This is a genomic window from Streptomyces violaceoruber (assembly GCF_033406955.1).
Taxonomy (GTDB): domain Bacteria; phylum Actinomycetota; class Actinomycetes; order Streptomycetales; family Streptomycetaceae; genus Streptomyces; species Streptomyces violaceoruber.
The window spans coordinates 2,859,130-2,916,010 of sequence record NZ_CP137734.1 but is presented as its reverse complement, the minus strand read 5'-3'; the positions used below and the strand labels follow the sequence as shown (position 1 = coordinate 2,916,010).

50 protein-coding genes, 2 tRNA genes and 1 riboswitch (2 of these 53 running past the window's edge) are annotated in these 56,881 nt (G+C 71.8%); of the genes, 32 read left to right on the top strand and 20 right to left on the bottom strand.

From position 1 onward, the window contains the following. Positions 1 to 1,130, bottom strand: partial view of a lysylphosphatidylglycerol synthase domain-containing protein gene (locus R2E43_RS12640; RefSeq protein ID WP_037666330.1) — the 5' portion only. Its footprint begins 1,648 nt before the window's first position; only the first 1,130 of its 2,778 coding nucleotides appear in the window; it begins with the start codon at positions 1,128 to 1,130; its stop codon lies off the left edge, out of view. Between the two features lie 185 nt (positions 1,131 to 1,315). On the opposite strand from R2E43_RS12640, the gene R2E43_RS12635 reads away from it, so the two are divergent. From R2E43_RS12635 to nudC, 5 genes are all read left to right on the top strand, one after another. Next, the gene (locus R2E43_RS12635; protein WP_016327224.1) at positions 1,316 to 1,723 is read left to right on the top strand and encodes an MGMT family protein; all 408 of its coding nucleotides are present in this window, start codon (positions 1,316 to 1,318) and stop codon (positions 1,721 to 1,723) included. 266 nt (positions 1,724 to 1,989) lie between these two features. Beyond that, positions 1,990 to 5,463, top strand: a complete 3,474-nt coding sequence (locus tag R2E43_RS12630; protein ID WP_332056205.1) for an ATP-dependent helicase — start codon at positions 1,990 to 1,992, stop codon at positions 5,461 to 5,463. Between the two features lie 177 nt (positions 5,464 to 5,640). Then, a complete protein-coding gene (locus tag R2E43_RS12625; protein WP_162495246.1) occupies positions 5,641 to 9,156 on the top strand; it encodes an ATP-dependent DNA helicase in 3,516 nt (1,171 codons plus the stop codon). Between the two features lie 10 nt (positions 9,157 to 9,166). Continuing rightward, entirely contained in the window at positions 9,167 to 10,579 is a 1,413-nt protein-coding gene (locus R2E43_RS12620; protein WP_093456965.1) for a dipeptidase, read from the top strand. A 161-nt stretch (positions 10,580 to 10,740) separates the two neighbouring features. Beyond that, positions 10,741 to 11,685: an NAD(+) diphosphatase gene (gene nudC / locus R2E43_RS12615; protein ID WP_016327228.1), complete on the top strand. Its 945-nt coding sequence runs from the start codon at positions 10,741 to 10,743 to the stop codon at positions 11,683 to 11,685. 86 nt (positions 11,686 to 11,771) lie between these two features. On the opposite strand, the gene R2E43_RS12610 is transcribed toward nudC, so the two are convergent. Then, positions 11,772 to 12,014, bottom strand: coding sequence for a mycoredoxin (locus R2E43_RS12610; protein WP_003973789.1), 243 nt, complete (start codon positions 12,012 to 12,014; stop codon positions 11,772 to 11,774). 110 nt (positions 12,015 to 12,124) lie between these two features. Here R2E43_RS12610 and R2E43_RS12605 point away from each other — a divergent pair, with 110 nt between their 5' ends. The 4 genes from R2E43_RS12605 (at position 12,125) to R2E43_RS12590 (ending at position 15,769) form a co-directional block, all read left to right on the top strand. Next, positions 12,125 to 14,416 (top strand): ATP-dependent DNA helicase UvrD2, encoded by a 2,292-nt coding sequence (locus R2E43_RS12605; RefSeq protein WP_231908978.1) that lies wholly within the window; start codon positions 12,125 to 12,127, stop codon positions 14,414 to 14,416. Positions 14,417 to 14,580: 164 nt separating this feature from the next. After that, on the top strand, positions 14,581 to 14,913 hold the full coding sequence (locus tag R2E43_RS12600; protein ID WP_193782951.1) for a hypothetical protein: 333 nt from the start codon (positions 14,581 to 14,583) through the stop codon (positions 14,911 to 14,913). 176 nt (positions 14,914 to 15,089) lie between these two features. After that, positions 15,090 to 15,449, top strand: coding sequence for a WhiB family transcriptional regulator (locus R2E43_RS12595; RefSeq protein WP_332056204.1), 360 nt, complete (start codon positions 15,090 to 15,092; stop codon positions 15,447 to 15,449). Continuing rightward, positions 15,446 to 15,769 carry a hypothetical protein gene (locus R2E43_RS12590; protein ID WP_003973785.1) on the top strand — a complete coding sequence of 108 codons (324 nt, stop codon included), beginning with the start codon at positions 15,446 to 15,448 and terminating at the stop codon, positions 15,767 to 15,769. The genes R2E43_RS12595 and R2E43_RS12590 overlap by 4 nt, the downstream gene beginning before the upstream one ends. Positions 15,770 to 15,902: 133 nt before the next feature. On the opposite strand, the gene R2E43_RS12585 is transcribed toward R2E43_RS12590, so the two are convergent. Beyond that, positions 15,903 to 17,312, bottom strand: a complete 1,410-nt coding sequence (locus tag R2E43_RS12585) for an ABC1 kinase family protein (protein WP_189283871.1) — start codon at positions 17,310 to 17,312, stop codon at positions 15,903 to 15,905. Continuing rightward, the gene (locus R2E43_RS12580; RefSeq protein ID WP_329430968.1) at positions 17,305 to 18,519 is read right to left on the bottom strand and encodes a TOMM precursor leader peptide-binding protein; all 1,215 of its coding nucleotides are present in this window, start codon (positions 18,517 to 18,519) and stop codon (positions 17,305 to 17,307) included. Before R2E43_RS12580 ends, R2E43_RS12585 begins: the two co-directional genes overlap by 8 nt. Positions 18,520 to 18,750: 231 nt before the next feature. Between R2E43_RS12580 and R2E43_RS12575 the strand changes: the two genes are divergently transcribed. The 4 genes from R2E43_RS12575 to R2E43_RS12560 all read left to right on the top strand — a co-directional run bounded on the left by R2E43_RS12575 (position 18,751) and on the right by R2E43_RS12560 (position 22,708). After that, positions 18,751 to 19,347 (top strand): M48 metallopeptidase family protein, encoded by a 597-nt coding sequence (locus R2E43_RS12575; protein WP_030867997.1) that lies wholly within the window; start codon positions 18,751 to 18,753, stop codon positions 19,345 to 19,347. Positions 19,348 to 19,486: 139 nt separating this feature from the next. Continuing rightward, positions 19,487 to 21,241: a TerD family protein gene (locus R2E43_RS12570; protein ID WP_332056203.1), complete on the top strand. Its 1,755-nt coding sequence runs from the start codon at positions 19,487 to 19,489 to the stop codon at positions 21,239 to 21,241. A 13-nt stretch (positions 21,242 to 21,254) separates the two neighbouring features. Continuing rightward, positions 21,255 to 21,935 (top strand): AIM24 family protein, encoded by a 681-nt coding sequence (locus tag R2E43_RS12565; RefSeq protein ID WP_003973780.1) that lies wholly within the window; start codon positions 21,255 to 21,257, stop codon positions 21,933 to 21,935. 17 nt (positions 21,936 to 21,952) lie between these two features. After that, positions 21,953 to 22,708, top strand: a complete 756-nt coding sequence (locus tag R2E43_RS12560; RefSeq protein ID WP_003973779.1) for an AIM24 family protein — start codon at positions 21,953 to 21,955, stop codon at positions 22,706 to 22,708. Positions 22,709 to 22,767: 59 nt separating this feature from the next. Here R2E43_RS12560 and R2E43_RS12555 read toward each other — a convergent pair whose 3' ends face one another. Together R2E43_RS12555 and R2E43_RS12550 are read right to left on the bottom strand one after the other, a co-directional pair. Further along, positions 22,768 to 23,283, bottom strand: coding sequence for an NUDIX hydrolase (locus R2E43_RS12555; protein WP_332056202.1), 516 nt, complete (start codon positions 23,281 to 23,283; stop codon positions 22,768 to 22,770). Further along, complete coding sequence (locus R2E43_RS12550; RefSeq protein ID WP_003973777.1) at positions 23,280 to 24,743, bottom strand: zinc-dependent metalloprotease; 1,464 nt, start codon at positions 24,741 to 24,743, stop codon at positions 23,280 to 23,282. The genes R2E43_RS12555 and R2E43_RS12550 overlap by 4 nt, the downstream gene beginning before the upstream one ends. Positions 24,744 to 24,935: 192 nt before the next feature. Between R2E43_RS12550 and R2E43_RS12545 the strand changes: the two genes are divergently transcribed. From R2E43_RS12545 to R2E43_RS12530, 4 genes are all read left to right on the top strand, one after another. Beyond that, the gene (locus R2E43_RS12545; RefSeq protein ID WP_003973776.1) at positions 24,936 to 26,057 is read left to right on the top strand and encodes an SDR family oxidoreductase; all 1,122 of its coding nucleotides are present in this window, start codon (positions 24,936 to 24,938) and stop codon (positions 26,055 to 26,057) included. 110 nt (positions 26,058 to 26,167) lie between these two features. Continuing rightward, positions 26,168 to 26,626 (top strand): molybdenum cofactor biosynthesis protein MoaE, encoded by a 459-nt coding sequence (locus tag R2E43_RS12540; RefSeq protein ID WP_003973775.1) that lies wholly within the window; start codon positions 26,168 to 26,170, stop codon positions 26,624 to 26,626. 120 nt (positions 26,627 to 26,746) lie between these two features. After that, positions 26,747 to 26,911, top strand: coding sequence for a hypothetical protein (locus R2E43_RS12535; protein WP_003973774.1), 165 nt, complete (start codon positions 26,747 to 26,749; stop codon positions 26,909 to 26,911). A 73-nt stretch (positions 26,912 to 26,984) separates the two neighbouring features. Continuing rightward, on the top strand, positions 26,985 to 28,079 hold the full coding sequence (locus R2E43_RS12530) for a YlbL family protein (RefSeq protein WP_106517841.1): 1,095 nt from the start codon (positions 26,985 to 26,987) through the stop codon (positions 28,077 to 28,079). Between the two features lie 31 nt (positions 28,080 to 28,110). On the opposite strand, the gene R2E43_RS12525 is transcribed toward R2E43_RS12530, so the two are convergent. After that, positions 28,111 to 28,653, bottom strand: a complete 543-nt coding sequence (locus R2E43_RS12525) for a PPA1309 family protein (protein WP_016327233.1) — start codon at positions 28,651 to 28,653, stop codon at positions 28,111 to 28,113. 164 nt (positions 28,654 to 28,817) lie between these two features. On the opposite strand from R2E43_RS12525, the gene R2E43_RS12520 reads away from it, so the two are divergent. The 3 genes from R2E43_RS12520 (at position 28,818) to R2E43_RS12510 (ending at position 34,035) form a co-directional block, all read left to right on the top strand. Beyond that, on the top strand, positions 28,818 to 31,820 hold the full coding sequence (locus R2E43_RS12520; protein WP_003973771.1) for a UPF0182 family membrane protein: 3,003 nt from the start codon (positions 28,818 to 28,820) through the stop codon (positions 31,818 to 31,820). A gap of 77 nt (positions 31,821 to 31,897) precedes the next feature. Next, positions 31,898 to 31,971 (top strand) — tRNA-Met (locus tag R2E43_RS12515). 231 nt (positions 31,972 to 32,202) lie between these two features. Next, complete coding sequence (locus tag R2E43_RS12510; RefSeq protein ID WP_003973767.1) at positions 32,203 to 34,035, top strand: tetratricopeptide repeat protein; 1,833 nt, start codon at positions 32,203 to 32,205, stop codon at positions 34,033 to 34,035. A gap of 119 nt (positions 34,036 to 34,154) precedes the next feature. Here the strand turns inward: R2E43_RS12510 and R2E43_RS12505 are convergent. From R2E43_RS12505 to hisN, 4 genes are all read right to left on the bottom strand, one after another. Further along, positions 34,155 to 34,228, bottom strand: a tRNA-Met gene (locus R2E43_RS12505). Between the two features lie 50 nt (positions 34,229 to 34,278). Continuing rightward, the gene (locus R2E43_RS12500) at positions 34,279 to 34,695 is read right to left on the bottom strand and encodes a Fur family transcriptional regulator (RefSeq protein WP_003973766.1); all 417 of its coding nucleotides are present in this window, start codon (positions 34,693 to 34,695) and stop codon (positions 34,279 to 34,281) included. Between the two features lie 186 nt (positions 34,696 to 34,881). Then, positions 34,882 to 35,289, bottom strand: a complete 408-nt coding sequence (locus tag R2E43_RS12495) for a CBS domain-containing protein (RefSeq protein ID WP_332056201.1) — start codon at positions 35,287 to 35,289, stop codon at positions 34,882 to 34,884. Positions 35,290 to 35,421: 132 nt separating this feature from the next. After that, entirely contained in the window at positions 35,422 to 36,222 is an 801-nt protein-coding gene (hisN, locus tag R2E43_RS12490; RefSeq protein ID WP_003973764.1) for a histidinol-phosphatase, read from the bottom strand. Positions 36,223 to 36,414: 192 nt separating this feature from the next. Between hisN and R2E43_RS12485 the strand changes: the two genes are divergently transcribed. Then, positions 36,415 to 37,026 (top strand): TetR/AcrR family transcriptional regulator, encoded by a 612-nt coding sequence (locus R2E43_RS12485; RefSeq protein WP_011030115.1) that lies wholly within the window; start codon positions 36,415 to 36,417, stop codon positions 37,024 to 37,026. A gap of 37 nt (positions 37,027 to 37,063) precedes the next feature. Here the strand turns inward: R2E43_RS12485 and R2E43_RS12480 are convergent, their stop codons facing one another. The 4 genes from R2E43_RS12480 to R2E43_RS12465 form a co-directional block, all read right to left on the bottom strand. Then, positions 37,064 to 37,387, bottom strand: coding sequence for a DMT family transporter (locus tag R2E43_RS12480; protein WP_003973762.1), 324 nt, complete (start codon positions 37,385 to 37,387; stop codon positions 37,064 to 37,066). Positions 37,388 to 37,589: 202 nt separating this feature from the next. Beyond that, positions 37,590 to 38,603 carry a ribosome small subunit-dependent GTPase A gene (rsgA, locus tag R2E43_RS12475; protein ID WP_003973761.1) on the bottom strand — a complete coding sequence of 338 codons (1,014 nt, stop codon included), beginning with the start codon at positions 38,601 to 38,603 and terminating at the stop codon, positions 37,590 to 37,592. A gap of 12 nt (positions 38,604 to 38,615) precedes the next feature. Further along, the gene (gene aroA / locus R2E43_RS12470) at positions 38,616 to 39,932 is read right to left on the bottom strand and encodes a 3-phosphoshikimate 1-carboxyvinyltransferase (RefSeq protein ID WP_332056200.1); all 1,317 of its coding nucleotides are present in this window, start codon (positions 39,930 to 39,932) and stop codon (positions 38,616 to 38,618) included. A 123-nt stretch (positions 39,933 to 40,055) separates the two neighbouring features. Next, positions 40,056 to 40,778, bottom strand: coding sequence for a M50 family metallopeptidase (locus R2E43_RS12465; RefSeq protein ID WP_003973759.1), 723 nt, complete (start codon positions 40,776 to 40,778; stop codon positions 40,056 to 40,058). Positions 40,779 to 40,828: 50 nt separating this feature from the next. Here R2E43_RS12465 and R2E43_RS12460 point away from each other — a divergent pair, with 50 nt between their 5' ends. The 10 genes from R2E43_RS12460 to R2E43_RS12415 all read left to right on the top strand — a co-directional run bounded on the left by R2E43_RS12460 (position 40,829) and on the right by R2E43_RS12415 (position 50,824). After that, positions 40,829 to 41,644, top strand: coding sequence for an SOS response-associated peptidase (locus R2E43_RS12460; protein WP_011030116.1), 816 nt, complete (start codon positions 40,829 to 40,831; stop codon positions 41,642 to 41,644). Positions 41,645 to 41,666: 22 nt separating this feature from the next. Then, positions 41,667 to 42,302, top strand: coding sequence for an alpha/beta hydrolase family protein (locus R2E43_RS12455; protein WP_332057113.1), 636 nt, complete (start codon positions 41,667 to 41,669; stop codon positions 42,300 to 42,302). A 257-nt stretch (positions 42,303 to 42,559) separates the two neighbouring features. After that, on the top strand, positions 42,560 to 43,243 hold the full coding sequence (gene sigR, locus R2E43_RS12450; RefSeq protein WP_003973756.1) for an RNA polymerase sigma factor SigR: 684 nt from the start codon (positions 42,560 to 42,562) through the stop codon (positions 43,241 to 43,243). Then, complete coding sequence (gene rsrA, locus R2E43_RS12445) at positions 43,240 to 43,557, top strand: mycothiol system anti-sigma-R factor (RefSeq protein WP_003973755.1); 318 nt, start codon at positions 43,240 to 43,242, stop codon at positions 43,555 to 43,557. The genes sigR and rsrA overlap by 4 nt, the downstream gene beginning before the upstream one ends. A gap of 128 nt (positions 43,558 to 43,685) precedes the next feature. Then, entirely contained in the window at positions 43,686 to 45,011 is a 1,326-nt protein-coding gene (locus tag R2E43_RS12440) for an HD-GYP domain-containing protein (protein ID WP_332056199.1), read from the top strand. Then, complete coding sequence (locus tag R2E43_RS12435; RefSeq protein ID WP_162495247.1) at positions 45,008 to 46,273, top strand: HD-GYP domain-containing protein; 1,266 nt, start codon at positions 45,008 to 45,010, stop codon at positions 46,271 to 46,273. Before R2E43_RS12440 ends, R2E43_RS12435 begins: the two co-directional genes overlap by 4 nt. Positions 46,274 to 46,387: 114 nt before the next feature. After that, on the top strand, positions 46,388 to 47,368 hold the full coding sequence (locus tag R2E43_RS12430) for a tetratricopeptide repeat protein (RefSeq protein ID WP_003973752.1): 981 nt from the start codon (positions 46,388 to 46,390) through the stop codon (positions 47,366 to 47,368). A 79-nt stretch (positions 47,369 to 47,447) separates the two neighbouring features. Beyond that, on the top strand, positions 47,448 to 48,098 hold the full coding sequence (gene def, locus R2E43_RS12425) for a peptide deformylase (protein WP_003973751.1): 651 nt from the start codon (positions 47,448 to 47,450) through the stop codon (positions 48,096 to 48,098). Between the two features lie 258 nt (positions 48,099 to 48,356). Then, positions 48,357 to 49,442, top strand: a complete 1,086-nt coding sequence (gene cyc1 / locus R2E43_RS12420; protein ID WP_011030119.1) for an epi-isozizaene synthase — start codon at positions 48,357 to 48,359, stop codon at positions 49,440 to 49,442. Further along, on the top strand, positions 49,439 to 50,824 hold the full coding sequence (locus tag R2E43_RS12415) for a bifunctional albaflavenone monooxygenase/terpene synthase (RefSeq protein ID WP_011030120.1): 1,386 nt from the start codon (positions 49,439 to 49,441) through the stop codon (positions 50,822 to 50,824). The genes cyc1 and R2E43_RS12415 overlap by 4 nt, the downstream gene beginning before the upstream one ends. A 13-nt stretch (positions 50,825 to 50,837) precedes the next feature. Here R2E43_RS12415 and R2E43_RS12410 read toward each other — a convergent pair whose 3' ends face one another. Next, positions 50,838 to 51,806, bottom strand: a complete 969-nt coding sequence (locus R2E43_RS12410) for a GlxA family transcriptional regulator (protein WP_003973748.1) — start codon at positions 51,804 to 51,806, stop codon at positions 50,838 to 50,840. A gap of 92 nt (positions 51,807 to 51,898) precedes the next feature. Between R2E43_RS12410 and R2E43_RS12405 the strand changes: the two genes are divergently transcribed. Beyond that, the gene (locus tag R2E43_RS12405; RefSeq protein ID WP_003973747.1) at positions 51,899 to 52,165 is read left to right on the top strand and encodes a hypothetical protein; all 267 of its coding nucleotides are present in this window, start codon (positions 51,899 to 51,901) and stop codon (positions 52,163 to 52,165) included. Here R2E43_RS12405 and R2E43_RS12400 read toward each other — a convergent pair. The 4 genes from R2E43_RS12400 to mctP form a co-directional block, all read right to left on the bottom strand. Continuing rightward, the gene (locus R2E43_RS12400; RefSeq protein WP_191849305.1) at positions 52,078 to 53,109 is read right to left on the bottom strand and encodes a ribonucleotide-diphosphate reductase subunit beta; all 1,032 of its coding nucleotides are present in this window, start codon (positions 53,107 to 53,109) and stop codon (positions 52,078 to 52,080) included. The genes R2E43_RS12405 and R2E43_RS12400 overlap by 88 nt on opposite strands. Continuing rightward, entirely contained in the window at positions 53,109 to 55,484 is a 2,376-nt protein-coding gene (locus tag R2E43_RS12395) for a ribonucleoside-diphosphate reductase subunit alpha (protein WP_037666321.1), read from the bottom strand. The genes R2E43_RS12400 and R2E43_RS12395 overlap by 1 nt, the downstream gene beginning before the upstream one ends. A 128-nt stretch (positions 55,485 to 55,612) precedes the next feature. Beyond that, positions 55,613 to 55,756, bottom strand: a riboswitch (cobalamin riboswitch). Between the two features lie 78 nt (positions 55,757 to 55,834). Further along, positions 55,835 to 56,341 carry a GNAT family N-acetyltransferase gene (locus tag R2E43_RS12390; protein WP_003973743.1) on the bottom strand — a complete coding sequence of 169 codons (507 nt, stop codon included), beginning with the start codon at positions 56,339 to 56,341 and terminating at the stop codon, positions 55,835 to 55,837. 72 nt (positions 56,342 to 56,413) lie between these two features. Continuing rightward, positions 56,414 to 56,881 carry the final stretch of a monocarboxylate uptake permease MctP gene (mctP, locus tag R2E43_RS12385; protein ID WP_003973742.1) on the bottom strand. Its footprint extends 1,143 nt past the window's final position, so only the last 468 of its 1,611 coding nucleotides appear in the window; its start codon lies off the right edge, out of view; it ends in the stop codon at positions 56,414 to 56,416.

Genomic DNA, 56,881 nt, shown 5'->3' with positions numbered 1-56,881 from the left:
GCGATCAGCTTGGGCGCGTTGGCGCCGGCCGCGATGGCCGCGTAGGCGAGCAGCGCCTCCTGCTCCAGCGCCTGCCGCAGCGAAGGGAGGCTGCTGCGGGTGGCGAAGCCGCGCAGCGTCAGATTGCGCCACGCGCGGTAGAAGAAGCCCTGCGCCTGCTGCTCGCGGTCCACCACCGTCACGTCGAGCGGCCGGCCGTCCTCCAGCGTGACGAAATAGCGGCGTCCGCGGTCACCCGTCTCGACGTTGTCGGACGGCGCCTCCTGCCGGGCGGCGGTCACCGGCCGGAAGCCCACGTGCCGCAGGCCCGCCATCAGCGTCCGGCCGGTGGGGCGGACGTTGGGCGAGCCGACGGCGTAGAGGGTGCCGTAGGCGACGGTCCAGCCGATGAGGACGGTCAGGATGATCGAGAACGGCGTCGTGTAGCCCGTGACGAGCATCGAGAAGGCGTCGAGGAGCAGCACGATCCACAGCACCGCGCGCCAGCGGGGTCTGCGGGACATGCCGACGGCCGTCATGTACGCGATGACCGGAGCCAGGTAACCGTGCACCGGGTCGGTCAGTGCGTGGATGTCACCCGGGGACGGCTGGGTGAGCGCCTCCTGGATGGAGCCGGGAGCGGCCTTGGCGACCCACAGGTCGGTGGCGAGGGTCACTCCGTGCGCGAGGACCGCCGCCAGTACGCCGTCGGCGATCCGCAGACCGTCCCGCTTGATCAGCCGCTCGATCGCGAACGCGACGGGCACCAGGAGGATCGCGATGCTGGAGGCCAGCCCGGCGATCTTGATGAGCAGGTCGGGGGCCTGCCCGGTGCCCTTGTTGATGTCCTGTTCGAGACCGGACGTGGTGCCGTGCGCGAAGGCCGCGACGGCGAGGAGTACGGCGACGGCGAGTACGCCCACCAGGAGGCGCACCAGGTCGGAGGGCCGGTGCACGCGCGCGGGGAGCAGTGGTTCGTCGCCCTCGACCTCGTCGATGTGCGCCACGTCGTCGGGGTCGGCGGCCGTCGCCGACGGGCCCTCGGCCGCGTGCTCGCCGGCCGCCCCGTCGCCCGCGTCCGGGGTGTCCGGGCGCGACGAAGCGTCAGAGGTGCCCTCGGCGTCCTCGGGGTGCACACCCTGCTGCTTCATCGCCTCTTCTTGCTCTCGTATCACTGGTCACCGCCCGCACGATGGTGGCATGCCGCGTCGGCCTCGGCAGGCATCAGGGTGCCCGTGCGGGCCGCACAGTCTGCCCGAAGCACCGCCTGCGGGCGAGGGACGCGGGCTCTCGGGAGTGCGCCGCGCTGTCGGCCGGGTGCGGCAGGATGGGGCGGATGAGCGAGCAGAGCCTTCCGGACGGCGTCCGTCCGCAGAACGCGGATGCGCTGCCCGAGTACGCCGAGCGGGTCCTCGACATGACCGAACTGATCCCGCCGGGCCGCGTCATGACCTACGGAGACGTGGCCGAGTACTTGGAGGAGGGAGGACCCCGCCAGGTCGGCCGGGTGATGTCCCTCTACGGGGGAGGCGTCCCCTGGTGGCGTGTCGTCCGCGCGGACGGGGTCCTGCTCGCGGGGCACGAGCTGGAGGCGCTCGACCGCTACCGGGAGGAGGGCACGCCCCTGAAGGAGGCGAGCAGGGCCGCAGAGGGGCACCTGCCGCGGCTCGACCTGAAGCGGGCGCGGTGGGACGGCGAGGGACGCCCACAGGGGCACGGCGGACGCGCACAGGGTCACATCTGACAGCTTCCGCCATGTGACCGGCCGATGTGCGACGTGTGATCCGTATGAGGTAAACCACGCACTTCGGGCATGTCCGTGGCATGACGTACGTTCGAGGGGCAGGGGGCGCTCGTGCCGCGAGTGACCCGAGGGAAGAAGAGGAAGCACCGCTTCCGCCTCGTCCCCCGGCGTAGCGTCGGCCGCACGCGTGCCCCTCATCCCGTGGCCACCGCCCCGCCCACGGCGCGGACGGCCCACCAGCACACCCACCAGGACCGGCGAACCACGTGAGCTCCTCTTCCTCCAGCGGACACCCGTCGCACCCCCAGGTGCGAGGGGGGAGCCGTGGCGCTTACCGACTGGTGCGTACCCCGCCGGCTCGCACGGACCCCCCTCGTCTGGACGCCGCACAGCGCGCCGTGGTTGACCACCGCTCCGGACCGCTGCTCGTCCTGGCGGGGCCGGGCACCGGGAAGACCACCACCCTGGTCGAGTCGGTGGCGGACCGGATCGCCAGGGGCGGCGATCCCGAGCGCATCCTGGTGCTCACCTTCAGCCGCAAGGCGGCCGTCGAGCTGCGCGACCGGATGGCGCTGCGCATCGGTGCCGCGCGGGCGCCCCGGGCGACGACCTTTCACTCGTTCGGCTACGCCCTGGTCCGCGCCCACCAGGACAGCGACCTGTTCGTGGAGCCGCTGCGCCTGCTGTCCGGCCCGGAGCAGGACGTGACGGTGCGCGAGCTGCTCGCCGGGCAGGTGGACCTGGAGCGGCTCGGGCTCGCCCATGTGCGCTGGCCCGACGAGCTGCGGGCCTGCCTGACCACCCGCGGCTTCGCCGACGAGGTCCGCGCGGTGCTCGCCCGCAGCCGCGAACTGGGACTCGGCCCGGACGCGCTCGCGGCCTTCGCCCGCCGCATCGGCCGCCCCGACTGGCGCGCCGCCGCCGTCTTCCTCGCCGAGTACCTCGACGTGCTGGACCTCCAGGGCGTGCTCGACTACGCCGAACTGGTCCACCGCGCGGTGCTCCTCGCCCGCCGCCCCGAGGTCGCCGCGCACCTGACCGTCCAGTACGACGCGGTGTACGTCGACGAGTACCAGGACACCGACCCCGCCCAGGTACGGCTGCTGCACGCGCTGGCGGACGGTGGGCGCACCCTCGTCGCCTTCGGCGATCCCGACCAGTCGATCTACGCCTTCCGGGGCGCGGACGTGAACGGCATCCTGGACTTCCCGACCGCCTTCCCGCGCGCGGACGGCCGTCCGGCGCCGGTCGGGGTACTGCGGACCGCCCGCCGGTCCGGGTCCGGCCTGCTGGCCGCCACCAGGCTGCTGACCCAGCGCATGCCACTGACCCGCCTCCCCGCCGACAAGGTGCGTGCCCACCGTGAGCTGACACCGGTGCGGGGCGGCGGGCGGGTCGAGGCGTACACGTATCCGACCGCCGGTACCGAACTGGACAACATCGCCGACATTCTGCGCCGGGCGCACCTGGAGGACGGCGTTCCGTGGCGCGACATGGCCGTCCTGGTACGCGCCGGCTCGCGCACCATCCCCACGCTCCGCCGTGCCCTCACCTCGGCCGGCGTCCCCCTGGACATCGACGGCGACGACCTCCCCCTGCGCCACGAGCCCGCGGTGGCGCCCCTGCTGACGGCGCTGCGCGCCGTGGCGGAGGCGGAGGCCGACACGGGGGCCCGGACGGGGGAGCGGTTCGGGGCGCTCGGGTCCGAGGCCGACGCCGATCCGCGCGCCGACGCCGACGCCGGTGGCGATCCCGAGATCGATCCCGACGCCGACGCCGACGCGTACGTGGACGAGGGCGGAGACGCGGCGACGAAGCCCTCGCGCGGTGAACACGCGTACCGCGCGGACGAGCCGTGCTGGCTGTCCACCGAGACGGCTCTCACCCTGCTCACCTCACCCCTCGCCGGGATGGACGCCGCCGACCTGCGCCGCCTCGGCCGTGCCCTGCGCGACGAGCGGCGCGCCGCGGGCAACCCGCTGCCGCCGCCCTCGGACGAACTGCTCGCACAGGCACTGGCCGAGCCGGAGCGGCTCGCCGTGCACGACCCCGCGTACGCGCGCGGCGCCCAGCGGCTCGGCGCGCTCCTCCGCAAGGCCCGTGAGCGCCTGGCGGGAGGCGGCAGCGCCGAGGAGGCGCTGTGGGACCTGTGGGACGGGACCCCCTGGCCCACCCGCCTGGAGCGCTCCGCCCGGCGCGGCGGCGCCGCCGGGCGCAACGCCGACCGCGACCTGGACGCCGTGTGCGCCCTGTTCGCGACCGCCGCCCGCGCGGAGGAGCGCACCGGTGGCCGGGGCGCCCTGAACTTCCTGGAGGAGATCGACGCCGAGGACATCGCGGCCGACACGCTCGCGCGGCGCGCGGTACGCCCCGACGCCGTCCGTCTGATGACCGCGCACCGCTCCAAGGGGCTGGAGTGGCGGCTCGTCGTCGTGGCCGGCGTCCAGGAGGGCCTGTGGCCGGACCTGCGCCGCCGCGGCTCCCTCCTGGAGGCCGACCGGATCGGCCGCGACGGACTCGCCGAACCCCTCAGCCCCGGAGCACTGCTCGCCGAGGAGCGCCGACTGTTCTACGTGGCCGCCACGCGCGCGCGTGAACGGCTCGTCGTGACCGCGGTGAAGGCACCGGCCGACGACGGGGACCAGCCGTCCCGCTTCCTGACCGAACTCGGCGTCGAACCCGCCGATGTCACGGGCCGTCCGCGCCGCCCCCTCGCCGTCGCGGCGCTCGTCGCGGAACTGCGCGCCACCACCGTCGACCCCCGCGTCTCCGAGCCGCTGAGAGAGGCAGCCGCGCGCCGTCTGGCCCGCCTCGCCGCCCTGACCGACGAGGACGGCCGTCCCCTGGTGCCGTCCGCCCACCCCTACCGCTGGTGGGGCATGTGGGACCCGACCGAGAGCAAGGTGCCGCTGCGCGACCGCGACCAGCCCGTCACGCTCTCCGGCAGTGCCCTGGACCAGCTGGCCAACACCTGCGCCCTGCAGTGGTTCCTGGGCCGTGAGGTGAAGGCCGACGCGCCCGCGACGACCGCCCAGGGGTTCGGCAACGTGGTGCACGTGCTCGCCGACGAGGTGGCCTCCGGACACACCCCGGCCGACCTCGCCGTCCTCATGGAGCGCCTGGACTCCGTGTGGAACGCGCTCGCCTTCGACGCGCCGTGGAAGTCGGCCCAGGAGAAGGCCAACGCGCGCGTGGCGCTGGAACGCTTCCTGAAGTGGCACGTCATGGACCGCGCCGGACGCACCCCGGTGGCGAGCGAGCACGACTTCGACGTGACCCTGGAGGCGGGCGAGTACGAGGTGCGCATCCGGGGCCAGATGGACCGCGTGGAAACCGACGCCGACGGCCGCGCCTACGTCGTGGACTTCAAGACCGGCAAACAGGCGCCCACCTCATCGGAGGTGGCCCGCCACCCCCAGCTCGCCGTGTACCAGCTCGCCGTCCGCGAGGGCGCCGTCGACGAGGCCTTCGACGGCGTGCGCCCGCAACCGGGCGGCGCCGAGCTCGTCCACCTGCGCCAGGGCGCGCCCAAGCGGGACGGCGGCGAGACCCTGCCCAAGGTGCAGGCACAGGAGTCGCAGGAGGGACCGGAGGGCGAGTGGGTCGGCGACCTGCTGGCCACGGCCGCCGGCAAGGTCCTGGACGAACGGTTCACCCCGACCGCGGGCCAGCACTGCACCCACTGCTCGTTCCGCGCGTCGTGCAGCGCTCGCCCCGAGGGGCGGCACGTCGTGGAGTGAGCGACGGCTGCCGGGAGGCCGGGCGTGTGGCCGGACCGGAGCCGCCCCGGCCCACCGGAGCCGCCGCGCCGAGCGGCCGGTGTGACACGTCGCACCACGCGGGCTGACCTGCACTTCCCTCCGACCCGAGAGGACATCCGGCACCAGCTGTCAGTGGCCGCCGCTAGCCTCTCTGACGTGCCCGCCCACATCACCGATCCCGAGCAGCTCAAGGAGCTCCTCGGCATCCCCTTCACCCCCGAGCAGACGGCCTGCATCGTCGCGCCGCCCGCGCCGCAGGTGATCGTGGCCGGAGCCGGGTCCGGCAAGACGACGGTGATGGCGGCACGCGTGGTGTGGCTGGTCGGCACCGGCCAGGTCGCCCCGGAGCAGGTCCTCGGGCTCACCTTCACCAACAAGGCGGCCGGCGAACTCGCCGAACGCGTCCGTACGGCCCTGATCAGAGCAGGCGTGACCGACCCGGACGTGATCGACCCGGACCACCCGCCGGGCGAGCCCGCGATCTCGACGTACCACGCCTTCGCGGGCCGCCTCCTGACCGACCACGGCCTGCGTCTCGGCCTTGAGCCGACCTCCCGCCTGCTCGCCGACGCCACCCGCTACCAGCTCGCCGCGAGGGTCCTGCGCGAGGCCCCCGGCCCCTACCCGGCGCTCACCCGGTCCTTCGCCGACCTGGTCAGCGACCTCCTTGCCCTCGACGGCGAACTGGCCGAGCACCTCGTGCGCCCCGAAGACCTGCGCGCCTGGGACGCCGGTCTCCTGGACACCCTGGACGGCGTCCGGCTCAGCAACGCCGACCTGCGCAAGGTCCCCGAGGCCGCCGCCGCCCGCCGCGAACTGGCCGACCTGGTGATCCGCTACCGGGCCGCCAAACGCCGGCAGGACCTGCTCGACTTCGGCGACCAGATCGCCCTGTCCGCGCAGCTCGCCGGACTCCCCGAGGTGGGCCGCGTCCTGCGCGACGACTACCGGGTCGTGCTGCTGGACGAGTACCAGGACACCTCCGTGGCCCAGCGCATCCTCCTTGCGGGCCTGTTCGGCGGCGGCACCGGCCATCCCGTGACCGCCGTGGGCGACCCCTGCCAGGCGATCTACGGCTGGCGCGGCGCCTCCGTCGCCAACCTGGACGACTTCCCCGAACACTTCGCCCACGCCGACGGACGGCCCGCGGCCCGCCAGGCGCTCAGCGAGAACCGCCGCAGCGGCGGCCGCCTCCTCGACCTCGCCAACGGCCTCGCCGAGCCCCTGCGGGCCATGCACGCGGGCGTGGAGGCCCTGCGGCCCGCCCCGGGCGCCGAACGCGACGGCATGGTCCGCTGCGCCCTGCTGCGCACCCACGCCGAGGAGATCGACTGGATCGCCGACTCCGTCGCCCACCTCGTGCGCACCGGCAAGGCGCCCGGTGAGATCGCCGTCCTGTGCCGCACGGCGACCGACTTCGCGGAGATCCAGGGCGCGCTGGTGGCCCGTGACGTCCCGGTGGAGGTCGTCGGCCTGTCCGGGCTGCTGCACCTGCCCGAGGTGGCCGACCTGGTCGCCGTCTGCGAAGTCCTCCAGGACCCGGGTGCCAACGCCTCTCTGGTCCGGCTGCTCTCCGGCCCGCGCTGGCGCATCGGCCCGCGCGACCTCGCCCTCCTGGGACGCCGCGCCCGGCTGCTGGTGAGCCACGCGCGCGTGGAGGGCGACGACGACCCCGACCGGAGGCTCGCCGAGGCGGTCGAGGGGGTCGACCCGTCCGAGGTGATATCGCTCGCGGACGCCCTGGACACCTTCCTGGAGACGCCGCTGGACGGCACCGGCGACGACGACGGGCTGCCCTTCTCGGCGGACGCGCGCGTGCGGTTCGCCCGGCTCGCCACCGAACTGCGCGAGCTGCGCCGAGCCCTGTCCGACCCGCTCATGGACGTCCTGCACCGCGTCCTCGCCGTCACCGGCCTGGAGGTCGAGCTGTCGGCGTCCCCGCACGCCCTGGCGGCCCGTCGCCGCGAGACCCTGTCGAACTTCCTCGACGTCGCCGCGTCCTTCGCCGCGGGCGACGGCGAGGCCACCCTGCTTGCCTTCCTGGGCTTCCTGCGCACCGCCGCGCAGTACGAGAAGGGCCTGGACAACGCGCTGCCCGGCGGGGAGAACACCGTCAAGGTGCTGACCGCGCACAAGTCCAAGGGCCTCGAGTGGGACGTCGTCGCCGTGCCCGGTCTCGTCACCGGCACCTTCCCCAGCGGTCAGGGCCGGGAGAAGTGGACCGCCCAGGGCAAGGTGCTGCCGCACGGCCTGCGCGGCGACGCCGAGACCCTGCCCGACGTCGCCTCCTGGGACGCCCGCGGTCTGAAGGCGTTCCACGAGGCCATGAAGGACCACCAGCACACCGAGGAGCTCCGCCTCGGCTACGTCACCTTCACGCGCCCCCGCTCCCTGCTCCTCGGCTCCGGCCACTGGTGGGGGCCCAGCCAGAAGAAGCCCCGCGGTCCGTCCGACTTCCTGACGGCCCTGTACGAGCACTGCGCGGCCGGACACGGCGAGATCGAGGTCTGGGCGGACGAACCGGCGGAGGACGAGGAGAACCCCGCCCTGCACCGGGCGACCGCCGACGAGGTCTGGCCGCTGCCCCTGGACGACGCGGCACTCGCGCGGCGCCGTTCGGCCGCCGAGACGGTCCTCGCCCACCTGGACGGACTCGCCGCCCGGGAAGACGGTCCCCCCTCCGCCCCCGCCACCTACGAGGACCCGGACTGGCCGCCGCCCCCGGAGGACGACGAGGGACTCCCGGAGGAAGCGGAGCCCGACCGGGCCGGGGACCCCGCCGACTGGGACAGCTGGACCACGGACCGCCCCGCCGCCGCGCGGGAGGCCGCCACCGCGCCGGAGAGCCCTGCCGTCCCGCAGGCCGGCCCCACCGTCCCGCACCAGGCGCCGTCCCCCGAACAGCCCCCGGGCACCGCGCCCGTCCCCGCTCCCGCTCGCCTCACACCGGAGGAAGCCCGCACCGTCGCCTCCTGGGACCGCGACCTCGACGCGCTCACCGGAGAGCTCCTGCGCGCCCGCGAGAGCGTCACCGAAGTGCCCCTTCCGGCGTCGCTGACCGCCTCCCAGCTGCTGAGCCTGGCCGCCGACCCGGACGGGTTCGCCCAGGAGCTGGCCCGGCCCATGCCCCGCCCGCCCCAGCCCGCCGCCCGCCGCGGCACCCGATTCCACGCCTGGGTGGAGGCCCGGTTCGAACCGCTGACCCTGCCGTTGCTCGAACCGGAGGAGTTGCCCGGCGGCGACGCCGAGATCGCCGACGACCACGACCTGGAGTTCCTGAAGGACGCCTTCGAGCGCACCGAGTACGCCCGCCGCACCCCGTTCCGTGTCGAGGCGCCGTTCCAGCTCTCGCTCGCCGGGCGGGTCGTACGCGGCCGCATCGACGCCGTCTACAAGGAGGGCGACGGCGACACCGCGACGTACGAGATCGTCGACTGGAAGACCAACCGCGCCGCCACCGCCGACCCGCTCCAGCTCGCGCTCTACCGCATCGCCTGGGCCGAACAGCAGCACGTACCGCCCGCCTCGGTGACGGCCGCCTTCCTGTACGTACGCACCGGCGAGGTCGTACGGCCCGAGGGGCTGCCGGACCGCGCGGCGCTCGAGAAGCTGCTGCTGGCCGAGCCGGTCGGTGACGAACCGCACGACCGGGGTGTCCGCGCGGGCCGATAGGCTCGTAAGTATGAGCCACCCCGTTGACAATGCTGTCAGCGCTGTCCGCACGTACATCGAGCAGCACCGCGCCGCCTTCCTCGACGACCTCGTCGAATGGCTGCGCATCCCGTCCGTGTCGGCCCAGCCCGACCACGCGACCGATGTGCGCCGCAGCGCCGACTGGCTCGCCGCCAAGCTGAAGGAGACCGGCTTCCCGACCGCGGAGGTCTGGCCGACCCGGGGCGCCCCCGCGGTGTTTGCCGAGTGGCCCTCCGGGGACCCGCAGGCACCGACGGTCCTCGTCTACGGCCACCACGACGTACAGCCCGCCGCCCGCGAGGACGGCTGGACCAGCGAGCCCTTCGACCCCGTCGTCCGCGAGAACCGCCTCTACGCGCGCGGGGCGGCCGACGACAAGGGGCAGGTGTTCTTCCACACACTCGGCGTCCGCGCCCACCTCGCCGCCACCGGCCGTACGGCTCCGGCGGTGAACCTCAAACTGCTGATCGAGGGCGAGGAGGAATCCGGCTCCCCGCACTTCCGTGCCCTCGTCGAGGAGCGCGCCGAGCGGCTCACCGCCGACGCGGTCGTCGTCTCCGACACGGGTATGTGGTCCGAGGACACCCCCACTGTCTGCACCGGCATGCGGGGCCTCGCCGAGTGCGAGATCCGGCTGCACGGACCCGATCAGGACATCCACTCGGGCTCCTTCGGCGGCGCCGTCCCCAACCCGGCCACCGCCGTCGCGCGCCTCGTCGCCGCCCTGCACGACGAGCACGCGCGCGTGGCGATACCCGGCTTCTACGACGGAGTGGCCGACCTCACCGACCGCGAGCGCGAGCTCTTCGCCGAGCTGCCCTTCGACGAGCGGCAGTGGCTGCGCACGGCCAAGTCGTACGCCGCCCACGGCGAAGCCGGACACACCACCCTGGAGCGCATCTGGGCCCGCCCCACCGCCGAGGTCAACGGCATCGGCGGCGGCTACCAGGGCCCCGGAAGCAAGACGATCATCCCGTCGTCCGCCATGGTGAAGCTCTCCTTCCGCCTCGTTGCGGGCCAGGACCCCGATCACGTGGAGAAGGCCGTCCGCACCTGGGCCGACGAGCAGGTACCCGCGGGCATCCGCTGCGAGGTCGTCTTCGGCTCCGCCACCCGCCCGTGCCTGACGCCGCTGGACCACCCGGCGCTGCGGTCGGTCGTCCGCGCGATGGGACGGGCCTTCGACAAACCGGTCCGCTTCACCCGCGAGGGCGGCTCCGGCCCGGCCGCCGACCTCCAGGAGGTTCTCGGCGCCCCGGTGCTCTTCCTGGGCATCTCGGTCCCGTCCGACGGCTGGCACGCCCCCGACGAGAAGGTGGAACTGGACCTGCTCCTCAAGGGCGTCGAAACCGCCGCCCACCTCTGGGGCGACCTGGGGGAGCACTGGCGTCACGCGCCCTGAGCGCCGTGCACGGTCCGGGACCCGACCGGCATCGCGCGCGGCACACTGGAAACGCCGCCCCGCACCCGCCGAGCCCGCCCGGACCCGGTCACCACCCGCCGTACGAACCGCCGAAACCGCCTGCCGAACCGAACCGCTCACCGGGGGAGTTGGAAGCACCCGTGACCACCTGGACCGACCACACCGCCGACCGTCCCATCTCGCTCACCGCCCCCAGCGGCGTCGACCGCGCCGCCCACCACCGCCTCGACGAGGCCTGGCTCGCGGCGGCGTGGAGTCACCCCTCGACGCGCTGCTTCGTGGTCTCCGGCGGCCAGGTCCTCATCGACGAGACGCCCGACGGGGCCACCGAACTCGTCATGACCCCCTCCTTCGAGGCCCCGCTCACCGAGGCACACCGCTACTTCCTGGGCACCGACGAGGACGGCACCAGCTACTTCGCCCTCCAGAAGGACTCCCTGCCCGGCCGCATGGACCAGTCCGCGCGCCCCGCCGGCCTGCGCGAGGCCGGCCTGCTCCTGTCCCCCCGCGACGCCGGGCTGATGGCCCACGCGGTAGCCCTGGAGAACTGGCAGCGCCTGCACCGGTTCTGCTCCCGCTGCGGAGAACGCACCGTCATCGCCGCGGCCGGCCACATCCGCCGTTGCCCCGCCTGCGGTGCCGAGCACTACCCGCGCACCGACCCCGCGGTGATCATGGCGGTCACCGACGGTGAGGACCGCATCCTGCTCGGCCGCCAGGTGCACTGGCCCGAGGGCCGCTTCTCGACCCTCGCCGGTTTCGTGGAGCCCGGCGAGTCCATCGAGCAGTCGGTGCGCCGCGAGGTCCAGGAGGAGGTTGGCGTCACCGTCGGACCGGTCGAGTACGTCGCGAGCCAGCCGTGGCCCTTCCCGTCCAGCCTGATGCTCGGCTTCATGGCCCACGCCACGTCGACCGAGATCGACGTGGACGGCGACGAGATCCACGAGGCCCGCTGGTTCTCCCGCGAGGAGCTGGGCGCCGCCTTCGAGTCCGGCGAGGTCCTGCCGCCCTACGGCATCTCGATCGCGGCCCGCCTCATCGAGCTCTGGTACGGCAGGCCACTGCCGACGCGCAGCGCCTTCTGAGCCCGGGCGCCGCAGACGCCACGAGAGGGGCGGCCGTCCCCGTCGGGGGAGGGCCGCCCCTCTCGTCGTGCTGTCCGGCCGGCCGGTTACGCGCCGATCTTCTGCTTGACCTGCGCCAGCGACGGGTTCGTCAGAGTGGAGCCGTCGGGGAAGAGCACGGTGGGCACCGTCTGGTTTCCGCCATTCGCCTTCTCCACGAACGCGGCGGACTCCGGGTCCTGCTCGATGTTGACCTCGGTGTACGCGATGCCCTCGCGGTCCATCTGGCTCTTCAGCCGACGGCAGTAGCCGCACCAGGTGGTGCTGTACATCGTCACAGTGCCCGACATGTCTCTCGTGCTCCTTAGGCGACTCGGAAAGCGGCGGCTCGGGGATGAGGTCGCACGGAGTGAACGTCCGTGGCGGCACGACCATTCCCGTCGCGCACTCGCACCGCGTGATGCCTGTCGCATTGATACGACTGTCGGTGCGTGCCTGTGGACAACCGACTCACCCGTCCCGCGAGACCTGGCAGCATGGCGGTGTGACAGCAGCAACGCACTCCACCCTCTTCCCGCAGGTACCGGACTCGGCCGACGCGGTGCTCGAAGGGCTCGACCCCGAGCAGCGCGAGGTGGCGACCGCCCTGCGCGGCCCGGTGTGCGTGCTGGCGGGAGCCGGCACGGGCAAGACCCGCGCGATCACCCATCGCATCGCCTACGGGGTGCGCGCCGGGATCCTCCAGCCCTCCAGCGTGCTCGCCGTCACCTTCACCAACCGTGCGGCCGGCGAGATGCGCGGTCGGCTGCGCCAGCTCGGCGCCTCCGGTGTGCAGGCCCGCACCTTCCACTCGGCGGCGCTGCGACAGCTCCAGTACTTCTGGCCGAAAGCGATCGGCGGTTCCCTGCCCCGGCTCGTCGACCGCAAGATCCAGCTCGTCGCCGACGCGGCCGCCGCCTGCCGCATCCGCCTCGACCGCGGCGAGCTGCGTGACGTCACCGCGGAGATCGAGTGGTCCAAGGTGACCCAGACGGTGCCCGCCGACTACGCCCCGGCGGCTGCCAAGGCCGGCCGTGAGGCGCCCCGCGACCCGGCGGAGATCGCGCAGCTGTACGCCGCCTACGAGGACCTCAAGCGCGCGCGCTCCGTCATCGACTTCGAGGACGTGCTGCTGCTGACGGTGGCCGTCCTCCAGGACCGGCACGATGTCGCCGAGCAGGTCCGCGCCCAGTACCAGCACTTCGTGGTCGACGAGTACCAGGATGTCAGCCCCTTGCAGCAGCGTCTGCTGGAGCTGTGGCTCGGGGACCGCGACGACCTGTGCGTGGTCGGCGACGCCAGCCAGACGATCTATTCGTTCACGGGAGCAACCCCCGACCATCTGCTCGACTTCCGCGGCCGCCACCCCGGCGCCACCGTCGTCAAGCTGGTCCGCGACTACCGTTCCACCCCCCAGGTCGTCCACCTCGCCAACGGCCTGCTCGCCCAGGCCCGGGGCCGGGCCGCCGATCACCGCCTGGAGCTGGTCTCCCAGCGGCCCGCGGGCCCCGAGCCCGGCTACGCCGAGTACTCCGACGAGCCGGCCGAGGCCGAGGGCGCCGCCCGCCGCATCCGCGAACTCATCGACTCGGGCGTTCCGGCCGCCGAGATCGCGGTCCTGTTCCGGACCAACTCCCAGTCGGAGACCTATGAGCAGGCACTCGCCGACGCCGGGGTCCCGTACCAGTTGCGGGGCGCGGAGCGCTTCTTCGACCGGCCCGAGGTGCGCAAGGCCGGCAGTGCCCTGCGGGCCGCCGCCCGCTTCGGCGGCAACGACTCCCTCCTCGACGACGCCGTCGACCTGCCCTCGCAAGTGCGCGCGGTGCTGTCCGGGGAGGGCTGGACGACCCAGCCCCCGGCCGGGTCGGGCGCCGTCCGGGAGCGGTGGGAGTCGCTGGCCGCCCTGGTGGGACTGGCCCAGGACTTCGCCGCCGCCAGAGCGGGAGCCACGCTGAGCGACCTCGTCGTGGAACTCGACGAGCGCGCGGGCGCCCAGCACGCCCCGACGGTGCAGGGCGTCACCCTCGCCTCCCTGCACTCGGCCAAGGGCCTGGAGTGGGACGTCGTGTTCCTGGTCGGCGTCGCCGAGGGCATGATGCCGATCACCTACGCAAAGACCGACGAGCAGATCGAGGAGGAACGCCGCCTTCTCTACGTCGGTGTCACCCGCGCGCGTGAACGCCTGCACCTGTCCTGGGCACTGGCCCGGTCGCCCGGGGGCCGGCCGAACCGCAGGCCCAGCCGCTTTCTGAAGGGGCTGCGGCCCGGTTCGGGCACGGCGGGCGGACAGGCGGCCGCCGCGGGTGCCGGGGGCGTGGAGCGCGGGATCCGAGGCGGCGGCGGTGGTGGCGCGGCCGCCGCGCCGAGACGGACCCAGCGGACGCCCGCCCGCTGCCGGGTCTGCGGACGCACGCTCACCGACGCCGGTGAGATGAAGCTGATGCGCTGCGAGGGGTGCCCGTCAGACATGGACGAGGGCGTCTACGAGCGGTTGCGGGAGTGGCGGGCGGTGCAGGCGGGGCGCAGCGGACAGCCCGCGTTCTGCGTCTTCACCGACAAGACGCTGATGGCGATCGCCGAGTCCGTCCCGGAGGACGAGCGGGAGCTGGCCAGGATCCCGGGGGTCGGGATGCGCAAGCTCAATCGCTACGGGACCGACGTCCTGGCCATCTGCGCAGGCCAGGAAGGCGTGGGGCTTGACGAGGACGACTGATACAAACTCGTCGAGAAAATAGTTTGCGCATGCCCCGGGAATCCCCATAGGTTCTTGGTCACGGGAACAGCGGCCTTCCCGGAGGCCCTGAATCCGTGTTGTACTTGCATATCCGCGGACTGGTTCGTCCCAGTCCCCCGAGACGCCGAGAGGAGGCGAGCCCAGTGATCAGCATCAACAGCAGCTTCATCGTCAGCTCCACCGCCAAAATGACCGATCGCTCGGCCGTCTCCCTGTGCACGCTCGGCGCTTCTCACTCGGGCACCGGTCTGTCCGGCATTCGTGCCGTGCGTCCGGCTGCCGCCGCTGCTGCTCCCGCGGGCCTTCCCGTCCGGGAGCGCAATGAGCGACCGACCAAGGCACTGGAAGCAGCAGTAGCGGCACAGGCGCAGGCCTATGCCTTTACCGCGACCGGTGCCGGATTCCGGAAGCAGACGACGCAGCACCACCTGATGTGGGCCTTCCGTGGGCCAGAACCCTGGAGTGATCCAGCCTGATCGTCGATCAGGCCGGCGCCTTCAGGGCCGCGGAACCCCACCCGGGATCCGCGGCCCTTCTGTTTGTCCCCGAACGGGGGCGACAGCACGAAGGAGCCTCGGGACAAGAAAAGAACCCGGTACCAAGCCGCCACCCGGTCAACCGGCCGGAACGAACAGACGAGGAAGACCACCCCGTGCAACTCGAAGCGCACGCCCCGTCCGTACCGCCTTCCGACACGATCCCCAAGCCCTGTTCCACGGAGGACTCCACCTTGACCCCGCTCACCGCGCTCGACGACGCCATCGAGAACCTCGGCGTACCCGTCCCCTGCCGCTCCTACGACCCGGAGGTCTTCTTCGCCGAGTCCCCGGCGGACGTGGAGTACGCCAAGTCCCTCTGCCGCACCTGCCCGCTGATCGAGGCCTGCCTCGCCGGTGCCAAGGAGCGGCGTGAGCCCTGGGGTGTCTGGGGTGGCGAGCTGTTCGTCCAGGGTGTCGTCGTCGCCCGGAAGCGGCCCCGCGGTCGCCCGCGCAAGAACCCGGTTTCGGCATGAACACCGCAGGAACGATCGACCGCCCCCTGACGTACGACCCCCAGAAGCAGGCCCCGATGAAGCCGTCCACCCACGACCTCGCAGGCACCGCGCCTGAAGACTTCACCACCAGTGACGCGAAGGACTCGCGTCAGAACAGGACCCGTGAAATGCAACTCATCCCAGAAGCCCTGGCACGTGCGCATATGCACGACCGCCTGCATGAGGCGGAGCAGGAACGCCGGGCGCTGCGCCTGGCGACCGCTCGCCGGATGCAGCGCCGGGCGGAGCGCGCCTCGATGCGTGCTCGGCGTGCGCTGGCCATGGCGGTCATGCAGTAACCGACACACCTGAAACACCCGAAGCAGTGGTCTCCCTACGGGAGACGAAGCTCCGCTCGCGTGGGGGCCGGTCCGTCCGAACGGACCGGCCCCCACCGCGCGTTCGGCTCCGGTGGATCAGTCGATCGGTGGATCAGGCCTCCGCGGCCGTTCCCTCCGTCTCGTACACGTCCTCGTCCGCTTCCTCGCCCTCCTCCACCTCGGCCTCGCCCTCGGCGACGAACCCGACCAGCCACTCCTCCAACTCGTCGCGCAACCGGACCGTGGCCCCCAGCTGGCAGAGCACACCGATGGTGCTCAAGGTCACGCGGTGGATCAGGAGATACGCCGGCGGCAGGTTGAGCTGCTTGGCCAGCTGGTACGCGGGGGAGCGGGGGTCACCGATGCGGGCGGCCTGGCTCCGCATCCAGCCGCGGGTGAAGGTGAACGCGTCGACCCTGGCCGGCTCGATGATCGGAAGCAGGTACTCGAGAACGGCGTCGGGGGCCAGCTCTATCGACTCCTTGACGAAGCCCTCCGCGCAGAGCATCTCGTAGACGGCCTCCGCCTCGCCGTCCAGCGTCATGCGCAGGGCCTCGCCGATGGGTTCCGGCAGACCGCCCGGAAGGCGGTCGACCGTGCCGAAGTCCAGGACGCCCAGGCGCCAGTCGTCCTCGCCCTGGGGCCCGCCGGGCAGCAGCCGGAAGTTGCCGGGGTGCGGGTCGGCGTGCAGGAGCCCGGTGCGCGCGGGACCGGAGAACAGGAAGTGGGCCAGCAACTGACCCGCCCGGTCGCGCTGCTCCTGCGTGCCGTTCGAGATGATCTCCGACATCGGGATGCCGTCGATCCACTCGGTGATCAGCACCTGCTCGCACTGGTGGACGACGTCCGGTACCACGATGTCCGGGTCGTCGTCGAAGACCTCGGCATGCGTCCGCTGGGCCTGCGCCTCCAGGTCGTAGTCCAGCTCCTCCGAGACCCGGTCCTTCAGCTCCGTGATCAGCGGCTTGATGTCCATGCCGGGGACCAGCGGGCCGAGCAGGCGGGCGAAGCGGCTGAGCTGGTTCAGGTCGGACAGCAGTGCTTCACCGGCGCCCGGGTACTGCACCTTGACCGCCACCTCGCGGCCGTCCTGCCACACCCCCCGGTGCACCTGGCCGATCGAGGCGGCCGCGGCGGGCTTGTCCTCGAACTCCAGGAACAGCTCCTGCCAGTCCTCACCGAGCCGCTCCGCCAGCACGGAGTGCACGGTGCGCGTCGGCATCGGCGGTGCCGCCTCCTGCAGCTTGGTCAGCGCCGCACGATAGGGGCCGGCGACCTCCTCGGGCAGTGCCGACTCGAAGACGGACAGGGCCTGCCCGAACTTCATCGCCCCGCCCTTGAGCTCGCCCAGCACCTTGAACAACTGCTCCGCGGTGCGCTGCTGCAGCTGCTGGCCGACGATCTCCGCGGACTCGCCGACGATTCGCTTGCCCAGCCCCCAGGTGGCCCGCCCGGCGAAGCCGAGCGGGAGCGCGGCGAGCTTGGCGGTCCGGGTGACCGCCTTGCGCGGAAGATCAGACATGCGCCCTCCAAGTCCCAGCCGGCCGCGCCGGTTCCGCCTCGTGGCGTACTTCCGCTGACGGCCCTTGCCCAGCCATTGTCGCGCGCCACCCCCCGTCCTCGGGGATGTGTTCCTGCTTACCTTTCCGGGCCGCCCCGCAGGGGCACGAAGGGTGTGGCCGGACCGGCCGCACCTGCCATCGCAGGCCGGGCAGCGAGACCTCCCAGCGCGCTCCGGTGCCGGAGGGCGTCCTGCCGTCCAGGAAGGCGAGCGCCTGAGCCGCCGCGAACCCGGCGACGGTCGTCGCGAGAGCGAGGTCGCAGGGCGGTACCCGGTGCTGCCGGCCGGAGCGCCACTGCGCCACCAGCCGAGGAAAGGCGGGGTCCCGGTCCGTACGCTCCGCGTGCAGACATCCGGCGCACCCCGTCTCGCCGGGCAGGACCAGAGGGCCGACGACACCGGTTCCCTCCACGACACCGGCGTAGAGGTGGGGTGTGCCGGAGGCCATCAGGGATTCCGCGGCGGTGGGGTCGGGCGTGTGCACCGCGACGTCGTCGCGCGGTGCGACGATCACCAGGGAGAGGCCCGGGGCGCTCTCCTCGGGCGGTGTCGTCGGGCCTCGGCGGGGAGGCCGGCCGGGAGCGGCCCGGCGCACGAGGCGGCGGGCCGTCTCGTCCCGGCGGTCGCCGACCGTCTCGGCGGGCAGGCCGCCCGGAGCGACGTCCCACGGCTCGACGCGTCCGCCGTCGCGCACGTCGATCTCGCCGACGCCCGCGCCCGACAGCAGGCCGGCCAGCACCGCACCCACTCGTCCGGCGCCCCGCACACCCACCCGCAGGGCGCGTCGGGCGGCCAGGTGTCTGATCGCGTCGCCCGGTTCCGAGGTCGTCAGGGACAGCGAGGCCAGATCGGGGCGGAGTCGGTCGAGGACCTCCTTCTTCGCGCGCAGCGCGTCGGCGGCCGGCCCGCCGCCCCGGGAGTCGTCGAGCAGACCGGCCAGCGCCAGGCGCTCCACGACCCGGTCGACATGCCCGTCCGGCAGGTCCATGCGGTGCCCCGCCTCGCGCAGCAGCGCCGGGCCACGGGTGCCGTTGAGCAGTTCGAGGAAGCTGCCCGTCGCCGTGTCCACCGGTGCCAGGGTCAGCGCGTGCGCCGGAGTCATGCCGAACTGCACGGTGTTCAGATCGCGCCAGCCGCGCCTGAGCGCGGGCTTCACCATCGGATGCATTGCCAGGTCCCCCGTATGTCTCGCGGTGTCCGTGTGCGGGCCCGCCGTCGGCCGCGAATCCGCCGGCGAGTGCCAGCATGCCCGGCTGCGCGGAGAGGCGCCGAAAGTTGTCCACAGGCGGTGGGTATTCGTCATACGAATCAGCCGCCCGTCTCCCAGGACGAGTGGTGGATCGGCACCGATGCGTCCCGGAGCCGGGACTTCCCCGTGTGCAGCGGGTAACGTCGTGGCGTGTCCGCCGACCCACTGCACCGCGCCGGGGCACCCCCGCGCACACCGACGAATCCAGCGCCGAGCGGCCCGGGGACGAGCCCGATCGAGGTGCGCAGAAGCGCCCGGCGACGCCGGACGGTCTCCGCGTACCGGGAGGGTGATCGCACCGTCGTGCTGATCCCCGCCCGGATGTCCGAGGCCGAGGAGCAACGCTGGGTGAGCGTCATGCTGGACAAGCTGGCCGCCCAGGAGAGCAAGCGCGTCCTGGGCGACGCCGAGCTGGCCGAGCGCGCCGAGCGCCTGTCGGGCCAGTACTTCGAGGGCCGGGCCCGGCCCGCCTCGGTCCGCTGGGTCACCAACCAGAACACCCGCTGGGGCTCGTGCACCCCGTCCGAGGGAAGCATCCGGCTGTCGCACCGCCTCCAGGGCATGCCCGAGTACGTCGTCGACTACGTCCTCCTGCACGAGCTGGCGCACCTGCTGGTCCCCGGGCACGGGCCCCGGTTCTGGCGGCTCCTGGAGGCGTATCCGCGGACCGAGCGAGCCAGGGGCTACCTGGAGGGTGTGGTCGCCGCGGACCGGCTGCCGCACGTTCCCGGAGCCCGCAGCGAGTAAGCCCGTGCGGCCCCGAAGGGGGTCCGACACGGTCGCGCACGGGTTTCGTACCGGGTCTGTACCGACTTCCTCCGGTGTCCGTGTTTGCCGTTAGCCTGTCGCGACGCACTCACATTCGGATGGGGGACGGTCGTAACGCATGGCCAGGGAATTTCAACGCGGCCACAAGGCCAGGATCAGTGACCTCACCTCGGGCACGGATCTGTACGTAGGTGTGCAGATCTCCGGCCCCGGGCTGAACTTCGACATCAGCTGCTTCGGTCTCGACGCCGACGAGCGGTTGTCGGACGACCGGTACTTCGTGTTCTTCAACCAACCGAAGACCCCCGAGGAGTCCATCCAGCTCCTGGGTGCGCAGGCGGGTGACACCGAGTCCTTCCGGGTCACCCTCGACAGGATCCCGCAGCAGATCCAGAAGCTCTCCTTCACCGCGACGATCGACGGCGCGGGACAGATGTCGCAGGTGGGGCCCGGATACATCCGGATCGTCGCGGGCGGCGAGGAGGTGGCCCGGTACCCGTTCAGCGGTTCGGAGTTCTCCACCGAGCGCGCCGTGATGCTGGGCGACTTCTACCTGAAGGACGTGTGGCGCTTCGCCGCCGTCGGGCAGGGCTTCGACGGCGGTCTCGACGCGCTGCTGAAGAACTTCGGCGGCGAGGTGGCCGAGGACGAGGCTCCCGCACCGCAGCAGGCCCCGCAGCCGCAGGCCGGTGCCGCCCCGGGCTTCGCCCCGCCCGCCCAGGCCGCGGCGCCGCCGGCCTTCGGCGCGCCCGCCGCCCCGGCTCCCGCGGCCCCCGCCCCGGCTCCCGTGCCGCAGCCCGCACCGCAGGGCTTCGCCCCGCCGCCGGCCGCCCCGCCGCCACCGGCTCCCGTCCCGGCGCCCGGGCCGGACGTGCACGCCGCGCAGACCATCGTCGCGCCCATGAACACGCCGCCCGGCGGTGCCCCGGTGCCGCCCCCCGCCCCGGCGCCCGCGCCGTACGGCCAGCCGGGCCAGCCCGGCCAGCAGCCGCCCTACGGCCAGGTCCCCGGCCAGACCGCACCGCCGCCCCCCGGCTACGGCCAGCCGCAAGCCCCCCAGGCCCCGGCCCCGCCGCCCGGCTACGGCCAGCCGACCGCGCCTCCCGGTTACGGACAGCAGCCAGGCCCGCCCGCGGGCTACGGCCAGCCGGCGCCCCCGCTCGGGTACGGGCAGCAGCCTCCCCAGGGCATGCCCCAGGGTGCGCCGCAGGGCGCCGGTGTGACCGCTGCGCTCCAGCAGTTCCGGGAGACCCCGACCGGCCAGCGCTGGACCCAGCAGAACAAGAAGCTGGTACGCGTCGACCTCGGCGCGGAAGGCCAGCCCGTCCTCGCCCGCCAGGGCAGCATGGTGCTCTACCAGGGCAAGGTCGACTTCAGCTACAAGGGCGCCGGATTCGCCGGCCGGGTCGTGGGCAACGCCACCGGCCAGGAGATGCAGCTGATGCGCTGCACCGGGAAGGGACAGGTGTTCCTCGCGGAGAACTCCGCGATGCTGCACCCCATCGAGCTCCAGGGCGACGCCGTCTGCGTCTCCGCGGAGAACGTCCTGGCCTTCGACGAGAGCCTCCAGTACGAGGTCCGCCGCATCGAGGGCCACGGCATCCCGGGCGGCGCGCTGTTCACGATGCAGTTCCAGGGCACCGGCACGGTCGTCGTCAAGACGCGCGGTGTGCCCGTGGTGCTGCCGGTGACGCCCACGACCTTCGCGGACTGCAACGCCGTGGTCGCCTGGTCCGCCGCCGCCCAGGTGGTCGTCTCCAGCCAGGTGCGGATGCGCCGCAACTCCTACGCGGGCGACACGGGCGAAAGCGTCAACCTGCAGTTCCGGGCCGCGCCCGGCAGCTTCGTCGTCGTCCAGCCGTACGAGATCTGAGGGAGAGCCCGACATGAACCAGCCGCTCGCGGGCTACGCCCCCGCTCCTGCCGGCGCCCGCATGGAGAACCACGGCAACCACATGCTGAAGGTCGCCATGCAGACCGGAAACGACCTCCTCGCGCGCGTGGGCTCGATGACCGCCTACGAGGGCTTCGTCCAGTACGAGCCGAACCCGCCGGCCGTCCGCCAGATCGCCAAGGACTGGATGACCGGTGAGGGCGCGCCCCTGATGAAGTGCTCCGGCGACGGGCTGCTCTACCTCGCCGACTACGGTGCCAACGTCGTCGTGATCAACCTCAACGGCGACGGGATCTCCGTCAACGCCACCAACCTGCTCGCCTTCGACGCCCACCTGACGTGGGGCGTGGAGCGCGTCAAGGGCCTGGCGAAATTCGCCGGGCAGGGCCTGTGGAACACGAAGATCTCCGGACAGGGCTGGGTCGCGCTCACCTCCCGGGGCAAGCCGATCGTGGTCGACTGCGGCGGCGGCGAGGACGAGACCTACGTCGACCCGGACGCGCTCGTGGCCTGGTCCCCGAACCTCAAGGTGAAGGGCAAGCGCAGCTTCAAGGCGCAGTCGCTGATCGGCCGCGGCAGCGGCGAGGCCTTCCAGATGGCCTTCTCCGGTCAGGGCATCGTCGTCGTCCAGCCCAGCGAGGACAGCACCGACCGCCTCCGGGTCCGGGGCTGAGGGGGAGCCAGAACATCATGCAGAGCCCGATTTTCGCCTACAATGACCAGCAGACCCAGGAAGCCTGGAGCCTGCAGAACAAGCACATGCTCCGTGTCGCCCTGACGGGCCACGACGACGTGCTCGCCCGCAAGGGCACGATGGTCGCCTACCAGGGGCTCGTCGAGTTCGACGCCGAGTACCAGAGCAACAGCCAGTCGCGCTCGCGTGCGCACACCGGCGAGGGCCTGGACCTGATGCGCTGCCACGGGCAGGGCACGGTCTACTTCTCCAACCTCGCCCAGTGCGTCCACGTCGTGGACGTCGACCAGGACGGCCTCACCGTCGACAGCAGCTACGTGCTCGCGATGGACTCGAACCTGCACCACGAGGTCATCGCGGTGGACAGCCTCTACGGCATCTCCGGCTCGGGGAAGTACCAGCTCAACATCACGGGCCGCGGAAAGGTCGCCCTGATGACCTCGGGCTCGCCGCTGTTCATGCAGGTGACACCCGACAAGTACGTCAACTGCGACGCCGACGCGATCGTGGCCTGGTCCACCGGTCTGCGCGTGCAGATGCAGGCCCAGACGCACTCCTCCGGGGTGTGGCGGCGCCGCGGGAACACCGGTGAGGGCTGGGAGCTGAGCTTCATGGGCAGCGGCTTCGCGCTCGTCCAGCCCAGCGAGCTGCTGCCGCCGCAGAACGCCCAGGTCGGGCAGGGCCTCGCCGCGCAGTACGGCATGGGGCAGCACGGGGCCCGCGGTCAGAACCAGGGCAACGTCTGGAGCTGAGCCGCCCGGCCGCCACGGTCCGGTAAGGGGTGATCGCCATGGCGGCCACCCCTTACCGGTCACAGGCGGGCGCGGGTCGCCTCCAGCAGGCGTACGACCGAGTCGTCGGCCACGTCCGCGACCTCGGCGTAGGGGAACCAGCGCAGGTCGAGCGACTCGTCACTGATCGCCTCCACGGCACCCGGGGGAGCCACGGCCGCGTACTGCACGTCCAGGTGCCAGGCGCAGGGCGTGTGGTGCCGGTCCAACCGCACGGGGCCGCCGGCCAGCAGGGCCAGTCCGGCGATGCCCGACTCCTCCGTGCCCTCGCGCAGGGCCGCCCGGGCCAGCGTCTCGTCCACCGGCTCGCAGTGACCGCCCATCTGCAGCCACATGCGCAACTTCTTGTGCAGGGTGAGCAGGACCCGCTCGCGCGACGGATCGATCACCAAGGCGCTCGCCGTGACGTGTCCGTCCGCGCACGCCTTCCACATCCCGTCCGGGTGCGTCGCGAGATGGTCCAGGTAGACCTGCCGCAGCTCGTCCTGGCCCTCGTACGCCTTCAGGAACAGGACCGCGTCGTCGTGGAGGCTCACTCGCCGTCGTCGCCCTTGGGCTCGTCCCGGTCGGCGGACCGGTTCTCGCCCCGGTCGCCCTCGTCCTTCTTCTTCAGATCGGGCTTGCCCGCCGCCTCGCCGAGCATCTTGTCCAGCTCGGAGAAGTCGAGCTGCTCACGGTGCACGAAGCCGTCCGGGTCGTCCAGGTCGGTCGCGGTCGGCAGCATGTCCGGGTGGGCCCACAGCCCGTCCCGGCCGTCGACACCGTGCGCGTCCGTCAGGGACGCCCACAGGCGGGAGGCGTCGCGCAGCCGGCGCGGGCGCAGCTCGAGACCGATCAGCGTCGCGAACGTCTGCTCGGCGGGACCGCCCGAGGCGCGACGGCGGCGCAGCGTCTCGCGCAGCGCGTCGGCGGAGGACAGGCGCGGCTTCGCGGCGGTGTGCACCACCGCGTCCACCCAGCCCTCGACGAGCGCGAGAGCGGTCTCCAGCCGGGCCAGGGCCGCCTTCTGCTCCGGCGTGTCCTCCGGCTGGAACATGCCCTGCTGGAGAGCCTCCTGCAGCTGCTCGGGGTTCTGCGGGTCGAACTGGCCGACCACGTCCTCCAGCTTGGCCGTGTCGACCTTGATCCCACGGGCGTAGCCGTCGACGGCACCGAACAGGTGCGAGCGCAGCCACGGCACGTGCGCGAAGAGGCGCTGGTGGGCGGCCTCGCGCAGCGCCAGGTACAGCCGCACCTCCTCCTGGGGCACACCGAGGTCCTTGCCGAACGACTCGATGTTCGCCGGCAGCAGCGCGGCCTTGCCCGCCGGGCCGAGCGGCAGACCCACGTCGGTCGAGCCGACGACCTCGCCGGCGAGCACGCCGACGGCCTGCCCGATCTGCGTGCCGAACATGGCGCCGCCCATGGACCGCATCATGCCGATCAGCGGGCCGGCCATGGCCTGCATCTCCTCCGGCAGCACGTCGCCCATGGCGTTGCCGACGCGCTCGGCGACCGGGTCGACCAGCTCGCGCCACGCGGGCAGGGTCGCCTCGACCCACTCCGCGCGGCTCCAGGCCACGGCGGTACCCGCGCCCGACGGCAGGGCCGTCGCGTCGTCCAGCCACAGATCGGCCAGGCGCACCGCCTCCTGGACGGCATTGCGCTCGGCGGGACCGACGCTGGCGTCCTTGCGGCCGTCCGGCGTGCCCTGGGAGACCGTCTGGCGGGCGATCTGCTTGGCCATGTCCCAGTTCACCGGGCCGCCCTCGTAGGAGAGCATCTGGCCCAGCTGCTGGAACGCGGCGCCCAGGTCGTTGGGGTTCATGGAACCGAACATGGCAGCGAACGGGTTGTCCGCGCCGGGGCCGCCCAGGCCTCCGGCTCCGGACATCCCGAAACCGAACGGGTTGGCCGGTCCCTGACCACCGCCGCTCTGCTGGTCCTTCTTCTTGCCCTCGTCGCCGTCGTCCGGCTCCTCCGGCGGAAGGCCGAATCCGAATGGGGTGTCACTCACGGGGTTCCTCGGCTGGTAGGGCCGCCGGTTCTTTCCGGCGGCACGGCTGCCCGACTTCACCACCCAGCGTAGACACCCGAAGCCGATCGGGCCTCGGTGCTTCGCCGACTGACGGCCTGCGGCAGGATGGATGCCACCTGGTACGCACGCGTCGCTCGCGCTCGTACTGAAGACAACCTCTGGAGACGCCCGGTGAGTTCCCCAGATCCGCAGGTTCGCGCAGCGCGAAACCAGTCAACCAGCTCCGCACGCCCCGGCGCGCGCGGACCCGTCGTCGCGGTCACCGGCGCCGCGTCCGGGGTGGGGGCACTGCTCACCGCGCGGCTCGCCGCGTCCGACGAGGTCAGACAGGTCGTGGCCATCGACGAGCGGCGCGGCGGGTGCGAGGCGGCGCAGTGGCAGATCCTGGACGTACGGGACCCGGCCATCGCCGAGAAACTGCGTGGTGCGGACGTCGTGGTGCACCTGGCGCTCGACCTCGACCTGGAGACCGACGCGGCCGCCCGGACGGCTTACAACGTCCGGGGGACGCAGACCGTCCTGACCGCCGCCGCGGCGGCCGGCGTGCACCGGGTGGTGCTGTGCACCTCCGCGATGGTCTACGGCGCACTCCCGGACAACGAGCTGCCGCTGTCCGAGGACGCCGAGCTGCGTGCCACGGCCGAGGCCACGGGTGTCGGAGACCTGCTGGAGATCGAGCGGCTCGCGCGGCGCGCACCCCGGGCCCACCCCGGCCTGAACGTCACCGTGGTGCGGCCCGCCGTACTGGTCGGAGGCATGGACACCGCGCTGACCAGGTACTTCGAGTCACCCCGACTGCTGGTCGTGGCCGGATCGCGGCCCGCCTGGCAGTTCTGCCACGTCGACGACCTGTGCAGTGCCCTGGAGTACGCCGTCCTGGAGAAGGCCGACGGAGAGCTGGCCGTCGGGTGCGACGGCTGGCTGGAGCAGGAGGAGGTCGAGGAGCTCAGCGGCATCCGGCGGATGGAGCTGCCCTCCGCGGTCGCGCTCGGCGCGGCGGCCCGGCTGCACCGGATCGGCCTGACGCCCTCCCCGGCCGGGGACCTGGCGTACACGATGTACCCCTGGGTCGTCAGCGGCAGCCGCCTGCACGATGCCGGATGGCGTCCGAAGCACACGAACGAGGAGGTCCTGGCGGAGCTGCTCGAGGAGGTCTCGGGCCGGCACACGGTCGCCGGCCGGCGTCTCGGGCGCAAGGACGCGACGGCGGCGGGCGCCGCGGGCGCGACGGTGGCGCTGCTGGGCGCGGCCGCGGTGGTGCGTCGCGCGCGCAAGGCACGGCGCCGCATCTGAGGACAATCCCGGGGGGCGGCTGCCTCTGTAGGAGGCTCCAACGCGGCACGCGCGCGTGCCGGGCGATCACGCTATTCCGCGTCGTCGGCGCCGTGGGGCACGATGGGCGCATGGCAACCACGAACGACCACCCCGGCGAGCGGGCCGCAGCGGACCCCGTGAAGCTGATCGGCATCCGTGAGACGCCCCTGTCCGTGGACGAGGTCTTCGGCGCGGTCGGGGACGACGCGTCGGGCGGCACCGCGCTGTTCGTGGGGACCGTGCGCAACCACGACGGCGGCACCGACGTCGACCGGCTCGGGTACTCGTGCCACCCGAGCGCCGAGGCGGAGATGCGCCGGATCGCGGAGAAGGTCGTCGCGGAGTACCCCGTACGGGCGCTCGCGGCACTGCACCGTGTGGGTGACCTTGAGGTCGGGGACCTCGCGGTGGTCGTCGCCGTGTCCTGCCCGCACCGGGGCGAGGCCTTCGACGCCTGCCGCAAGCTGATCGACGACCTCAAGCACGAGGTGCCCATCTGGAAGCACCAGACGTTCTCCGACGGAACCGAGGAATGGGTGGGCGCGTAGCGCCTTCGCCGGGACACACCTCCGGTTGCGTAACCCGCCCCCCGGCGTGAGCGTTGTCACTGCGAATGGTTAATCTGCTGATCAGTCAGTCGCGGACACTCATGGGGTTGGGAGGTCGGCATGGGAGCGCTTGCCTGGTTGCTGATTCCACTGGTGGCCGCTGTCGGTGCGGGCCTGTGGGGAAGCTGGGCAAACCGGACCCGCAGGGCGCGGAGCGACGGCCCCGAGCTGGACGGGTACGCCCGGTTCCGTGAGGCCATGGAGAAGCCCCGCACGGGTGCCTGACCGCCGCCCGACGGCCGTCCGGCGACGGCCGCCCTGACGGTGTTCCGACAGCCGCGTCCCGTACTGTCGTGCCATGCCACGCCGCACCGCGACGATGCTCGCCTCCACCCTGATGCTGATCGCGCTCCTGTGCGCGGGTGTTTTCATCCCCGTGCCGTACTCGGAGATGTCGCCCGGGCCGACGGTGAACACCCTCGGGGACCACGACGGCGAGCCGGTGCTCCAGATCTCCGGTCACAAGACCTACGAGGCGAGCGGTCATCTGAACATGACCACCGTCCGGGTCACCAGCGCCGAGTACCGGATGAACCTCGTGGAGGCCGTCTACGGCTGGCTGGCACACGACAACAGCGTGGTGCCGCACGAGACCCTCTACCCGGACGGCAAGACCGAGGAAGAGGCCACCCAGGAGAACGCCGAGGAGTTCAGCCAGTCCCAGGAGAGCGCGAAGGTCGCCGCCTTGAAGGCGCTCGACATCCCGGTGAAGTCCTGGGTGGTCGTCTCCGCGGTCGTCAAGGACTCCCCGTCGCAGGGCCGGCTGCACGCCGGCGACGTGATCAAGGCCGTGGACGGCACGACCGTCAAGAAGCCCGCGGACGTCGCCGAGCTGGTGACCAAGCACGAGCCGGGACAGGACACCGTCTTCACGATCGTGCCCGCCAAGGAGCAGGCCGCCGCGGAGAAGGAGGGCCGGACGGCGACGAAGACCCAGAAGATCACCATCAGGACCGAGACCTCCCAGGACGCGGGCGCGCAGCGCGCCGTCGTCGGGATCTCCGCCGGAACCGACCACACGTTCCCGTTCGAGATCGACATCAAGCTGGCCGACGTCGGCGGCCCGAGCGCCGGTCTGATGTTCGCCCTCGGCATCTACGACAAGCTCACCCCCGGCGACCTCACCGGCGGCAAGTTCGTCGCCGGCACCGGGACGATCGACGACAACGGCAAGGTCGGCCCGATCGGCGGCATCGGCATGAAGACCATCGGCGCGCACGACAAGGGCGCCCAGTACTTCCTGACGCCCGCGGACAACTGCGCGGCGGCCGCCGAGGACACCCCCGACGGGCTCACCCTCGTGAAGGTGGACACCATCGACGACGCCCTCGGCGCGCTCAAGGACATCCGTTCCGGAAAGACCGCCGACCTGCCGAAGTGCACGCGGGGGTAGCCCCCGCACAGCCGTCCCGCGTCCGGCGGGACTACTCCTCGAAGGTCGCCGTCAGCGCCGCGGCCAGACCCGGCACCAGGTCGGAACCGGTCAGGACCTCCGTGGCCGTGTCCTTCTCCCGCAGCCGCAGGGCCGAGTCGCGGCTGCCGTCGCGCAGGACCGCGACCGTCATGCGGACCTCCTGACGGTCCGGGTGCTCCGCCACCCACTGCGCGAGTTTCTTCTCGTTCAGGCCCGAAGGCACCTGGGCCTCGGCCGAGGGCGGCAGCATCAGGCGCTCCACGGCGAGCGCGCAGCCGACCACGGAGTCGGGCCAGGCGATGGTGCCCAGGAACTCGTCGAGCGCCTGGTCCGTTGGAATTTCGTCCTGCTCGATCGGGGTGAGGCCGGAGGACTCCGGCTCCTCCCGCAGACCGAGCCGGTCCGCGAGCGAGGGCTGGTCGGCCCGCAGCCGTGCGGTGTCGACAAGTGCAAAGAGGCGTGCGGGCTGGTCCCAGCCGAGGCCGGAGACGTACTCGTCGATCTCGAGTACGGCCCGGGTGAGGGGGCTCGCTGCCATGGGGGTGTTGGACATGGTCACAATCCTGCCTCGTTCATGGCCGGAATCGGGAACCGAGTAAACGATGAGTAAGTTGCATAAGTGTGGGCCCGCGATCACGGGGGCGCACGGGGGGCCCGCGAACCCGAGGGCCTGACGGATCAACAGCGAACTTCGAGGTGCGCACCTTGGCTTTCCAGATGCCGGACCGCGGCGGAGGCCCCCCGACGGGGCCGCGGATCAGAGTGGGCCGCCCGTCCCGGCGTGTCCGAACCCTGCTGCTGACACTTGGTGTCCTCGCCGTGCTCGCCATGGCGTTCACCATGTTCGCGGGATTCTGGACGGACTGGCTCTGGTACAGGTCGGTCCACTACTCGTCGGTGTTCACGACGACCCTGTGGACCAAGATCGGTCTCTTCTTCGTCTTCGGCCTGCTGATGGCGCTCGCCGTCGGGTTCAACATCTGGTTGGCCCACCGCCTGCGCCCGCCGCTGAGCGCCATGTCGATGGAGCAGCAGAACCTCGACCGGTACCGGATGGGCATCGCCCCGTACAAGAAGTGGCTGCTGCTCGGCATCACCGCCCTGGTCGGCCTGATCGCCGGCGCCTCGGCGTCCGGCCAGTGGCGGACCTGGCTGATGTGGGTCAACGGCGTGCCCTTCGGGCAGAAGGACCCCCAGTTCAAGCTGGACGTCTCCTTCTACGCCTTCGACCTGCCCTGGTACCGGTTCCTGCTCGGCTTCGGCTTCGCAGCCGTGATCATCTCCGTGATCGCCGCCGCGCTGACCCACTACCTGTACGGCGGACTCCGCGTCACCAGCCCGGGCGCGCGCGCCACGGCGGCGGCCACCGGGCACCTCTCGGTGCTCCTCGGAGTCTTCGTCGCCCTCAAGGCGGTCGCCTACTGGCTCGACCGGTACGGCCTCGCCGTGAAGTCCAGCGACTTCAAGGCCACCGACAACTGGACGGGCCTCAGGTACGTCGACGCCAACGCCTACCTGCCGGCCAAGACGATCCTGTTCTGCATCGCGGTCATCTGCGCCCTGCTGTTCTTCGCCACCCTGTGGCGGCGCACCTGGCAGCTGCCCGTGATCGGCTTCGGCCTGATGGTGCTCTCCGCGATCCTCATCGGCGGCCTGTACCCGGCACTGGTCCAGAAGTTCCAGGTCCAGCCGAACGAGCAGGCCAAGGAAGCGCCGTACGTCGAGAAGAACCTCGCGGCCACGCGCGACGCGTACGGCATCGAGGGCACCCAGGTCGCCGAGTACCCGGGCAAGAGCGAGACCAAGGATAAGACCAAGCTCCGTGACGACGCGGACGCCGCGGCCTCCGTCCGGATCATGGACCCGAACATCATCTCGCCGACGTTCCAGCAGCTCCAGCAGATGCGTAACTACTACGCGTTCCCGACCAACCTGGACGTCGACCGCTACGCGAAGGACGGCAAGGACCAGGACACGGTCATCGGTCTGCGCGAGCTGAACCTGGCGGGCATCCCGAAGAAGAACTGGATCAACAACCACTTCCGCTACACCCACGGCTACGGCGTGGTCGCGGCGAAGGGCACCCAGGTCGACTCCGAGGGACGCCCGGTCTTCACCGAGTCCAATCTGCCGTCCGAGGGCGACCTCGGAAAGTACGAGCAGCGGATCTACTACGGCGAGAAGACCACCACCTACTCGATCGTCGGCGGTCCCCAGAAGGAGATCGACTACTCCGACGACACCGGGGAGAAGACCTTCAGCTACAAGGGCGACGGCGGCGTCGACCTGTCCAACCCGATCAACCGGGCGGCGTACGCGGCCGCGTTCAGCGAGCCGCAGATCCTCTACTCCGGCGCGATCGGCGACGGTTCGCGGATCCTCTACAACCGCACGCCCAAGGAGCGCGTCGAGGCGGTCGCCCCCTGGCTGACCATCGACGGCGACGCGTATCCGGCGGTGGTGGACGGCCGCATCCAGTGGATCGTCGACGCGTACACGACGACGAACGGCTATCCGTACGCCTCCCGTACGACGCTCGGCGACACCACGGCCGACTCGCTGACCGCCAACAACAACTCGCGCGCGGTGGTGGCCCAGCAGAACCAGGTCAACTACATCCGCAACTCCGTGAAGGCGACCGTCGACGCGTACAGCGGTGACGTGAAGCTCTACGAGTGGGACACCCAGGACCCGGTCCTGAAGACCTGGAAGAAGGCGTTCCCGGGCACGGTGCAGGACAAGGGCGAGATCTCCAAGGAGCTGATGGCCCACCTGCGCTATCCGCAGGACCTGTTCAAGGTCCAGCGCGAGCTGCTCACGCGCTACCACGTGAAGGACGCCAACACGTTCCTCAGCGGCAGCGAGGTGTGGCAGGTGCCGGACGACCCGACCAATAAGTCGGGCGACGCGGTGCCGCCGTACTACCTGAGCATGAAGATGCCGGACCAGAAGGCGCAGGCGTTCTCGCTGACGACGACGTTCACACCCAACGGGCGTGACAACCTCAGCGCGTTCATGGCGGTCGACGCCGAGGCGGGCACCAGCGACTACGGCAAGATCAGAATCCTGAAACTGCCGACGAGCACGACCGTCGACGGGCCCAAACAGGTACAGAGCCAGTTCAACTCCGAACAGGACATCGCCGAGTCCATCAGGCTGCTGAGAGGCGGCGACTCGGAGGTGGAGTACGGCAACCTGCTGACGGTGCCGCTGGACGGCGGACTGCTGTACGTCGAGCCCGTCTACGTGCGCGGTGGCGACCTCAAGTACCCGCTGCTGCGCAAGGTTCTGGTGAGCTACGGGGGCAACACCGCCTTCGAGAACACGCTCGACGCGGCCCTCAACAAGGTCTTCGGAGCGCAGGCCGCCGAGACCGAGCAGCCACCGGACGAGGGCGACGACACGACCGAGCCGCCACCGACGTCCACCAACCCCACGGTCCGGGAAGCGCTGAGCGACGCGCAGAAGGCCTTCGACGCCGGGCAGAAGGCCCTGGAGCAGAAGGACTTGGCCGCGTACGCCGAGGCGCAGAAGGACCTCGAGGAGGCACTCCAGCGGGCCGAGGACGCACAGGCCAAGGCCGACCAGGGCGCCGGCGGCAAGAACGGCGACGACAAGAACGCCGGTGACAAGAACAGCGGTGACAAGGCCGGGAGCGACAAGGCCGGTCCGGACGCGACACCGACCGGTGATGCCGGTGGCGGAGCGGACACCGGCTGACCGTCCGGTCGCATCGGACCGTTGTTCCAGCTGGTCAAAGCCCATCCCGCGCCGTGCTAGGGTTGTGAACACAACGGCGCGGGGTGGAGCAGCTCGGTAGCTCGCTGGGCTCATAACCCAGAGGTCGCAGGTTCAAATCCTGTCCCCGCTACTGAAGTCGTGAGCTGTGTGCGAGCGACCACGAAGGCCCGGATTCCCACAAGGAATCCGGGCCTTCGTGATGTGCGAACGCATGTACCGGAGAACGCGACGGCCGCGCCGCCAAGGGGAGTTGGGCAGATCTGTGTTTGACTTGTCTCCCTGTGGGCATGTCGACAAAACGCTGAAGTGACCTCACTGACTGCGGTATACCGGATGTACCGAGGTTGCGGGTGGTGCGACGATGAACGTTATGGGGGACATGGCAAATCTGTTCGGGACAGGGCGTTTTGCGCAGCCTTCCGGTCAGCTTTCCGGTCAGGAGGAGGCCACGGACGAGGCTCAGGAAGCCGCCGACGAGGCCGCCGAGGAAGTGCGCCTGCGGCTCGCCGTCGACTGTGGTGACGTCGAGGCGATGAGCGTGCTCGGCGCGATGCTGCTGCGCCGTGGCGACTTCGACGCAGCCGAGTCGCACCTGCGTGCCGCCACCGCGGCCGGCGACCGGGCCGCCGCCAACAACCTGGGCGTCCTGCTGCACCAGCGCGGATACGCCGACGAGGCCGCCGGCTGGTGGCGCATCGCCGCCGTCGCCGGATCCGCCGCCGCCGCGCACGCGCTCGGCCGGCACTTCCGGGAACGCGGGGACGAGCCCGCCGCCGAGTACTGGCTGTGCCAGTCCGCGGAACAGGGGCACGTGCTGGGCGCCTACGCGCTCGCCGACCTGCTGGAGCACCGCGGCGACGACACCGGGTCCGAGCGGTGGATGCGGGCCGCGGCCGAACGCGGGCACCGGGAAGCGGCGTACCGGCTGGCGCGGACGCTGGACCGGCGGGCCGGGCGGGACGGCGACGACAAGGCCGCCGCACGCGCGGCCGACGAGGCCGAGCAGTGGTACCGGCAGGCCGCCGCGCGCGGTCACCGGCGCGGCGCGCTGCACCTGGGGACGATCCTGGAGAAGCGCGGCGAGCTCAAGGAGGCGGGCCGCTGGTACCTCACGTCCGCCAAGGACGGCGAGGCCCGCGCCGCCTGCGCGCTCGGCTTCCTGCTGCGGGACGCCGGGGACACCGAGAGCGCCGCCGTGTGGTGGCTGCGCGCCGCCCAGGACGGCGACGGCAACGCCGCCAACGCCCTGGGCGCGCTGCACGCCGAGCGCGGCGAGACCCAGACCGCGGAGCGCTGGTACCGGGCCGCGATGGACGCGGGCGACGACAACGGGGCGTACAACCTCGGGCTGCTCTGCGCCGAGCAGGGCCGCACCACGCAGGCCGAGCAGTGGTACCGGAGGGCCGCCTACGCCGGGCACCGGGAGGCCTCCAACGCGCTGGCCATCCTGCTGCTGCGCGCCGGGGACGAGAGCGGCGCCGAGCCGTGGTTCTCCAAGGCCGCCGAGGCGGGCAGCGTCGACGCCGCCTTCAACCTCGGGATCCTGCACGCCGGGCGGAGCGAGGAGCGGGCGGCGCTGCGCTGGTACGAGCGGGCCGCCGCCGCCGGGCACACCGAGGCGGCGCTCCAGGTCGGGATGGCGCGGCTGCGCGGCGGGGACGAGCAAGAGGCGGAGCGGTTCCTGCGCTGTGCGGCCGGGGGCGGCAGCGCGGAGGCCGCGTACCGGCTGGCGACGGTGCTGGACGCGCGTCGGCCGCCGGAGCCCGCGCACGAGCTGGGTGAGCCCGCGCAGGACAAGTCCGAGTGCGAGGAGTGGTACGAGCGGGCCGCCTCCCAGGGGCACCGGCGCGCGCAGGTGCGGGTCGGGATGCTCGCCGCGGCGCGGGGCGACGTGGTGGAGGCCGCGCGGTGGTACCGCGAGGCGGCCGAGGCCGGGTCCCGCAACGGTGCGTTCAACCTGGGGCTGCTGCTGGCCCGCGAAGGGAGCGAGCCCGAGGCCGTCGTGTGGTGGCGCAGGGCGGCCGACGCCGGGCACGGGCGGGCGGCGCTGCGGCTGGCGCTGGTCTGTGCGCGGCGGGGGGAGCTGGCAGAGGGGCAGCGGTGGGCGGACCTCGCGGTGTCGCTGGGGCCGCGGGAGGTGGGGGAGCGGGCGGCTCGGCTGCGGGACGCTTTGCGGCAGGAGCTGTCGGCGTGACGCGTCCCGCTTCGGGCGGCACCGGCACGATGGCCCGCAGCTGCGGCGGGGGACCGCCGAACGCGGTCAGGATGCACCTGGGGCCGGGATCCTTGCGGATCCCGGCCCCAGGCCTTCAGTAGCGGGGACAGGATTTGAACCTGCGACCTCTGGGTTATGAGCCCAGCGAGCTACCGAGCTGCTCCACCCCGCGTCGATGAATGGAACACTACGTCACGATGAAGACGTGAGGCAAATCCCTGCTCACGCCGCCGCGCAGTTCGGGCAGGTGCCGCGGTACGTCACCTCGACGTCCGACACCGTGAAGCCGAAGCGCTCCGAGTCGGGCAGGTCGGCCAGCGGGTTGCCGGTCGGGTGCACGTCGCGGATCGCGCCGCAGCGCGCGCAGACCAGGTGGTGGTGCGGCCGGTGCGCGTTCGGGTCGTAGCGCTTGGCGCGCTTGTCCGTCGCGACCTCCAGCACCTCGCCGAGCGAGACCAGCTCGCCCAGGGTGTTGTAGACCGTCGCCCGGGAGATCTCGGGGAGCTTGTCCACGGCCCGGGAGTGCACCTCGTCGGCCGTCAGGTGGACGTGTTCGCCGTCGAGGACCTCGGCCACGACCCGCCGCTGCGCGGTCATGCGCCAGCCGCGCCCGCGCAGCCGTTCCAAAAGGTCACTCATACACATCAGCCTAACAGCAAGGGGGACCAGGTCCCGAATGGGTGTGATTTTGGAGTCCTGCTCGAATTAGACACTGTCCATTGTGGGAACCGGGGCGGCATTGGCCAAGAGGCGCGGTTCGTGCGGGCCGGTGACCGGTGCCGGCCCGCACCTCGCCCGGGCCGGCCAGTGCCCGTCAGAGCCCAGTCAGGCGGTCACCGCCGGGGCGTTGTGCGGGGAGCGCGCCGGTGCCCAGCGGCGGATGATGTCGCGCACCGAGACGATCCCGACGGGCTCGCCGCCGTCCAGGACGATGAGGTGGCGGAAGCCGCCGTGCGCCATCGCGCCCGCCGCCTCCTCCACGGTCCAGGTCGGGGCGGCGAAGACGACGTCGGTGGTGGTGTGGCTGTGGGTGCGCTCGGTGTCCGGGTCCTGGCCCCGGCCGACGGAGACCAGGACGTCGCGTTCGGTGAGGATCCCGATGCCGCCGGCGTCGGGGTCGTACACCACGGCCGCGCCGACGCGGCGTGCGGACATCAGGGCGGCGGCCTGGCGGAGCGTGTGGGCGGGACCGATGGTGAGGACGACCGTGCTCATGACTTCGCGGACGAGCATGGGTGGAGCCACCTCCTGCCGGTGATCCATGAGTTAGTTCATGGATTCACAAGTTCACAAGTGAGGGAACTCTCAGAGTGGCAGGTAAAGCGGGGGTCAACAAGAGGGCGCGGAGGGCGAGTCGGCGGGCGCTCAGTAGCGCTGGTTGAGATACCCGAGCAGTTCGTCGTGGAGCCGGCCGTTCGACGCCGCCGCGTTGCCGCTGTGCGGGCCGGGGCGGCCGTCGAGGCCGGTGAAGGTGCCGCCGGCCTCCGTGACGATGATCGCGTTCGCGGCCATGTCCCAGAGGGAGAGCTCCGGTTCGGCGCAGAGGTCCACCGAGCCCTCGGCGACCATCATGTACGGCCAGAAGTCGCCGTACGCGCGCGTGCGCCACACCTCGCGGGTCAGGTCCAGGAAGCCGTCGAGGCGGCCCTGCTCCTCCCAGCCGCTCAGCGAGGAGTACGCGAAGGAGGCGTCGGAGAGCGTGGAGACCTGGGAGACGTGGAGCCGATGGGCGGAGGTCAGGCTGCGGCCGGTGAACGCGCCGTGGTCCTCCACCGCCCACCAGCGGCGGCCGAGGGCGGGCGCCGAGACGAGGCCGACGACCGGCTGGTAGCCGCCCTCCTTCGCCTCCATCAGGGCGATGAGGGTGGCCCAGACGGGGACACCGCGCACGTAGTTCTTGGTGCCGTCGATCGGGTCGATGACCCAACGCCGCGGGCCGGTGCCCGCCACGCCGAACTCCTCGCCGTGGACCGAGTCGCGGGGGCGGGCGCGGGAGAGGTGGCCGCGGATGAGTTCCTCGGCGGCCTTGTCCGCCTCGCTCACCGGGGTCATGTCCGGCTTCGTCTCGACCTTCAGATCGAGGGCCTTGAAGCGGTCCATCGTCGCGGCGTCGGCGGCGTCGGCGAGCACGTGGGCGAGGCGGAGGTCGTCGAGGTAATCGGGCATGCCGTCACGCTATCTGTCGCGGGCGGGGCGGGGCTACCAGGGCTTTGGCGGGCGTGGCGGGGCGGGAGAGCCGCTGCGGGGGCTCCGCCCCACGGGTGCGAGGACCCTTGACAGTGCTCCCATACCCGTCAAATCTGGCAGCAAGTCGCTCGGCACGTCCGGCAGCGTTCGCTCGGCCCGAGGGAGGCGAGGGTGCCTGCAGCCCGGGAGTCCCTGCTCGACGCCGCGTACACGGCGCTGGCGCGCCGGCCGTGGTCCGCCGTGCGGATGGTGGACGTGGCGGCTTCCGCCGGGGTGTCCCGGCAGACCCTCTACAACGAGTTCGGCAGCAAGGAGGGACTCGCCCGGGCCCTGGTGAGGCGGGAGGCCGACGGCTACCTCGCCGGAGTGGAGCGCGCGCTCTCCGGGCCCAGCGACCCGCGTGAACGACTCACCGCCACCGCCGAGTGGATGATGTCGGCGGCCCGCGACAACGCGCTGGTCCGGGCCATGCTCACGGGGTGCTGGAACGAGCGGCTGCCCGCACCGGCCCTGACGGCGGTGCCCTCCTCCTGCGCGGTGCCGGCCCAGCGACGGGCCGACGGTCCACTGCCCTCGCCCGGCGACTTCGTGGGCCTGGTCCGCGACCGTGCCGTGGCCGTCCTGGGCGGGGCCGGTCCGCTCCCGCCGCCGGACGCCGCCGAACTGGCCCGCTCCTGCGAACTGACCGTGCGCCTCGCCCTCTCCTGCGTCGCCGCGCCGCCCGCCGAGGGCGGGGTGGCCGACCTCGTACGCACCGCCCTGCCACGCCGCCTGACGGCATAGCGGCCGCCTGCGCCTGCGCCTGCGCAGGGGAGGATCCCTAGTGCGCCGAGCCCGACAGCTGCAGACCGATCACGCCGATGATGACGAAGCTGATCGAGACGATCTTCAGGGTCGAGACCAGGTCGCCGAGGAAGATCATGCCGTAGATGGCGGTACCCGCCGCGCCGATGCCGGTCCACACCGCGTACGCGGGGCCGACGTCGAGCTTCTTCAGGGACATCGTCAGCAGGCCGAAGCTGCCCAGCGCGAAGGCGCAGAAGGCGATGGTGGGCCAGAGCCGGGTGAAGCCGTGCGACAGCTTCAGACAGACGGCGAAGCCGGTTTCGAGCACTCCGGCCACTATGACCAGCAGCCACGCCATGTCTTGTCCTCCCGTGGTCCCTACCGCGACCGCTGTGCCGATGCCGATCGGTGGCCTCGTCCGACCACGACTTCGTTGGACGACGACTTCGTGCGACGACGACTTGTGCGACAACGACTTCGTCCGGCTTTGCTCAGGCTTGGTTCCGGCTTGGTGCGATTATGCACTTACCGGCTGCACGGCACGCCAAACAACGCGATGGTCAGTCGCCTTCCTTGCGTTCCCGCGTCGACAGCAGCCGGCGCAGCGAGTACAGCCGGGCCGGGTCGGCGTGCCCCTCGGCGACCCAGGCGTCCAGCGCGCAGTCGGGCTCGTCGTGGCTGCACGCCCGCGGACAGCCCTCGGTGCCGGGCACCAGGTCGGGGAAGGCGTTGATCACCCGGGACGGGTCGATGTGCGCCAGCCCGAACGACCGTACGCCCGGGGTGTCGACGACCCAGCCGCCCGCCGCGGAGGACAGCGGCAGGGCGAGGGCCGAGGTCGTGGTGTGCCGGCCGCGCCCCGTCACCGCGTTGACGTGCCCCGTCACCCGGCGGCGGTCCTCGGGCACCAGGGTGTTGACCAGGGTCGTCTTGCCGACGCCGGAGTGGCCGACGAAGGCCGTGATCTTCCCGTCCAGGTGCTCGCGCACCAGGTCGGCGGCGGCGCCGTTCTCCAGCTCCTCCCGGCTGGTGACGACGTACGGGATGTCCAACGCGCCGTACAGCTCGAGGAGTTCGTCCGGCGGTGCCAGGTCCGACTTGGTCATCACCAGCAGCGGGGTGAGGCCGCCGTCGAACGCCGCGACCAGGCAGCGGTCGATGAGGCGGGGGCGCGGCTCGGGGTCGGCGAGGGCGGTGACGATGGCGAGCTGGTCGGCGTTGGCGACGACGACCCGCTCGTAGGGGTCGTCGTCGTCGGCCGTGCGGCGCAGGACCGAGGTGCGCTCCTCGATGCGGACGATGCGTGCGAGCGTGTCCTTCTTGCCGGTGAGGTCGCCGACCAGGGCCACCCGGTCACCCACGATTGCTGCCTTGCGGCCCAGCTCGCGCGCCTTCATCGCCATGACGACCCGGTCGTCGACGAGGCAGGTCAGCCGGCCGCGGTCCACGGTGAGGACCAGGCCCTCGGCGGCGTCCTCGTGCTTGGGCCGGATGTGGGTGCGCGGTCGGTTGCCCTTGCGGTTGGGGCGGGAGCGGATGTCGTCCTCGTCGGTGTGCTTGCCGTAGCGGCGCATGGCGATCCGTCCCTACGCCCCGAGCATCCCGGTCCACAGGTCGGGGAAGTCGGGCAGGGTCTTGGCGGTCGTCGCCACGTTCTCGATCTGCACGCCCTCCACCGTGAGACCGAGGACGGCGCCGGCGGTGGCCATGCGGTGGTCGTCGTAGGTGTGGAAGACGCCGCCGTGCAGACGGCGCGGGCGGATGTGCAGACCGTCGGCGGTCTCGGTGACGTCACCGCCGAGTTCGTTGATCTCCTTGGTGAGCGCGGCCAGCCGGTCCGTCTCGTGCAGCCGCAGATGGGCCACGCCGCGCAGGGTCGAGGGGGAGTCCGCGAGGGCGGCGACGGCCGCGATCCCCGGGGTCAGCTCGCCGACCTCGCTCAGGTCGACGTCGATGCCGTGGATCGCACCCGATCCGGTGAACACGAGTCCGAAGTCCGTCAGTTCGCAGGAACCGCCCATGTCGGTGAAGATCTCGCGCAGCCGGTCGCCGGGCTGGGTGGTGCGGGACGGCCAGTCGGGGATCACCACCTTGCCGCCGGTCACCAGCGCCGCCGCCAGGAACGGCTGCGCGTTCGACAGGTCCGGCTCGACGGTCAGGTCCCGGCCGAGCAGCGCACCCGGCGTGATCCGCCACACGTTCGGCTCGCCGCCGGACTCGGGGGTGTCGACCTGGGCGCCGACCGCGCGCAGCATGTCGACCGTCATGCGGATGTGCGGCATGGAGGGCAGCGCGGAACCGGTGTGGCGCACCTCGACGCCCTGGTTGAAGCGCGGCCCGGACAGCAGCAGGGCGCTGACGAACTGGGAGGAGGAGGATGCGTCGATCTCGACCGGGCCGCCCTCCAGGGCCCCGCCGCCGTGCACGGTCAGCGGCAGCGCGCCGCGCCCGTCGTCGTCGATGCGGGCGCCCAGGACGCGCAGCGCGTCGATCACGCCGTGCAGCGGACGCTCGTACGACCGCGGGTCGCCGTCGAAACGGACGGCGCCGTCGGCCAGTGTGGCGACCGGCGGCAGGAAGCGCATGACCGTGCCGGCGTTGCCGACGTCGACCGTGGCCGGGCCGCGCAGCCCCGCCGGGATGACCCGCCAGAACTCGCCGGTGCCCTCGGGGCCGACGCCCTCCTCGATCTCGACGCCCATCATGCGCAGCGCCTCGGCCATCAGCAGGGTGTCACGGGAGCGCAGCGGGCGGCGCAGCCAGCCGGGCTCGGAGGCGAGGGCGGCCAGCACCAGGGCGCGGTTGGTGACCGACTTGGACCCGGGCACGTGGACGGTCGCGTCGACGGCTCCGCTCGCGTGCGGGGCGGGCCAGAGGGCGGTGTGCGTGGGGTTCACGGTCATGGGGCCCACTTTAATGGCTGAGGACGATCGGAGATCTTGATCAAAAGCGCCGAAACCTGACCGAAAGCGCAACAGTGCACTTGCCGTGCATATATGCGGAGCGGGTGGAGGGTGCCCGGCGTCTCACAGCTCCAGCAGCCAGCGCGCCCCGCCGATCAGCGAGCACAGCGACACCGCGTGGAAGAGGAAGAACCACACTCCCGCCGGCGCGTGGGTCAGCCGCGCCAACTGGTCGGCGTCCGAGTCGCCGGCGCCGCCCCGCGACCGCTTGGCCTGCAGCTCGAAGGCCGGGCGCACCCCGCCGAGGAGAAGGAACCAGACCACCGCGTACGCGAACGCCGCCTGCACCTGCGGCCCGGCCAGCCACGACACCAGGACGAACGTGCCGCCGGTGACCACGACCGTCAGCACCCCGTACGCGTTGCGGACCATCACCAGCAGGGCCACCAGCAGCGCCGTCGCCAGCCACAGCAGCAGCGTGATGCGTCCGGCCGCCAGCAGCGCGGCGCCGCCGAGGCCGAGCAGCGGCGGAGCGGTGTAACCGGCGACCGCGGTGAGGATCATGCCGACGCCGTGCGGCTTGCCCCGGCTCACCGTCAGACCGCTGGTGTCCGAGTGCAGGGTGATCCCGGTGAGGGTACGGCCGGTCAGCAGGGCCACCAGGCCGTGACCGCCCTCGTGCGCGATGGTGATCGCGTTGCGCGCTATCCGCCACGATCCGCGCGTCGCGACGACGGCGAGCGCCGCCACCAGGGTCGCGACCACCACCCACAGGTCGGGATCGGGCTGGATGCCGGAGACCTCGTCCCACAGGGAGGTGAGCGAGGCCGTTGCGAGGTGGTCCATGTTCGGGGAGGGCTCCTCGTACTAGCGCGGGGTCTGGCAGTGTGGCACGTATGTGCGGACGGTATGCGGCGAGTCGTCGACCCGAGGATCTCGCGGGAATCTTCGAGATCGAGAAGTGGGAGCCCAAGGAGAGCTTGGAACCCGACTACAACGTGGCCCCCACCAAGGAGGTCTACGCCGTCCTGGACCGTCCCCTGAAAGACGTCGAGGACCCGGAGCCGGTTCGCCAGCTGCGGAAGCTGAAGTGGGGCCTCGTCCCCTCCTGGTCCAAGACGCCCGAGGGCGGCGCCCGGATGATCAACGCCCGCGCGGAGACCGTCCACGAGAAGCCCTCCTACCGCCGCGCCTTCAGCACCCGGCGCTGCATCCTGCCCGCCGACGGCTACTACGAGTGGGTCACCGGCAAGCAGGAGCGGGACCTGGAGGTCGAAGGGCGCAAGAAGCGGCCGCGCAAGCAGCCGTACTTCGTGACCCCCGCCGACGGCTCCGTGTTCGCCATGGCCGGGCTCTACGAGTTCTGGCGGGACAGGACGCTGCCCGACGACCATCCGCAGGCCTGGTGGGTGACGTGCTCGGTGATCACGACCGAGGCCGAGACCACACCACTCGCCGTCGCCCCGGCCGACGGTCCGCACGCCCTGGCCGACATCCACCCCCGGATGCCGCTGATGCTGACGCCGGACCGCTGGGACGACTGGCTCGATCCGGCGCGCACCGACCCCGACGAGCTGACCTCCCTGCTGGCACCCCCGCCCACCGGCCTGATGCGGGCCTTCCCCGTCTCGACGGCCGTGAGCAACGTCCGCAACAACGGACCGGAGCTGCTCGAGGAGCTGGAAGCACCGGAAGAGGGCACACTCTTCTGACGTGACGGATGCGACAGAGGTTGTGACGAAGGCGGTCGAGACGGATGCGGGCCCCGCCCGCATCACCTGGCACCGGGCGAAGCAGCCCCGGCTGGTGCTCGCCGTGAGCCACGGGGCCGGCGGCGGCATCGAGGCGCGCGACCTGAAGGCGCTGGCGGCCGCACTGCCCGCCCACGGGGTGAGCGTGGCCCTCGTCGAGCAGCCCTGGCGGGTGGCGGGCAGGAAGCTGGCGCCCGTGCCGAAGACCCTCGACACCGGGTGGCGGGGCGTCTGGCCCGCGCTCGCCGCCCCCGGCCTGCCGGTGATCTCGGGCGGCCGCAGCGCCGGCGCCCGTGTCGCCTGCCGCACCGCCGGCGAACTGGGCGCCCGCGCCGTCCTCGCCCTCAGCTTCCCCCTGCACCCGCCGGGCAGGCCGGAGAAGTCCCGCGCCGACGAGCTGCTCGGGGCCGGCGTGCCCACCCTCGTGGTCCAGGGCGGCAACGACCCCTTCGGCAGGCCGCAGGAGTTCCCCGAGGCGCCCGGGGGGACCTACGAGCTGATCGAGGTGCCGTACGGCGACCACGGCTTCGCCGTGCCCAAACGGGCGGAGATCAGCCAGGAAAGGGCGCTGGAGCTGATCACCGACGGCGTGGCCCAGTGGGCCGGCTCACTCGGCTGAACGCCTGGGAATGACCGGCGGACGGCCACTGTTGTGCCGTTCGTACGTTGCTGAGAATCAGCACCGACGCCGTAGGAGAGGAAGTCCGCCGCATGGGTTCAGCCTTCTGCCCGAGTCGCAGCAGCCGCGCCGACCTGGACTGGACCGTGCTGCACGCTGCTAAGACCGCCCCTATTCGGGCGGCGGGCGGACCGGATCGTCGTCTATCCTCCGATTCGAGTGAGACCGGTCTCGGTTTCACGACGACATCGGAGGAGGTGGGTCCGGTCACTGGGACCGACGCAGGGACCGAACACGGCCAGGCGGAGCAGCCCGAGGGCCGGGGTACGGGCGCGGAGTCGACCGCGGAGCGCAGCGCGCGCTTCGAGCGGGACGCGCTGGAGTTCCTCGACCAGATGTACTCGGCCGCGCTGCGCATGACGCGTAATCCGGCCGACGCCGAGGACCTGGTGCAGGAGACCTACGCCAAGGCGTACGCGTCCTTCCACCAGTTCCGCGAGGGCACCAACCTCAAGGCGTGGCTGTACCGCATCCTCACCAACACCTTCATCAACTCGTACCGCAAGAAGCAGCGCGAACCCCAGCGCAGCGCGGCCGAGGAGATCGAGGACTGGCAGCTCGCCCGTGCCGAGTCGCACATGTCGACGGGTCTGCGCTCCGCGGAGTCGCAGGCGCTCGACCACCTGCCCGACTCGGACGTGAAGCAGGCGCTCCAGGCGATCCCCGAGGAATTCCGTATCGCCGTGTATCTGGCGGACGTCGAGGGCTTTGCCTACAAGGAGATCGCGGACATCATGGGGACACCCATCGGTACGGTGATGTCCCGGCTGCACCGTGGACGCCGTCAGCTGCGCGGCATGCTGGAGGACTACGCCCGCGACCGCGGTCTGGTCCCCGCCGGCGCCGGAGAGTCGAACGAAGCGAAAGGCTCGGGGTCATGAGCTGCGGAGAGCCGCACGAGACGGATTGCAGCGAAATCCTCGATCATCTCTACGAGTTTCTCGACAAAGAGATGCCGGACTCGGACTGCGTGAAGTTCGAGCACCACTTCGAGGAGTGCTCGCCCTGCCTGGAGAAGTACGGGCTGGAGCAGGCCGTGAAGAAGCTGGTCAAGCGGTGCTGCGGGCAGGACGACGTGCCCGGTGACCTGCGGGCCAAGGTGATGGGACGGCTGGACCTGATCCGGTCCGGGCAGTCCGTGCCGGAACACGACGTCGCGGCCGCACCGTCGTCGTCGGCTCCGCAGGAGTCCTGAGCCGCCCTGAGCGTCGCGACTCGGCCAGAAGTCACTCGTACGTGCTAATCCGCGGGTTATCTGCCCGCGGCCTCCCCGCCGCCGTCCTAGGCTCCTGAGCCTGACAGGCGTGGCCAGGGGAGGGGCTGATGGACGCGGTACCGGCGCGGGCACGTGTGTACGTGGCCGTCGTCGCCCTCACCGCCCTGCTCTGCCTGCGACCGCTGCCCGCGGTGCACGCGCCCTGGTGGGCGGTGCTGCTGCTGGCGGGGCTGTACGCGGGGTCCGAGCTGGTCGCGCGGTCCCGCTTCGTCGGGACCTGCTACCCCGTCCTGCTCGCCGGCGCCTTCCTGCTGCCGCCGCCCGCCGCCGCGCTCGTGGCACTGCCGGGAGCCCTGCTGGCCCCGGTGCCGCGCCGTCCCCTCGGTCTGCGGCGCGTGTGGCGGGCCGCGCAGCTGACCCTCGCCGTGTGGGCCGCGGCCTGTGTCCACTGGCGGCTCGGGGGCCGGGACGCGGTCGTCGAGCCCGCCTTCCCGTACGCCCTCGTGCCGGCCGGGGCGGCCGTACTCGCCTTCTGCCTGGTCCTCACCGTGCTGGACGGCGGCATCCTGACCCTCGCCGACCACGTGCCGCCGAGCCGGGCGTGGCGGGGACTGCTCTCCCGGTCGCTCGCGCCGATCGCCGTGCACGGGCTCGCCGGGCTCATGATGGCCGTCCTGTGGCGCAGCCCGTACGGTCCGGTGGCCGCGCTGCTCGTGCTGCTGCCGATGTGCGTGGCCTGGTGGGCCTTCGCCCAGTACCACCGTGAGCGGGCCGCGCACCAGGCGACCATCCGCGCCCTCGTGCAGGCCGTCGACATCAAGGACGGCTACACGCGCGGCCACAGCGAACGCGTCGGCCAGGCCTCCATGATGATCGCCCGCGAGCTGGGCATGGACGACGAACGCGTCGAGACCCTGCGCTTCGCCGGGATCCTGCACGACGTGGGCAAGCTCGGCGTGCCCACCCGGCTGCTGCGCAAGGACGGCCCGCTGACGCCCGAGGAGCGCCGGGTGATCGAACTGCACCCCGAGTACGGGCACGAGATGGTGCGCGGCATCCGCTTCCTGGGAGAGGCCCGCGCCGCCGTCCTGCACCACCACGAACGGCTGGACGGCAGCGGCTATCCCTACGGGCTGGCCGGCGACCGGATCCCCGAGTCGGCCCGGGTGGTGGCCGTCGCCGACGCCTTCGACGCGATGACGTCCACGCGCTCCTACAGCAGGGCCCGGCCCGTCGCGACGGCGCTGGCGGAGCTCCAGCGGTGTGCCGGCGGACAGTTCGACCCGCGGATGGTGCGGGCACTGGTCCGAGCCCTCGGCCGGCACGGCTGGCGCCCGTCCGTCACGGCGGACTCCCCGCTCGCCCGCACCGCCGGACCGGCACCGGACCGGGGCGAGGACGCGCGGGACAGCGTCGGCAGGGGAGCGCCATGACGCCCTTGCAGCCGCCGGCCCGGTCCTCGCCGCCGGCGGCCGTCCTCCTCGTACCCGGCTGTGCCGGGCTCCTCGCGCTCGGATGTCTCGCCTCCGTGCTGGGGGCGGGGCCCGCCCAGCGGCCCGTCGCGCTGGCCTTCGGAGGGCTGGTCGTCCTCGGTGAGCTGACCCGGCGGACCGGCGCCGAGGCCCGGGAGGCGGCTCCGCTCGGGGCCGCGGGCGCGCTGGCGTACGCGCTGCTCGGAGACGTCGCCGGGCAGCCCGCGCACCACGGTGTGGCCGAGACCGTCACCGTCGTGCTCGCCGCCTCGCTGCTCGGCAGCGTGCCCTACGTCGCGCGCGGCAGCGGGCCCGTCCTCGACCACCTGGCGCGGCGCGTGCTCACCGTCGGTTTCGCCGCCGTGTGCTTCCGGCCGCTGTCCAACCAGGGCGTCTTCGACGACTGGAGCGGCCCCGCCTACGCGCTGCTGCTGCTCGGGCTGCTCGCCCTGACCACGCTGTGCGACGCGGTGCTCGCCGCGGCACCCGCGCACGCGCGCACCGGCTGGCCCTTCGGGCCCCTGCTGCGCGAAGAGCTGCGCGGCATGGTCGGGATCACGTCGGCGGTGTGCGCGACCGGCGCGGTGATGGCGCTCGCGGTGAGCGTCGCGGGACTGTGGGCGCTCCCCGTCTTCTCCGTGCCCCTGCTGCTCGCCCAGCTCTCCTACCGGCGGTACGCGGCCGTCCGGGCCACCTACCGGCAGACCATCGCCTCCCTGGCCCGCGCCACCGAGATCGCCGGATACACCCCGGCCGGGCACGCGCGCCGCGTCGCCGGGCTCGGGGTGGCCGTCGGCCGGGACCTGGGGCTGTCGGGGGCCGAGCTGACCGTGCTGGAGTACGCGGCCCTCATGCACGACATCGGTCAGCTGAGCCTGGTCGACCCGGTCCCGGCGGGTGCCACGGCCGGCCTGCCGGTCACCGAACAGCGGCGGATCGCGCTGCTCGGCGGGGCCGTCGTCCGCCAGACCGGCGTCGACGCGGCGGTCGCGGTGGTGGTGGAGCGGCAGGCCGACCCCTGCCGGGAGCAGCCGGTCGCCGCGCGGATCGTACGCGTCGTGAACGCCTACGACGAGAAGGCGCGGGACGCGGGTCCCGGCGGCGTCCTGACCGCGCTGGAGGAGCTGCGCCTGGCCACCGCGGGCGACTACGCTCCGGAAGTGGTGGAAGCGCTGGCCCGGGTCCTTTCCCGAGGCAGCCTTACCGAGCCCGCGGCTGGGTAACCCATGGGTAATGAGCGCCTCCGCAGCCGTACGTGGTTTGATGCCCGGGAGAGGGTGTCCGGGGGCGCGAAAAGGCACAGCCAGCCCACAGAACGGAACTGGCAGGCGGGAATCGTGAGGATCTTCGGCAAGGCACGGCACCGGCCCTCCGCCTCTTGGCGGCAGGCCACCGACCGCGCGTTCACGCTGATCGGCGACGGTCGCTACGAGGACGCGGGCGCGCTGCTGACGCGGGCGGCCGACCTGGAGCCCTGGCTGTCGGAGTCCTGGTTCAACCTGGCGCTGCTGCACAAGTTCCGGCACGACTGGGAACAGGCGAGGGCGGCCGGTCTGCGGGCCGTCGCGCTGCTCGACCGGGACATCGGCGCCCCCGACTGGTGGAACGTCGGCATCGCCGCGACCGCCCTTCAGGACTGGCCGCTGGCCCGTCGCGCCTGGCAGGCCTACGGGCTGCGCACCCCCGGGGGCGCCACGGACGCGGGTGAGCCGCTCGGCATGGACCTCGGCAGCGCCGCCGTACGGCTGTCCCCGGAGGGCGAGGCCGAGGTGGTGTGGGGGCGGCGGCTGGACCCCGCCCGCGTCGAGGTGCTGTCCATCCCGCTGCCGTCCTCCGGCCGGCGCTGGGGCGAGGTCGTCCTGCACGACGGCGTACCGCACGGGGAGCGCACGACCTCGGCCGGGCACTCCTACCCCGTCTTCGACGAGATCGAGCTGTGGGCGCCCTCGCCGGTGCCCACCTGGGTGGTCCTCCTGGAGGCCGCCACCGAGTCCGACCGCGACGCCCTGGAGCAGCTGGCCGCCGACGCCGGGTTCGCCGCCGAGGACTGGTCGTCCTCCGTCCGGCTGCTGTGCCGGATGTGCTCGGAGTCCCGGATGCCGTCCGACGAGGGCGACGGCGAGCACCTCGATCCGCACGACCACAGCGAACCCGGACACCCCGGGCCCCTGGGGCACCGCACCGACGGGCAGCTGTGGGTGCCGGAGCGGGAGTGCGGGGTGGCCGCGCCGGCCGGGCTGGTGAAGGGGTTGCTGGACGGGTGGGTCGCGGACAGTCCGGACTCCCGGGACTGGCGGGACCTGGAAGAGGTCTGCTGAGCAGCCCCGTAGTCTTTGTCAGGACACTTCAGCAGCGTCAGCATCACCTTTGGTTGTACGAGGAAGGCATACGTCGGTCATGGCCCAGCAGGACACCGATCAGCAGCACCCGGGCGTGCTCCCCGTGGACGACGAGGGATTCGTCGTCGACAGCCAGGACTGCGAGGAGCGTGAGGCCGACTGGCGCGGGCGCGGCACCTCCCGTCCGATCACGGTGGTCGGCAACCCGGTGCTGCACAAGGAGTGCGAGGACGTCACCGACTTCGGCGAGGAGTTCCAGCAGCTGGTGGCCGACATGTTCGCCAGCCAGCGCACCGCCGAGGGAGTGGGCCTGGCCGCCAACCAGATCGGCGTCTCCAAGAAGGTCTTCGTCTACGACTGCCCCGACGACGAGGGCGTCCGCCACGTCGGCGTGGTCTGCAACCCGCGGCTCGTCGAGCTGCCGGCCGACCGCCGCCGCCTGGACGACAGCAACGAGGGCTGCCTGTCCGTGCCCACCGCCTACGCGCCGCTCGCCCGCCCCGACTACGCCGAGGTGACCGGGCAGGACGAGAAGGGCAACCCGGTCAAGGTGCGCGGCACGGGGTACTTCGCCCGGTGTTTGCAGCACGAGACGGACCACCTGTACGGGTACCTGTACATCGACCGGCTCTCCAAGCGCGAACGCAAGGACGCGCTTCGGCAGATGGCCGAGAACGAGCCGCGCTACCCCGTGGTCGCGAACGACTGACACCGCCTCACCCGCCCCACATCTCCCTTGCGCACGGCGCCTGTTCGGGTCTTCCCCGAGCGGGCGCCGTTCGTCTGTGCACGCGCATGGAAAGCCGCCACACAACAGGAGAATTCCGGCACCAGGGGTAGTGAATGAAGCAAATCCGTTCCCAGAACGGTCAGTTGTGGTGCTGAATGGGAAGTGCGGGGATACGCAACGGCGCACGCCCCGCTCAGCGAGAGGGGTGCGCCACCGGCGGCTGAGAGGGGTTTGTTCGTGCATGCTTTCCCACACGGCACCACAGCGACACCGACCGCGATCGCAGTACCGCCATCGCTCCGTCTCCCGGTGATCGAGGCGGCATTTCCCCGGCAACTGCACCCGTATTGGCCGAAGCTCCAGGAGACAACCCGGACCTGGCTGCTCGAAAAGCGGCTCATGCCGGCGGACAAGGTCGAGGAATATGCCGACGGTCTGTGCTACACGGACCTCATGGCGGGCTACTACCTGGGCGCCCCCGACGAGGTCCTGCAGGCGATAGCGGACTACAGCGCGTGGTTCTTCGTCTGGGACGACCGTCACGACCGTGACATCGTCCACGGCCGGGCCGGTGCCTGGCGGCGACTGCGCGGCCTGCTGCACACGGCACTGGACTCACCCGGGGACCACCTGCACCACGAGGACACGCTGGTGGCCGGGTTCGCCGACAGTGTGCGGCGGCTCTACGCCTTCCTGCCGGCCACCTGGAACGCCCGGTTCGCCCGGCACTTCCACACGGTGATCGAGGCGTACGACCGTGAATTCCACAACCGCACGCGCGGAATCGTGCCCGGCGTGGAGGAGTACCTCGAACTGCGCCGGCTCACGTTCGCGCACTGGATCTGGACCGACCTGCTGGAGCCGAGTTCGGGCTGCGAACTCCCCGACGCCGTACGGAAACACCCGGCATATCGCCGGGCGGCGTTGCTGAGTCAGGAATTCGCCGCCTGGTACAACGACCTCTGCTCACTGCCAAAGGAAATAGCGGGAGACGAGGTCCACAATCTTGGCATCAGTCTCATCACCCACCATTCACTCACCCTGGAAGAAGCCATCGGAGAAGTCCGGCGTCGTGTCGAGGAATGCATCACGGAATTCCTCGCCGTCGAGCGGGACGCCTTACGGTTCGCCGACGAACTCGCCGACGGAACCGTACGCGGAAAGGAACTGAGCGGCGCCGTGCGGGCCAACGTCGGCAATATGCGGAACTGGTTCAGTTCCGTCTACTGGTTCCACCACGAGTCCGGCCGGTACATGGTCGACAGCTGGGACGACCGGTCCACGCCCCCGTACGTCAACAACGAAGCGGCAGGTGAGAAATGACCGTCGAGTCCGTCAACCCCGAAACCCGCGCACCCGCGGCACCGGGAGCACCGGAGCTGCGCGAGCCGCCCGTCGCGGGCGGTGGCGTTCCGCTGCTCGGCCACGGCTGGCGGCTGGCCCGCGACCCCCTGGCCTTCATGTCCCAGCTGCGCGACCACGGCGACGTCGTGCGCATCAAGCTCGGCCCGAAGACCGTCTACGCCGTCACGAACCCCGAGCTGACCGGCGCCCTCGCCCTGAACCCCGACTACCACATCGCCGGTCCGCTGTGGGAGTCGCTGGAGGGCCTGCTCGGCAAGGAGGGCGTGGCGACCGCCAACGGCCCGCTCCACCGCCGCCAGCGGCGTACCATCCAGCCGGCGTTCCGGCTCGACGCCATCCCCGCCTACGGGCCGATCATGGAGGAGGAGGCGCACGCGCTCACCGAGCGCTGGCAGCCGGGGAAGACCGTCGACGCCACCTCGGAGTCCTTCCGGGTCGCCGTGCGCGTCGCGGCCCGCTGCCTGCTGCGCGGGCAGTACATGGACGAGCGGGCCGAGCGGCTCTGCGTCGCGCTCGCCACCGTCTTCCGGGGCATGTACCGGCGGATGGTGGTCCCGCTCGGGCCGCTGTACCGGCTGCCGCTTCCGGCCAACCGCCGATTCAACGACGCGTTGGCCGATCTGCACCTGCTGGTCGACGAGATCATCGCCGAGCGCCGTGCATCCGGTCAAAAGCCGGACGATTTGCTCACGGCATTGCTGGAGGCGAAGGACGACAATGGCGACCCGATCGGGGAACAGGAGATCCACGACCAGGTGGTCGCGATACTCACCCCGGGCAGTGAAACCATCGCGTCCACGATCATGTGGTTGCTCCAGGCACTTGCCGACCATCCGGAACATGCCGACCGCATACGCGACGAAGTCGAAGCGGTCACCGGCGGACGTCCCGTGGCATTCGAGGACGTCCGGAAGCTCAGGCACACCGGCAATGTCATCGTGGAGGCCATGCGTTTGCGTCCCGCCGTATGGGTATTGACCCGGCGCGCGGTGGCCGAGAGCGAACTCGGTGGCTATCGCATTCCGGCCGGTGCGGACATCATCTACAGTCCGTACGCAATCCAACGCGATCCGAAGTCGTACGACGACAACCTGGAGTTCGATCCCGACCGGTGGCTACCGGAACGCGCGGCGAATGTGCCGAAATACGCCATGAAGCCGTTCAGCGCGGGCAAGCGGAAGTGCCCCAGTGACCACTTCTCGATGGCCCAGCTCACGCTGATCACGGCCGCGCTCGCCACGAAGTACCGCTTCGAACAGGTGGCGGGCTCGAACGACGCGGTCCGGGTCGGCATCACGCTGCGTCCGCACGACCTGCTGGTCAGGCCCGTGGCGCGGTGACGACCCGGACGGGTCAGGCGGCGGCCTCCGGGCCCCGGAAGGTGCGCCGGTAGGCGTGCGGGGTGGTGCCCAGGGCCCTGGTGAACTGGTGCCTCAGGGCCGCCGCCGTGCCGAAACCGGCGCGCCAGGCGATCGTGTCCATCGTCTCGTCCGTCGCTTCCAGCAGCCGCTGGGCCAGCAGTACGCGCTGGCGCAGGATCCAGCGGTAGGGGGTCGTCCCGGTCTCCTGCTGGAAGCGGCGGGCGAAGGTGCGCGGGGACATGTGCGCCCGGACCGCCAGCTGCTCGACCGTGACCTCCTCGTCGAGGTGCTGCTCCATCCAGGCCAGCACCTCGCCGACGGTGTCGCAGGAGGAGCGCGGCAGCGGCCGTTCGATGTACTGCGCCTGCCCGCCGTCCCGGTGCGGAGGCACCACCATGCGCCGGGCGATCCGGTTGGCGACCTCCGGCCCCTGCTCCTTGCGCACGATGTGCAGGCAGGCATCGATACCGGCGGCGGTCCCGGCCGACGTGATCACCGGGTCCTCGTCGACGTAGAGCACGTCCGGCGCGACCCGGGCCCGCGGGTGCTGGCGGGCCAGCTCGGCCGCGTGGTGCCAGTGCACCGCGCACCGCCGCCCGTCCAGCAGGCCGGCGGCGCCCAGCACGAAGACGCCGGAGCACACGCTCAGCACGCGGGTGCCCCGGTCCGTCGCCCTGCGCAGGGCGTCCAGCAGCTCGGGCGGGTACTCCCGGCGGACGAAGTCGCTGCCCGCCGGTACCGCGATCAGGTCGGCCTCCTCCAGCCGCTCCAGACCGTACGGCGTGGAGACGGTCAGCCCGCCGACGTGAGTGCCCAGCGTGGGGCCCTCCGCGGAGACCACCGCGAAGTCGTACACCGGCAGGCCCTCGTCGCTCCGGTCGATGCCGAAGACCTCGCAGACCACGCCCAGTTCGAAGGGATGCGCACCGTCCAGCAGGACGGCCGCCACGTTCCGCAGCATGCCGCCAGTGTGCCTCGCCGGTGGCAGGAAATCGAGGCCTTACGGCAGTCCTGCCACTCCCGGTAAGGAGTCTCCGGCGCGACAGTGGTGTCATGACCGGAAACCAGATCGAAGCCCTTGTCGGAATGCTCGCGACCTTCGGACTCCTCGTCCTCATGATCCTCCCCTCGGTGATCGGCATCGTGCGCGACCGGCGCATCGACCGCCGGATCAGGGAGGCGCGGGAGGACGGGGAGACCCGGACCCGCTACGGGAAGGAGACCCGGAGCACTCAGAAGTCCTCGGACAGGTCGACCGTGCCCTCCACCGCCACCTGGTACGCCGAGGGGCGCCGCTCGAAGAAGTTGGTCAACTCCTGAACGCCCTGCAACTCCATGAAGGAGAAGGGGTTCTCGGAGCCGTACACCGGGGCGAAGCCGAGCCGCGTCAGACGCTGGTCGGCCACGCACTCCAGGTACTGCCGCATCGAGTCGGTGTTCATGCCCGGGAGGCCGTCGCCGCACAGGTCGCGCGCGAACTGCAGCTCGGCCTCGACGGCCTCCCTCAGCATGTCGGTGACCTGCTCCCGGAGCTGGTCGTCGAACAGCTCCGGCTCCTCCTTGCGCACGGTGTCGACGACGTCGAAGGCGAAGGACATGTGCATGGTCTCGTCCCGGAACACCCAGTTGGTGCCGGTGGCCAGGCCGTGCAGCAGACCCCGGCTGCGGAACCAGTAGACGTAGGCGAAGGCGCCGTAGAAGAACAGGCCCTCGATGCACGCCGCGAAGCAGATCAGGTTGAGCAGGAAGCGGCGCCGGTCGGCCTTGGTCTCCAGCCGGTCGATCGACTCGACCGAGTCCATCCACCTGAAGCAGAACTCGGCCTTCTCCCGGATGGACGGGATGTTCTCCACGGCCGCGAAGGCGGCGGCGCGGTCCTCCGGGTCGGGCAGGTAGGTGTCGAGGAGCGTCAGATAGAACTGGACGTGGACGGCCTCCTCGAAGAGCTGGCGGGACAGGTACAGCCGCGCCTCGGGGGAGTTGATGTGCTTGTAGAGGGTCAGCACCAGGTTGTTCGCGACGATCGAGTCGCCGGTGGCGAAGAAGGCCACGAGCCGGCCGATCAGGTGCTGCTCCATCGGGCTGAGCTTCGTGAGGTCGGCGACGTCCGAGTGGAGGTCGACCTCCTCGACGTGCCAGGTGTTCTTGATGGCGTCCCGGTAGCGCTCGTAGAAGTCCGGGTAGCGCATGGGGCGCAGGGTCAGCTCGAAGCCCGGGTCGAGCAGGTTCTTGGTGGTGGGGTGCGCGGGGGTCTCGGTGGTCATTACTGGCAGGCCTCGCAGGACTCGGGGTTTTCCAGGGAGCAGGCGACCGCTTCGGGGTCCGGGGCGGCCTGCACGGGGACGGTGGTGGCGCGGGCCGCGGCCCGGGCGATCCGGGTCGCCGGGCGCGAGCGCAGGTAGTACGTGGTCTTCAGGCCCTGCTTCCAGGCGTACGCGTACATCGAGGAGAGCTTCCCGATGGTCGGCGTCTCCAGGAACAGGTTCAGCGACTGGGCCTGGTCGAGGTACGGGGTGCGGGCGGCGGCCATGTCGATCAGGCCGCGCTGCGGGATCTCCCAGGCGGTGCGGTACAGCGCGCGCACGTCCTCGGGAATCCAGGTGAAGCCCTGCACCGAGCCGTTGGCCTCGCGCAGCGCCTCACGGGTGCGGGCGTCCCACACGCCGAGCCGCTTGAGGTCGTCCACCAGGTACGAGTTGACCTGGAGGAACTCGCCGGACAGCGTCTCGCGCTTGAACAGGTTGGAGACCTGCGGCTCGATGCACTCGTAGACACCGGCGATGGAGGCGATGGTCGCGGTCGGGGCGATGGCCAGGAGCAGGGAGTTGCGCAGCCCGGTCGTCGCCATGCGCGCGCGCAGCGCGGCCCAGCGCTCCGGCCAGGCGGGCTCGACGCCGTAGTGGTCCGGGTGCAGCACACCCTTGGCCGTGCGGGTCTTCTCCCAGGCCGGCAGCGGGCCGTTGCGCTCGGCGAGGTCGGCGGAGGTCTCGTACGCGGCGAGCATGATCCGCTCGGCGATACGGGTGGACAGGGCCTTCGCCTCGGGGGAGTCGAAGGGCAGCCGGAGCTGGAAGAAGACGTCCTGGAGGCCCATCGCGCCGAGGCCGACCGGGCGCCAGCGGGCGTTGGAGCGGCCCGCCTGCTCGGTCGGGTAGAAGTTGATGTCGACGACCCGGTCCAGGAAGGTGACCGCGGTGCGGACGGTGGCGTCCAGGCGCTCCCAGTCCATGTCCCCGTGCGCCGGGTCGACGAACGCGCCGAGGTTGACCGAGCCCAGGTTGCAGACCGCGGTCTCCCCGTCGTCGGTGACCTCCAGGATCTCCGTGCAGAGGTTGGAGGAGTGGACGACGTGGCCGGGGGTCGCGGTCTGGTTGGCCGTGCGGTTGGCGGTGTCCTTGAAGGTCATCCAGCCGTTGCCGGTCTGCGCGAGGGTGCGCATCATGCGGCCGTACAGCTCACGGGCGGGCAGCGTCCTGCGGGCGAGCCCCGCCTCCTCCGCCCTGCGGTAGGCGGCGTCGAACTCCTCGCCCCACAGGTCGGTCAGCTCCGGCACGTCGGCGGGGGAGAACAGCGACCAGGTCCCGTCGGCGTCCACCCGGCGCATGAACTCGTCCGGGATCCAGTGCGCGAGGTTCAGGTTGTGCGTGCGGCGGGCGTCCTCGCCGGTGTTGTCCCGCAGCTCCAGGAACTCCTCGACGTCCGCGTGCCAGGTCTCCAGGTAGACCGCGGCCGCGCCCTTGCGCCGGCCGCCCTGGTTCACGGCCGCCACCGAGGCGTCCAGCGTCTTCAGGAACGGGACGATGCCGTTGGAGTGCCCGTTGGTGCCGCGGATCAGCGAACCCCGGGCGCGGACGCGGGAGTAGGCGATGCCGATGCCGCCGGCGTGCTTGGACAGGCGGGCCACCTGGTGGAGGCGGTCGTAGAGGGAGTCCAGCTCGTCCTTGGGGGAATCCAGGAGGTAGCAGGACGACATCTGGGCGTGCCGGGTGCCGGAGTTGAAGAGGGTGGGGGAGGAGGGCAGGTAGTCCAGGCGGCTCATCAGGCCGTACAGCGCGGCGACCTCGTCCGCCGCGCGGAGCGTGTCGTCCTCGGCGAGTCCGGCGGCGACCCGCAGCAGGAAGTGCTGGGGCGTCTCGACCGCCTTGCGGGTGATCGGGTGGCGGAGCAGGTAGCGGCTGTAGAGCGTACGCAGGCCGAAGTAGCCGAAGCGGTCGTCGGCGTCCTGGTCGATCAGCGCGTCCAGGCGGTCCGCGTGCAGCCGTACGAAGGCGGCCGTGCGGTCGGCGATCAGGCCCTCGCGGTGGCCGGTGGCGACGGAGTCGGTGAAGGTGACGACGCCCTGGGAGGCGGCCTCGGCGCGGATGCCGATGGTCAGCAGGCGGGCGGCCAGCCGGGAGTAGACCGGGTCCTCGGAGATCAGACCGGCGGCCGCCTCGGTGGCCAGCTCGCGCAGCTCGGCCTCGTCGGCGCGGGCGGACCGGCCGCGCAGTGCGGCGGCGGCCACCCGGCCGGGGTCGGCGCCGGGGAGGTCGGCGGTCAGCCCGGTCAGGGTCCGCAGCAGGGCGGCACCGGGTCCGTCGGGTTCCCCGGTCGCCGTCACCGGGGTCGCTGAAGCCGGATCGGCTGGCGCGATGGTCACGTGGAGCACTCCCTCGCTCGGCACGGGGCCCGGCGGAGGGAGGGCAGGGGGCAGCTCACGAGCGCACGCGGCGTCGCGTCCACCGGCCCACTCCGCGAGGCCCGGACGTCATGGCACCCGGGCCAGGGCGGCCGGGCGCACTGTCGGCAGGTCCTCGGACTGGACAGGCGTGCGCGCACGTGCGAAGACGTACGGATGCACGCAAGTACACCGTTGCGGGACAGTTCCGGATTCGCACCGGATTCCCCTGCGGCGACAGCGAGCATGAGCATACATCTTGTGCCGGGGGACGCGAGCACCCCCAGATGTTGTGTCCCGGCGCGGTGCCGTGACGGTGTGCCGCGGCCGTGTCAGAGCGTCAGTTCGTAGGTGAGCAGCATGATGTCGTCCAGCTCCGGCAGGGGATTCCAGTCGCGGTCGGGCGTGCGGACGAAGCCCAGGCGCTCGTAGAGGCGGTGCGCGGTGCGCATGGCGGCCTGCGTCGACAGCACGACGCCCGTGCACCCCGGCACGGCCCGGGCGCGGTCGGCGCAGGCCCGCACGAGGGCCTCGCCCGCCCCGCGGCCGCGTGCCTCCCGGGCGACGGCGAGCATGCGTATCTCGGCCTCGCCGGGGCGCGCTATGTCCGCCATGGGGCCGCCGGACGGCACGAAGGTCACGCCGCCGAGCACCGCGCCGTCGGCCACGGCGACCAGCACCTCGGCGGCCGCCGCCCGCTTGGCCACGTCGCGCAGCTCGTCCAGGTACGAGTCGCTCTCCCCGAAGTCGAGGAGGCCGTCGCGCAGGTAGGCCTGCGCGGTGATCTCGCCGAGGGTGTCGTACTCCTCGGCCGTCGCCCGCCGGATCACGAAGTCCATGACGCCGAGTGTGCCCGACGGGTACGACAACGGGCCGCCGGATTTCTCCGGCGGCCCGCCTCAAACCAGGGATCAGTGCGAGCTGCCCGCCGTGGCCGGCGGCAGTTCCACCTGGACGCCCGGGTCGCCGGCGTCCGCCGTGTAGTCGCTCGGCCTGGTCTCGTCGACGCCGTCGGGCGCCTTGACCGCCCTCAGGACGAAGGTCAGGACCACGGTGACCAGCACGTTCAGCACGAAGGCGGTGAGGCCGATGTAGCCGATCTCGCCGATGCCGGGGATCTCGTCGGAGGAGCCGCCGAAGTGCTTCTGCGTCGGCGAGGCGACACCGTAGGCGGCGACCGTGCCGTAGACCATGCCGACCGCCCAGCCGCCGAGCAGCGCCCAGCGGTGGAACCAGCGGGTGAACAGGCCGCCGACCAGGGCCGGGAAGGTCTGCAGGATCCAGATGCCGCCCAGCAGCTGGAAGTTGATCGCGACGGTCTTGTCCATGCCCAGGACGAAGATCAGCGCGCCCACCTTCACCAGGAGCGACACCAGCTT

Bases quoted from the DNA above. Each gene is read 5' to 3' on its own strand.
- R2E43_RS12635 (WP_016327224.1), top strand. From the start codon at position 1,316: ATGAGCGAGCAGAGCCTTCCGGACGGCGTCCGTCCGCAGAACGCGGAT.
- R2E43_RS12620 (WP_093456965.1), top strand. From the start codon at position 9,167: ATGAGCCACCCCGTTGACAATGCTGTCAGCGCTGTCCGCACGTACATC.
- R2E43_RS12610 (WP_003973789.1), bottom strand. From the start codon at position 12,014: ATGTCGGGCACTGTGACGATGTACAGCACCACCTGGTGCGGCTACTGC.
- R2E43_RS12605 (WP_231908978.1), top strand. From the start codon at position 12,125: ATGCCTGTCGCATTGATACGACTGTCGGTGCGTGCCTGTGGACAACCG.
- R2E43_RS12590 (WP_003973785.1), top strand. From the start codon at position 15,446: ATGAACACCGCAGGAACGATCGACCGCCCCCTGACGTACGACCCCCAG.
- R2E43_RS12585 (WP_189283871.1), bottom strand. From the start codon at position 17,312: ATGTCTGATCTTCCGCGCAAGGCGGTCACCCGGACCGCCAAGCTCGCC.
- R2E43_RS12580 (WP_329430968.1), bottom strand. From the start codon at position 18,519: ATGCATCCGATGGTGAAGCCCGCGCTCAGGCGCGGCTGGCGCGATCTG.
- R2E43_RS12570 (WP_332056203.1), top strand. From the start codon at position 19,487: ATGGCCAGGGAATTTCAACGCGGCCACAAGGCCAGGATCAGTGACCTC.
- R2E43_RS12565 (WP_003973780.1), top strand. From the start codon at position 21,255: ATGAACCAGCCGCTCGCGGGCTACGCCCCCGCTCCTGCCGGCGCCCGC.
- R2E43_RS12560 (WP_003973779.1), top strand. From the start codon at position 21,953: ATGCAGAGCCCGATTTTCGCCTACAATGACCAGCAGACCCAGGAAGCC.
- R2E43_RS12540 (WP_003973775.1), top strand. From the start codon at position 26,168: ATGGCAACCACGAACGACCACCCCGGCGAGCGGGCCGCAGCGGACCCC.
- R2E43_RS12535 (WP_003973774.1), top strand. From the start codon at position 26,747: ATGGGAGCGCTTGCCTGGTTGCTGATTCCACTGGTGGCCGCTGTCGGT.
- R2E43_RS12530 (WP_106517841.1), top strand. From the start codon at position 26,985: ATGCCACGCCGCACCGCGACGATGCTCGCCTCCACCCTGATGCTGATC.
- R2E43_RS12525 (WP_016327233.1), bottom strand. From the start codon at position 28,653: ATGTCCAACACCCCCATGGCAGCGAGCCCCCTCACCCGGGCCGTACTC.
- R2E43_RS12520 (WP_003973771.1), top strand. From the start codon at position 28,818: ATGCCGGACCGCGGCGGAGGCCCCCCGACGGGGCCGCGGATCAGAGTG.
- R2E43_RS12510 (WP_003973767.1), top strand. From the start codon at position 32,203: ATGAACGTTATGGGGGACATGGCAAATCTGTTCGGGACAGGGCGTTTT.
- R2E43_RS12500 (WP_003973766.1), bottom strand. From the start codon at position 34,695: ATGAGTGACCTTTTGGAACGGCTGCGCGGGCGCGGCTGGCGCATGACC.
- R2E43_RS12495 (WP_332056201.1), bottom strand. From the start codon at position 35,289: ATGCTCGTCCGCGAAGTCATGAGCACGGTCGTCCTCACCATCGGTCCC.
- hisN (WP_003973764.1), bottom strand. From the start codon at position 36,222: ATGCCCGATTACCTCGACGACCTCCGCCTCGCCCACGTGCTCGCCGAC.
- R2E43_RS12480 (WP_003973762.1), bottom strand. From the start codon at position 37,387: ATGGCGTGGCTGCTGGTCATAGTGGCCGGAGTGCTCGAAACCGGCTTC.
- rsgA (WP_003973761.1), bottom strand. From the start codon at position 38,603: ATGCGCCGCTACGGCAAGCACACCGACGAGGACGACATCCGCTCCCGC.
- aroA (WP_332056200.1), bottom strand. From the start codon at position 39,932: ATGACCGTGAACCCCACGCACACCGCCCTCTGGCCCGCCCCGCACGCG.
- R2E43_RS12465 (WP_003973759.1), bottom strand. From the start codon at position 40,778: ATGGACCACCTCGCAACGGCCTCGCTCACCTCCCTGTGGGACGAGGTC.
- R2E43_RS12460 (WP_011030116.1), top strand. From the start codon at position 40,829: ATGTGCGGACGGTATGCGGCGAGTCGTCGACCCGAGGATCTCGCGGGA.
- rsrA (WP_003973755.1), top strand. From the start codon at position 43,240: ATGAGCTGCGGAGAGCCGCACGAGACGGATTGCAGCGAAATCCTCGAT.
- R2E43_RS12440 (WP_332056199.1), top strand. From the start codon at position 43,686: ATGGACGCGGTACCGGCGCGGGCACGTGTGTACGTGGCCGTCGTCGCC.
- R2E43_RS12435 (WP_162495247.1), top strand. From the start codon at position 45,008: ATGACGCCCTTGCAGCCGCCGGCCCGGTCCTCGCCGCCGGCGGCCGTC.
- def (WP_003973751.1), top strand. From the start codon at position 47,448: ATGGCCCAGCAGGACACCGATCAGCAGCACCCGGGCGTGCTCCCCGTG.
- R2E43_RS12415 (WP_011030120.1), top strand. From the start codon at position 49,439: ATGACCGTCGAGTCCGTCAACCCCGAAACCCGCGCACCCGCGGCACCG.
- R2E43_RS12410 (WP_003973748.1), bottom strand. From the start codon at position 51,806: ATGCTGCGGAACGTGGCGGCCGTCCTGCTGGACGGTGCGCATCCCTTC.
- R2E43_RS12405 (WP_003973747.1), top strand. From the start codon at position 51,899: ATGACCGGAAACCAGATCGAAGCCCTTGTCGGAATGCTCGCGACCTTC.
- R2E43_RS12400 (WP_191849305.1), bottom strand. From the start codon at position 53,109: ATGACCACCGAGACCCCCGCGCACCCCACCACCAAGAACCTGCTCGAC.
- R2E43_RS12390 (WP_003973743.1), bottom strand. From the start codon at position 56,341: ATGGACTTCGTGATCCGGCGGGCGACGGCCGAGGAGTACGACACCCTC.